The sequence below is a fragment of the Bacillus sp. FSL K6-2971 genome, assembly GCF_038006405.1.
Classification (GTDB): domain Bacteria; phylum Bacillota; class Bacilli; order Bacillales; family Bacillaceae; genus Bacillus; species Bacillus pumilus.
The window spans coordinates 2522691-2580232 of record NZ_JBBOVD010000001.1 but is presented as its reverse complement, the minus strand read 5'-3'; the positions used below and the strand labels follow the sequence as shown (position 1 = coordinate 2580232).

At 42.6% G+C, this 57542-nt stretch carries 66 protein-coding genes and 1 pseudogene (2 of these 67 cut by a window edge); 60 read left to right on the top strand and 7 right to left on the bottom strand.

Going from position 1 to position 57542, the window contains the following annotated elements; translation table 11 throughout:
* Both gcvPA and gcvPB read left to right on the top strand, forming a co-directional pair.
* On the top strand, positions 1–440 hold the 3' end of the coding sequence (gene gcvPA / locus MHI33_RS13705) for an aminomethyl-transferring glycine dehydrogenase subunit GcvPA (protein WP_044140982.1). Its footprint begins 907 nt before the window's first position; the window shows 440 of its 1347 coding nt (coding positions 908–1347); its start codon lies beyond the left edge, outside the window; the stop codon is at positions 438–440.
* Positions 433–1890 carry an aminomethyl-transferring glycine dehydrogenase subunit GcvPB gene (gene gcvPB / locus MHI33_RS13700; RefSeq protein ID WP_065098393.1) on the top strand — a complete coding sequence of 486 codons (1458 nt, stop codon included), beginning with the start codon at positions 433–435 and terminating at the stop codon, positions 1888–1890. Before gcvPA ends, gcvPB begins: the two co-directional genes overlap by 8 nt.
* A gap of 43 nt (positions 1891–1933) precedes the next feature.
* On the opposite strand, the gene MHI33_RS13695 is transcribed toward gcvPB, so the two are convergent.
* A complete protein-coding gene (locus MHI33_RS13695; RefSeq protein ID WP_034620482.1) occupies positions 1934–2314 on the bottom strand; it encodes a rhodanese-like domain-containing protein in 381 nt (126 codons plus the stop codon).
* A 220-nt stretch (positions 2315–2534) separates the two neighbouring features.
* Between MHI33_RS13695 and MHI33_RS13690 the strand changes: the two genes are divergently transcribed.
* The 3 genes from MHI33_RS13690 (at position 2535) to MHI33_RS13680 (ending at position 4870) form a co-directional block, all read left to right on the top strand.
* Entirely contained in the window at positions 2535–3371 is an 837-nt protein-coding gene (locus MHI33_RS13690) for a lipoate--protein ligase family protein (RefSeq protein WP_340911985.1), read from the top strand.
* An 85-nt stretch (positions 3372–3456) separates the two neighbouring features.
* The gene (mntR, locus tag MHI33_RS13685) at positions 3457–3891 is read left to right on the top strand and encodes a transcriptional regulator MntR (RefSeq protein ID WP_003215946.1); all 435 of its coding nucleotides are present in this window, start codon (positions 3457–3459) and stop codon (positions 3889–3891) included.
* 103 nt (positions 3892–3994) lie between these two features.
* Positions 3995–4870: a patatin-like phospholipase family protein gene (locus MHI33_RS13680; protein WP_003215585.1), complete on the top strand. Its 876-nt coding sequence runs from the start codon at positions 3995–3997 to the stop codon at positions 4868–4870.
* On the opposite strand, the gene MHI33_RS13675 is transcribed toward MHI33_RS13680, so the two are convergent.
* Positions 4867–5262, bottom strand: coding sequence for an SA1362 family protein (locus MHI33_RS13675; protein ID WP_003215754.1), 396 nt, complete (start codon positions 5260–5262; stop codon positions 4867–4869). The two genes, MHI33_RS13680 and MHI33_RS13675, sit on opposite strands and share 4 nt — an antisense overlap.
* A gap of 38 nt (positions 5263–5300) precedes the next feature.
* A complete protein-coding gene (locus MHI33_RS13670; RefSeq protein WP_065098392.1) occupies positions 5301–6257 on the bottom strand; it encodes a DUF1385 domain-containing protein in 957 nt (318 codons plus the stop codon).
* 222 nt (positions 6258–6479) lie between these two features.
* Between MHI33_RS13670 and MHI33_RS13665 the strand changes: the two genes are divergently transcribed.
* From MHI33_RS13665 to MHI33_RS13520, 30 genes are all read left to right on the top strand, one after another.
* Positions 6480–7007: a YqhR family membrane protein gene (locus MHI33_RS13665; protein ID WP_065098391.1), complete on the top strand. Its 528-nt coding sequence runs from the start codon at positions 6480–6482 to the stop codon at positions 7005–7007.
* A gap of 108 nt (positions 7008–7115) precedes the next feature.
* Positions 7116–7559, top strand: coding sequence for a type II 3-dehydroquinate dehydratase (gene aroQ, locus MHI33_RS13660; RefSeq protein ID WP_003215787.1), 444 nt, complete (start codon positions 7116–7118; stop codon positions 7557–7559).
* The gene (locus MHI33_RS13655) at positions 7553–8617 is read left to right on the top strand and encodes a M24 family metallopeptidase (RefSeq protein ID WP_196769264.1); all 1065 of its coding nucleotides are present in this window, start codon (positions 7553–7555) and stop codon (positions 8615–8617) included. The genes aroQ and MHI33_RS13655 overlap by 7 nt, the downstream gene beginning before the upstream one ends.
* Before the next feature lie 25 nt (positions 8618–8642).
* Positions 8643–9200: an elongation factor P gene (gene efp / locus MHI33_RS13650; protein ID WP_003215497.1), complete on the top strand. Its 558-nt coding sequence runs from the start codon at positions 8643–8645 to the stop codon at positions 9198–9200.
* A 177-nt stretch (positions 9201–9377) separates the two neighbouring features.
* Positions 9378–9659: a YqhV family protein gene (locus MHI33_RS13645; RefSeq protein WP_050943774.1), complete on the top strand. Its 282-nt coding sequence runs from the start codon at positions 9378–9380 to the stop codon at positions 9657–9659.
* A gap of 66 nt (positions 9660–9725) precedes the next feature.
* On the top strand, positions 9726–10649 hold the full coding sequence (spoIIIAA, locus tag MHI33_RS13640; RefSeq protein ID WP_065098389.1) for a stage III sporulation protein AA: 924 nt from the start codon (positions 9726–9728) through the stop codon (positions 10647–10649).
* The gene (gene spoIIIAB / locus MHI33_RS13635) at positions 10643–11158 is read left to right on the top strand and encodes a stage III sporulation protein SpoIIIAB (RefSeq protein WP_065098388.1); all 516 of its coding nucleotides are present in this window, start codon (positions 10643–10645) and stop codon (positions 11156–11158) included. The genes spoIIIAA and spoIIIAB overlap by 7 nt, the downstream gene beginning before the upstream one ends.
* Before the next feature lie 19 nt (positions 11159–11177).
* Positions 11178–11384: a stage III sporulation protein AC gene (gene spoIIIAC, locus MHI33_RS13630; RefSeq protein WP_003153142.1), complete on the top strand. Its 207-nt coding sequence runs from the start codon at positions 11178–11180 to the stop codon at positions 11382–11384.
* A complete protein-coding gene (gene spoIIIAD, locus MHI33_RS13625; RefSeq protein WP_095117840.1) occupies positions 11381–11794 on the top strand; it encodes a stage III sporulation protein AD in 414 nt (137 codons plus the stop codon). The genes spoIIIAC and spoIIIAD overlap by 4 nt, the downstream gene beginning before the upstream one ends.
* Before the next feature lie 19 nt (positions 11795–11813).
* Entirely contained in the window at positions 11814–13007 is a 1194-nt protein-coding gene (gene spoIIIAE / locus MHI33_RS13620) for a stage III sporulation protein AE (RefSeq protein WP_340911979.1), read from the top strand.
* A 13-nt stretch (positions 13008–13020) separates the two neighbouring features.
* Positions 13021–13653, top strand: coding sequence for a stage III sporulation protein AF (spoIIIAF, locus tag MHI33_RS13615; RefSeq protein ID WP_185108554.1), 633 nt, complete (start codon positions 13021–13023; stop codon positions 13651–13653).
* Entirely contained in the window at positions 13646–14317 is a 672-nt protein-coding gene (gene spoIIIAG, locus MHI33_RS13610) for a stage III sporulation protein AG (RefSeq protein ID WP_012010535.1), read from the top strand. Before spoIIIAF ends, spoIIIAG begins: the two co-directional genes overlap by 8 nt.
* On the top strand, positions 14317–14961 hold the full coding sequence (locus MHI33_RS13605; RefSeq protein WP_340913839.1) for a SpoIIIAH-like family protein: 645 nt from the start codon (positions 14317–14319) through the stop codon (positions 14959–14961). Before spoIIIAG ends, MHI33_RS13605 begins: the two co-directional genes overlap by 1 nt.
* A gap of 195 nt (positions 14962–15156) precedes the next feature.
* Positions 15157–15633, top strand: coding sequence for an acetyl-CoA carboxylase biotin carboxyl carrier protein (accB, locus tag MHI33_RS13600; protein ID WP_003215926.1), 477 nt, complete (start codon positions 15157–15159; stop codon positions 15631–15633).
* 11 nt (positions 15634–15644) lie between these two features.
* On the top strand, positions 15645–16994 hold the full coding sequence (gene accC / locus MHI33_RS13595) for an acetyl-CoA carboxylase biotin carboxylase subunit (protein ID WP_003215702.1): 1350 nt from the start codon (positions 15645–15647) through the stop codon (positions 16992–16994).
* Between the two features lie 25 nt (positions 16995–17019).
* Positions 17020–17427 carry an Asp23/Gls24 family envelope stress response protein gene (locus MHI33_RS13590; RefSeq protein ID WP_065098385.1) on the top strand — a complete coding sequence of 136 codons (408 nt, stop codon included), beginning with the start codon at positions 17020–17022 and terminating at the stop codon, positions 17425–17427.
* Positions 17428–17638: 211 nt separating this feature from the next.
* Positions 17639–18034, top strand: coding sequence for a transcription antitermination factor NusB (gene nusB, locus MHI33_RS13585; protein ID WP_003216031.1), 396 nt, complete (start codon positions 17639–17641; stop codon positions 18032–18034).
* An 11-nt stretch (positions 18035–18045) separates the two neighbouring features.
* The gene (folD, locus tag MHI33_RS13580; RefSeq protein ID WP_044140995.1) at positions 18046–18897 is read left to right on the top strand and encodes a bifunctional methylenetetrahydrofolate dehydrogenase/methenyltetrahydrofolate cyclohydrolase FolD; all 852 of its coding nucleotides are present in this window, start codon (positions 18046–18048) and stop codon (positions 18895–18897) included.
* 70 nt (positions 18898–18967) lie between these two features.
* A complete protein-coding gene (gene xseA / locus MHI33_RS13575) occupies positions 18968–20314 on the top strand; it encodes an exodeoxyribonuclease VII large subunit (RefSeq protein WP_340911971.1) in 1347 nt (448 codons plus the stop codon).
* Entirely contained in the window at positions 20311–20571 is a 261-nt protein-coding gene (locus MHI33_RS13570; RefSeq protein ID WP_003215880.1) for an exodeoxyribonuclease VII small subunit, read from the top strand. Before xseA ends, MHI33_RS13570 begins: the two co-directional genes overlap by 4 nt.
* Complete coding sequence (locus tag MHI33_RS13565) at positions 20555–21451, top strand: polyprenyl synthetase family protein (RefSeq protein WP_221450765.1); 897 nt, start codon at positions 20555–20557, stop codon at positions 21449–21451. The genes MHI33_RS13570 and MHI33_RS13565 overlap by 17 nt, the downstream gene beginning before the upstream one ends.
* Positions 21452–21601: 150 nt before the next feature.
* Entirely contained in the window at positions 21602–23503 is a 1902-nt protein-coding gene (dxs, locus tag MHI33_RS13560; RefSeq protein ID WP_268484544.1) for a 1-deoxy-D-xylulose-5-phosphate synthase, read from the top strand.
* Positions 23500–24354 carry a TlyA family RNA methyltransferase gene (locus tag MHI33_RS13555; protein ID WP_065098380.1) on the top strand — a complete coding sequence of 285 codons (855 nt, stop codon included), beginning with the start codon at positions 23500–23502 and terminating at the stop codon, positions 24352–24354. Before dxs ends, MHI33_RS13555 begins: the two co-directional genes overlap by 4 nt.
* 363 nt (positions 24355–24717) lie before the next feature.
* Positions 24718–25167, top strand: a complete 450-nt coding sequence (gene ahrC / locus MHI33_RS13550; protein WP_065098379.1) for a transcriptional regulator AhrC/ArgR — start codon at positions 24718–24720, stop codon at positions 25165–25167.
* 33 nt (positions 25168–25200) lie between these two features.
* Positions 25201–26937 carry a DNA repair protein RecN gene (recN, locus tag MHI33_RS13545; protein ID WP_113767410.1) on the top strand — a complete coding sequence of 579 codons (1737 nt, stop codon included), beginning with the start codon at positions 25201–25203 and terminating at the stop codon, positions 26935–26937.
* Positions 26938–27135: 198 nt separating this feature from the next.
* On the top strand, positions 27136–28413 hold the full coding sequence (gene spoIVB / locus MHI33_RS13540) for a SpoIVB peptidase (RefSeq protein ID WP_003215755.1): 1278 nt from the start codon (positions 27136–27138) through the stop codon (positions 28411–28413).
* Between the two features lie 285 nt (positions 28414–28698).
* Positions 28699–29502 (top strand): sporulation transcription factor Spo0A, encoded by an 804-nt coding sequence (gene spo0A / locus MHI33_RS13535; protein ID WP_003215740.1) that lies wholly within the window; start codon positions 28699–28701, stop codon positions 29500–29502.
* Positions 29503–29637: 135 nt separating this feature from the next.
* Positions 29638–30612, top strand: coding sequence for a tyrosine-type recombinase/integrase (locus tag MHI33_RS13530; RefSeq protein WP_113755079.1), 975 nt, complete (start codon positions 29638–29640; stop codon positions 30610–30612).
* Positions 30613–30774: 162 nt separating this feature from the next.
* Entirely contained in the window at positions 30775–31503 is a 729-nt protein-coding gene (locus tag MHI33_RS13525; RefSeq protein WP_340911955.1) for a helix-turn-helix domain-containing protein, read from the top strand.
* Positions 31504–31505: 2 nt separating this feature from the next.
* A complete protein-coding gene (locus MHI33_RS13520) occupies positions 31506–32042 on the top strand; it encodes a site-specific integrase (RefSeq protein ID WP_113755081.1) in 537 nt (178 codons plus the stop codon).
* A gap of 597 nt (positions 32043–32639) precedes the next feature.
* Here the strand turns inward: MHI33_RS13520 and MHI33_RS13515 are convergent.
* Entirely contained in the window at positions 32640–32804 is a 165-nt protein-coding gene (locus MHI33_RS13515; protein ID WP_268507911.1) for a hypothetical protein, read from the bottom strand.
* Entirely contained in the window at positions 32791–33039 is a 249-nt protein-coding gene (locus MHI33_RS13510) for a helix-turn-helix domain-containing protein (RefSeq protein WP_034622470.1), read from the bottom strand. The genes MHI33_RS13515 and MHI33_RS13510 overlap by 14 nt, the downstream gene beginning before the upstream one ends.
* A 508-nt stretch (positions 33040–33547) precedes the next feature.
* Between MHI33_RS13510 and MHI33_RS13505 the strand changes: the two genes are divergently transcribed.
* A complete protein-coding gene (locus MHI33_RS13505) occupies positions 33548–33859 on the top strand; it encodes a hypothetical protein (protein ID WP_340911947.1) in 312 nt (103 codons plus the stop codon).
* Positions 33860–34059: 200 nt separating this feature from the next.
* On the opposite strand, the gene MHI33_RS13500 is transcribed toward MHI33_RS13505, so the two are convergent.
* Positions 34060–34287 carry a helix-turn-helix domain-containing protein gene (locus tag MHI33_RS13500; RefSeq protein ID WP_034622472.1) on the bottom strand — a complete coding sequence of 76 codons (228 nt, stop codon included), beginning with the start codon at positions 34285–34287 and terminating at the stop codon, positions 34060–34062.
* A 94-nt stretch (positions 34288–34381) separates the two neighbouring features.
* Here MHI33_RS13500 and MHI33_RS13495 point away from each other — a divergent pair, with 94 nt between their 5' ends.
* The 17 genes and pseudogenes from MHI33_RS13495 to MHI33_RS13420 all read left to right on the top strand — a co-directional run bounded on the left by MHI33_RS13495 (position 34382) and on the right by MHI33_RS13420 (position 49170).
* Entirely contained in the window at positions 34382–35554 is a 1173-nt protein-coding gene (locus tag MHI33_RS13495; protein WP_268507906.1) for an AimR family lysis-lysogeny pheromone receptor, read from the top strand.
* A 247-nt stretch (positions 35555–35801) separates the two neighbouring features.
* Positions 35802–36071: pseudogene (locus MHI33_RS22085) on the top strand (sigma factor); the annotation flags it as partial.
* Between the two features lie 15 nt (positions 36072–36086).
* Positions 36087–36407, top strand: a complete 321-nt coding sequence (locus MHI33_RS13490; protein ID WP_268507904.1) for a hypothetical protein — start codon at positions 36087–36089, stop codon at positions 36405–36407.
* Positions 36408–36432: 25 nt separating this feature from the next.
* On the top strand, positions 36433–36942 hold the full coding sequence (locus MHI33_RS13485; protein ID WP_268507902.1) for a hypothetical protein: 510 nt from the start codon (positions 36433–36435) through the stop codon (positions 36940–36942).
* Between the two features lie 108 nt (positions 36943–37050).
* Complete coding sequence (locus tag MHI33_RS13480) at positions 37051–37173, top strand: hypothetical protein (protein WP_340911941.1); 123 nt, start codon at positions 37051–37053, stop codon at positions 37171–37173.
* Positions 37166–37711 carry a hypothetical protein gene (locus MHI33_RS13475; protein ID WP_340911938.1) on the top strand — a complete coding sequence of 182 codons (546 nt, stop codon included), beginning with the start codon at positions 37166–37168 and terminating at the stop codon, positions 37709–37711. Before MHI33_RS13480 ends, MHI33_RS13475 begins: the two co-directional genes overlap by 8 nt.
* A 17-nt stretch (positions 37712–37728) precedes the next feature.
* Positions 37729–38265: a hypothetical protein gene (locus tag MHI33_RS13470; RefSeq protein WP_340911936.1), complete on the top strand. Its 537-nt coding sequence runs from the start codon at positions 37729–37731 to the stop codon at positions 38263–38265.
* Between the two features lie 1014 nt (positions 38266–39279).
* Positions 39280–39504: a helix-turn-helix transcriptional regulator gene (locus MHI33_RS13465; RefSeq protein ID WP_340911933.1), complete on the top strand. Its 225-nt coding sequence runs from the start codon at positions 39280–39282 to the stop codon at positions 39502–39504.
* Entirely contained in the window at positions 39494–40426 is a 933-nt protein-coding gene (locus MHI33_RS13460; RefSeq protein ID WP_340911932.1) for a hypothetical protein, read from the top strand. Before MHI33_RS13465 ends, MHI33_RS13460 begins: the two co-directional genes overlap by 11 nt.
* A 523-nt stretch (positions 40427–40949) precedes the next feature.
* A complete protein-coding gene (locus tag MHI33_RS13455; protein WP_340911928.1) occupies positions 40950–41615 on the top strand; it encodes a hypothetical protein in 666 nt (221 codons plus the stop codon).
* Between the two features lie 22 nt (positions 41616–41637).
* Complete coding sequence (locus tag MHI33_RS13450; RefSeq protein ID WP_340911925.1) at positions 41638–42348, top strand: hypothetical protein; 711 nt, start codon at positions 41638–41640, stop codon at positions 42346–42348.
* A gap of 232 nt (positions 42349–42580) precedes the next feature.
* Positions 42581–42913, top strand: coding sequence for a hypothetical protein (locus tag MHI33_RS13445; RefSeq protein WP_268382897.1), 333 nt, complete (start codon positions 42581–42583; stop codon positions 42911–42913).
* Between the two features lie 58 nt (positions 42914–42971).
* Entirely contained in the window at positions 42972–43199 is a 228-nt protein-coding gene (locus MHI33_RS13440; RefSeq protein ID WP_268382895.1) for a hypothetical protein, read from the top strand.
* A complete protein-coding gene (locus MHI33_RS13435; RefSeq protein ID WP_340911921.1) occupies positions 43196–46000 on the top strand; it encodes a phage tail tape measure protein in 2805 nt (934 codons plus the stop codon). The genes MHI33_RS13440 and MHI33_RS13435 overlap by 4 nt, the downstream gene beginning before the upstream one ends.
* A gap of 921 nt (positions 46001–46921) precedes the next feature.
* Positions 46922–47047, top strand: coding sequence for a hypothetical protein (locus MHI33_RS13430; protein ID WP_260406885.1), 126 nt, complete (start codon positions 46922–46924; stop codon positions 47045–47047).
* Between the two features lie 59 nt (positions 47048–47106).
* Complete coding sequence (locus tag MHI33_RS13425; RefSeq protein ID WP_044141003.1) at positions 47107–48207, top strand: Rap family tetratricopeptide repeat protein; 1101 nt, start codon at positions 47107–47109, stop codon at positions 48205–48207.
* A gap of 225 nt (positions 48208–48432) precedes the next feature.
* Positions 48433–49170, top strand: coding sequence for a glycerophosphodiester phosphodiesterase (locus MHI33_RS13420; RefSeq protein ID WP_044141004.1), 738 nt, complete (start codon positions 48433–48435; stop codon positions 49168–49170).
* A 34-nt stretch (positions 49171–49204) separates the two neighbouring features.
* On the opposite strand, the gene MHI33_RS13415 is transcribed toward MHI33_RS13420, so the two are convergent.
* Complete coding sequence (locus MHI33_RS13415; RefSeq protein WP_003215815.1) at positions 49205–49441, bottom strand: DUF2627 domain-containing protein; 237 nt, start codon at positions 49439–49441, stop codon at positions 49205–49207.
* A 149-nt stretch (positions 49442–49590) separates the two neighbouring features.
* Between MHI33_RS13415 and MHI33_RS13410 the strand changes: the two genes are divergently transcribed.
* The 7 genes in view from MHI33_RS13410 to MHI33_RS13380 are tightly spaced (at most 42 nt apart) and all read left to right on the top strand, a layout consistent with a single transcriptional unit that may run on beyond the window.
* Positions 49591–51663 (top strand): sigma-54-dependent Fis family transcriptional regulator, encoded by a 2073-nt coding sequence (locus MHI33_RS13410; RefSeq protein ID WP_340911912.1) that lies wholly within the window; start codon positions 49591–49593, stop codon positions 51661–51663.
* 42 nt (positions 51664–51705) lie between these two features.
* Positions 51706–52683 (top strand): phosphate butyryltransferase, encoded by a 978-nt coding sequence (gene yqiS, locus MHI33_RS13405; RefSeq protein ID WP_223252839.1) that lies wholly within the window; start codon positions 51706–51708, stop codon positions 52681–52683.
* 25 nt (positions 52684–52708) lie between these two features.
* Positions 52709–53803 (top strand): branched-chain amino acid dehydrogenase, encoded by a 1095-nt coding sequence (bcd, locus tag MHI33_RS13400; RefSeq protein ID WP_044141009.1) that lies wholly within the window; start codon positions 52709–52711, stop codon positions 53801–53803.
* Positions 53804–53836: 33 nt separating this feature from the next.
* Positions 53837–54958, top strand: a complete 1122-nt coding sequence (buk, locus tag MHI33_RS13395) for a butyrate kinase (protein WP_044141010.1) — start codon at positions 53837–53839, stop codon at positions 54956–54958.
* Positions 54948–56372 (top strand): dihydrolipoyl dehydrogenase, encoded by a 1425-nt coding sequence (lpdA, locus tag MHI33_RS13390; protein WP_340911906.1) that lies wholly within the window; start codon positions 54948–54950, stop codon positions 56370–56372. Before buk ends, lpdA begins: the two co-directional genes overlap by 11 nt.
* Positions 56373–56389: 17 nt before the next feature.
* Positions 56390–57382 carry a thiamine pyrophosphate-dependent dehydrogenase E1 component subunit alpha gene (locus tag MHI33_RS13385; RefSeq protein ID WP_003215622.1) on the top strand — a complete coding sequence of 331 codons (993 nt, stop codon included), beginning with the start codon at positions 56390–56392 and terminating at the stop codon, positions 57380–57382.
* 12 nt (positions 57383–57394) lie between these two features.
* A protein-coding gene (locus tag MHI33_RS13380) for an alpha-ketoacid dehydrogenase subunit beta (RefSeq protein ID WP_065098373.1) crosses the window boundary here: on the top strand, positions 57395–57542 show its 5' portion. The gene runs 836 nt beyond the window's last position; only the first 148 of its 984 coding nucleotides appear in the window; the start codon lies at positions 57395–57397; the stop codon falls past the right edge of the window.

The window sequence follows — 57542 nt, the reverse complement described above, 5'->3', positions numbered from 1 at the left end:
ATGGTGTTCGTGGGTTTGTACTAACCCTTCAAGCGCGTGAGCAGCATATTCGGAGAGATAAAGCGACGTCCAATATTTGTTCGAATCAGGCATTAAATGCATTAGCCGCTTCCGTTGCCATGACAGCACTCGGAAAAACAGGCATCAAAGACATCGCGTATCAAAACGTACAAAAAGCCCACTATGCGAAGACGCAGGCAAAAGCATATGGACTGCTTGCTGATGTAGAAGGAGCCCATTTCAATGAATTTGTAATCAAATTACAAGAACCTGTGAAAGAAGCCAATAAACGATTGCTTGAAAAAGGAATCATCGGCGGCTATGACTTAGGGAGAGACTACCCAGAGCTTCAACATCACATGCTTGTCGCCGTGACAGAGCTAAGAACGAAAGAAGAAATTGATACGTTCATGAAGGAATTGGGGGATCGCCATGAATAAACAAGATCAGCCGCTTATTTTTGAATTATCCAAAGAAGGAAGAATTGGTTATAGCCTGCCTGATTTAGATGTACCTGAACAGGAGATCCCGGCCCTATTTGATGAGGCGTACATCCGTCATGAGGATGCTGAGCTTCCTGAAGTATCTGAGCTTGATATCATGCGTCATTATACAGCATTATCAAGACGTAATCATGGGGTCGATTCCGGATTTTACCCTCTTGGCTCTTGTACGATGAAATATAATCCAAAGATTAATGAAAAGGTTGCACGCCTTGCAGGCTTCGCGCAAGTCCATCCACTACAAGAGGCAGACACTGTGCAGGGAGCATTAGAATTGCTGTATGACCTAGGGGATCATCTTGAAGAAATTACGGGGATGGACGCTGTGACATTACAGCCTGCGGCAGGAGCACACGGAGAATGGACAGGACTCATGATGATCCGTGCGTACCATGAAGCAAGAGGAGATCATAAGCGAACAAAAGTCATTGTGCCGGATTCTGCTCATGGAACGAACCCAGCATCTGCGACAGTGGCTGGGTTTGAAACCATTACCGTCGCATCTGATGAGAATGGGCTTGTTGATTTAGAGGACCTGCGCCGTGTTGTCAATGAAGAAACTGCGGCTTTAATGCTGACGAATCCGAATACACTCGGCCTATTCGAAGAAAATATTTTAGAAATGGCTGAAGTCGTTCACGGAGCTGGTGGCAAACTTTATTATGACGGAGCCAACTTGAATGCCGTTTTGAGCAGAGCAAGACCGGGGGATATGGGCTTTGACGTTGTTCACTTAAATCTTCATAAAACCTTTACAGGTCCACATGGAGGCGGAGGCCCTGGTTCAGGTCCTGTAGGCGTAAAAAAAGATTTGATCCCGTACTTGCCAAAGCCGGTGCTTGTGAAGAAAGAAGGCCGCTTTTACTTCGATGATGATCGACCAGAATCAATTGGCCGCGTGAAGCCGTTTTATGGTAACTTCGGCATTAACGTCAGAGCATATGCGTATATTCGCTCTATGGGTCCAGACGGCTTAAAGGCTGTAACTGATAATGCCGTGTTAAATGCGAACTATATGATGCGCCGCTTAAGTACTCATTTCGATTTGCCATTTGACCGTCACTGTAAGCATGAATTTGTCCTTTCAGGTAAACGTCAGAAAAAATTAGGTGTGCGCACACTGGATATTGCCAAACGATTACTTGATTTTGGCTATCATCCGCCAACGATCTACTTCCCGCTCAATGTAGAGGAATGTATCATGATTGAACCAACTGAAACAGAATCAAAAGAAACTCTTGATGCCTTCATTGAAGCGATGATTCAGATTGCTAAAGAAGCAGAAGAGAATCCAGAAGTGGTACAGGAAGCGCCGCATACGACGGTTGTCAAACGAATGGACGAAACAAAGGCCGCGCGAAATCCAGTTCTCGTTTTTGAAAGATAAAGAAAAAAGACTCAGGGGGATCATGCTCCCAGAGTCTTTTTTGTTAGTTCTTCGTTTTGATGCGGCCTCCCCATTTTTTAAAGCCGCCTTTTAAATTATAAATCTCACGACAGCCGTTTTTACGTAAAGTTTGCGCTGCTTTTCCGCTTCTCAAATTGTTTTGGCAATAGAGATAAACAGGCTTGTCAGGACGAATTTCATTTTTGCGCTGTTTTAGCTGGGAAAGGGGGATGTTTCTTGCCCCTAAAATATGTCCGCCATCAAACTCGTTTGGCTCTCTCACATCAATGAGTTGAGCTTTGCGGTAACCTTTAATAAATTCTTCTTCCGTCAGCGTTTTCATAATGCGCTGCTGATAAATGTAGCTGCCGACAGAATAAAGAACGAAAAGTCCACAAAGTGAGAGGACGATATAGTTGAACATTGACAATACAACTCGACTCCTTCTTGAGCATCAGCACAGTGGCCTGTCTGATGGTACGTTTTAGACAAATACTATTATAGTAAAGCATAAGAAACTTGTCATCATAAATGGTAAGAATTATTTTCAATTCGTTCCCTATTTGATAGACTGATGAAGAGAGAATATCGGTGGCCATGACCATCATCTAACATTGACTACGTAAAAGAGAAGGGATTTTTATATGCAAAAAGAGAAATGGTGTTTCATTGATACAGGAAATCAAGACCCTGCCTTTAACATGGCAATGGATGAAGCCTTGCTTTATTGGCATAGTGAGAAGCTTATCCCGCCTGTCATCCGCTTTTATGGATGGAATCCTGCGACATTGTCTGTTGGGTATTTTCAGCATGTTGAAAAAGAAATCAACATGGAAGCAGTCGAGCGCTATGGCCTTGGGTTTGTCCGCAGACCGACTGGAGGGCGGGGGGTTCTTCATGATCAGGAGCTGACCTACAGCGTAATTGTGTCAGAAGAACATCCAGAAATGCCGGCGACGGTGACAGAGGCGTACCGCGTCATTTCAGAAGGCATTTTAGAGGGCTTTAAAGAACTGGGACTCGATGCGTATTTTGCCATTCCTCGAACAGATAAAGAAAAAGAAAGCTTAAAAAATCCAAGATCATCTGTATGCTTTGATGCCCCTTCCTGGTACGAGCTTGTCGTAGAAGGCAGAAAGGTAGCAGGCAGTGCTCAAACGAGACAAAAAGGAGTGATCCTCCAGCACGGCTCCATCTTAATTGACCTTGATGAGGACAAATTGTTCAATTTATTTCTATATCCAAACGACCGTGTGAGAGAGCGGATGCAGAGAAGCTTTAAAAACAAAGCGGTCGCCATCAATGAAATCTCAGACCGAACTTGTACAATAGACGATGCGCGTGTGGCGTTTAAACGAGGATTTGAAAAAGGATTAAATATTGAGCTTGTGCCTTATGAGCTGACAGATGAAGAGTTAGCATTTGTCCACCATCTTGCCAAAACGAAATATGCCTCAGACGAGTGGAATTACAAGCGTTAGGACAAAAGACACTCCTTGTTTTTTAATGGGCGATGGTGTAGAATTGTTATGATTATTAAGTAAAGGTGCATTATGGAGGGGTTTTATGACTACACCTAGTATGGAAGATTACATTGAACAAATATATATGCTGATAGAAGAAAAAGGATATGCTAGAGTCTCTGATATTGCAGAAGCACTCGCTGTCCATCCCTCCTCTGTAACAAAAATGGTTCAGAAGCTAGATAAAGATGAATACCTCATTTATGAGAAGTATCGTGGTCTAATTTTAACCCCGAAAGGCAAAAAAATTGGAAAACGTCTCGTATACAGACATGAACTGCTAGAGCAATTTTTAAGAATCATTGGTGTAGATGAAGAGAAAATTTATGATGATGTAGAAGGCATTGAACATCATCTCAGCTGGAACAGCATTGACCGCATCGGCGATCTCGTTCAATTCTTTGAAGAAAACGACGAGCGATCTGTTCAGCTGAAAGCGATTCAAAAGAAAAACGAACAAACAAATCAAGAATCTTAAGAAAAAGGACACCCATGCTGAGGGTGTCCTTTTTGATTAAAGTTCTAATTGAAAGCATATGCTCTTACACTATTAATAGCGTGATATCAAAGGGGGCTCCTTGATGAAGATAGATGGTGTGTTCTCAGGTGGAGGCATTAAAGGGGCAGCACTTGCGGGTGCCTATGAAGCGCTTGAAGCAAGAGGATATCAATTTGTCCGCCTTGCTGGTACAAGTGCTGGAGCGATCATTGCTTCACTCATCGCAGCAGGCTTTACAAGTCAGGAGATTCGGGAGCTGTTAGATGAAATGGATGAACATCACTTGCTTGATAGGAGATGTCAATTCATTCCGTTTAAAATGCTTAGGTGGGTCTCCATTTACTGGCGCCTCGGTCTGTACAAAGGCGACCGGCTGGAAAAATGGCTGACAGATGTGTTGAAACGAAAGGGGGTCACCGTATTTGGGGATCTCAAAAAAGATTCGCTGAAAATTGTTGCCTCTGATTTAACAAATGGGAAAATCCTCGTTCTACCAGACGACCTTCCTTCATACGGCTTAAATCCAGAGCGCTTTTCTGTTGCAAGGGCAATCCGGATGAGTTGCAGTCTGCCGTATTTTTTCGAGCCTGTCAAACTAAAGTCATCAAAAGGCATTTGTACCATTGTGGATGGAGGCGTGCTTAGCAATTTTCCAATTTGGTTGTTTGCCGAAGAGAAAAAAAGACCATTCGTCGGTGTCACATTAACCCCAAACGAAAAAGAACGCCCTCAACACTCCATCCGCAATGCGTTTGAACTGTTTGGCGCTCTTTTTGAAACGATGCGTGGTGCTCATGACGAAAGACACATTGCCACAAAACACGAACGTCATGTTATTTTTATTCCTGTAGAACATGTCATTGCCACAGATTTTCAGCTAATGACAGAAAAGAAAAAGGCGCTCGTCGATCTAGGCAGACAGAAGGCCGAGCAATTTTTAAAAAGCTGGACATTTTAAAACAAAGCGCGATTCTTCTTTTTGTTTTTCTTGCCTTCAATCACAGTTAACTGTGTTTGGCTTTTCTTTTTGAGAAGGACGGGCTTAGACTTGTGGTCAGTCGGCACGCTTCGCAAATGAGTGACCCGATTTTTCATCTGGCTTTTCGTTTTTGGTTTAGGCTGCTGGTAGCGACGTTTCGATTGTTTGACTGCTTTACGATAAAGATTGCCTTCTGTTCCAGTTCTTCGATTCATCAGCCATCTAAATAGGAAGAACATAACCGCTCCAATGATCACAACTGATAGCAGCATTGTAAAAAGTCTGCCTGGATTCGTTGTGAGTAAATACACAAATCCCAGAACACCTAAAGCGAAAATAATGGTAAAAGCAGGATGTACTCGGCGATTCATAACTGTCCACCTCCGAAGGAATTTACCGGATTTATAAGTTAGATCACTTGATGAGCAGAATCTGACGCTTGTTTCTCAGACGCTTCCTCTAAACGAAGAAGTTCATTAAAACTTGCAATGGCTACCTCGACTTGATCGTCAGAGGGTTCTTTTGTTGTGAGCAATTGCAGCCAAAGACCAGGATAGCCAAGCACTTTCAGCACAGGCACTTCTCGGAGTTTGTTCGTAAGCTGAAGCACTTCAAATGAAATGCCGAGAACAACCGGAATGAGCGCCAAGCGATTCAGAATTCTCACCCATAAAGGATCTGTCGGTACGAGTAAATAGACGAACATTCCGACAATGACAGTGAATAAAATAAAGCTGCTACCGCATCGATAATGAAGCCGTGATTGTTTTTGGACATTTTCCACTGTGATGTCAAGATTCTGTTCATAGCAGTTTATGACTTTATGTTCTGCGCCATGATATTGAAATACCCTTTTAATTAAAGGGGTCATGGAAATAAAGTAAATATAGCCTAATAACAGGACCAGTTTAAAGAATGTTTCCACTGCGATTTGTGCGAAATTCCCTGAAAAGACGGGCCGCACAAGTTCAGCTAAAAAGACAGGTACTAGGGTAAAGACAAATTTACTAAAGAGAAGAGAGAGAACTCCGATCACAGCAATGCCGAAAATCATAGATAATTTCGAGCTTTTTTGTTCTTTTTCAAGAGTATGATCTTCTGAAGGATCTAAGTCATAGCGCTCGCTGGAGAAGTTTAAGTGCTTACTGCCATTTGCGCTTGCTTCAACAAGTGCAGCAACACCCCTGACAAAGGGGATTTTCTTGAGAAAGGCGGTTCGTTTATTGGAGGTCCGGGGAAGCTTCAAAAACTCAATGGACTGATCCTTTCGCCGAATCGCTGTCACATAGTTCTTTTTACCTCCGAACATGACACCTTCGACAACTGCCTGCCCTCCATATGCTGGAGGTTTTGTTTGATTGGACATATTTCATCAACCTGCCTGTTTCCTGTAATTTACATGCTTTTCCTTATACCTTTATTGTACAGGAAATGAGGGGAAATCACTAGCTCACAGGTCGATTATCTACTAGAATTCTATCTACCTCTTTTTAGCCAGTATACCCTGTTATAAAAATTTTACACTCACGGATGGAATCCTTTTTATTCATGACATTTTGGACATACTAAATGCTGGAGGTGTTCACAAATGAAACGTGATGAAAAGAAAAACCAAGAAGAAAAAAATCAGGCTGTACAAACGTCATCGCTGTTGGCAAGAGCAGCTGCGACAGGCTTTGTTGGCGGTGTTTTTTGGGGCTTTATCGGGTTTCTGACCCATATGTTTCATTTCTCAGAGGTGAGTCCCAATATGCTCCTTCAGCCTTTTGTGCTCGGAGAGTGGAAAAAGGGCGGACTTGGTACTTTTATCAGTATTGTACTTTTAGGGGTTTTATCGATCGGAGCAGCCTTTATTTATTATGGGCTTTTGAAACGGATCAAAGGCTATTGGATGGGGCTGATATATGGCGTAATTTTATGGCTGCTCGTTTTTTACGTATTTAATCCCATTTTCCCAGATGTAAAGCAAGTCCAGGATTTGCAGCAAAGCACCATCGTCACGACATTTTGTCTATATATTTTATACGGCATGTTTGTCGGGTACAGTATTTCGTTTGAATATAATGAATTAACGAGTCAAAAGCTTGCGAGGGCACTCGGGAAAAAGACAGAATAAAGTGTAAATCACCTATTCATATGATAAAATATTTTTGGAAACGAAAGGTTTCTAAGAAAAAAGAAACAGATCTCGAAATAGATTGAATTAGGGTGAAGGAGTGGTTGTATGCCTCATTTTCTTGTGCTGAATGGGCCCAATTTAAATAGGCTCGGCAAAAGAGAGCCGGCTGTTTACGGAAGTAAGACGCTGACAGATTTAGAAACGGATTTGTTCCAGTTTGCAGAAAGAGCCAATATCCAGTTAACGTTCTTTCAATCGAATCACGAAGGAGATTTGATTGATGCGCTCCACGAGGCAGAAGATCAGTACGATGGAGTCGTGTTTAACCCGGGGGCTTTTACACACTACAGCTATGCCCTAAGAGATGCCATTGCAAGTATTTCTTTATCCGTTGTTGAAGTACATATCTCAAACGTTCATAAGAGAGAGGAATTCCGCCATCATTCTGTACTTGCTCCAGTATGCCAAGGGCAAATCGTTGGTCTTGGTTTAGAAGGGTATAAATTGGCGATTCGTTATTTAGTGAGTGAAGGGGGAGCAGTATCATGAAACTTGAAAAGTTAAGAACACTTTTATCTGAATTAGAGATCGATGGTCTAGTCATTACGAGCAGCTTTAATTTACAATACATGACCAACTTTACTGGCTCAGCCGGTCTCGCCGTTGTTTCAAAGGACCGGGCAGCTTTTATCACGGATTTCCGTTATACAGAGCAAGCGAAGGACCAAGTAAAAGGCTTCGACATTATTGAACATAAAGGAAACATCGTAGAAACAGCAGCTCAAACGGCAAAGGAATTTGGGATCAAACGCCTTGGGTTTGAACAAAACCATATGACATTTGCCACTTACCAGCAGTATGCAGGTAAAGCAGGTGATATTGAGCTTGTTCCGGTCTCAGAATCAGTTGAAAAGTTGCGCTTGATTAAGTCTAGTGAAGAGATTAAGATATTAGAGGAAGCTGCGAAGATTGCAGATCACGCCTTTGATCATATTCTCACTTACATCAAGCCGGGCTTGACGGAAATTGCTGTCATGAACGAGCTTGAATTTTTCATGAGAAAAGAAGGCGCTGAAGGATCTTCATTCGATATGATTGTCGCCTCAGGTGTTCGTTCAAGCCTACCGCACGGAAGAGCGAGTGAAAAGGTGATTGAATCTGGTGATTTAGTCACACTCGATTTCGGTGCTTACTATAAAGGGTATTGTTCTGATATGACAAGAACGATTGCTGTTGGCACACCGAGCGATAAGCTAAAGGAAATTTATCATATCGTATTAGAAGCAGAAAACGCTGGTGTGGATAGAATCAAGCCAGGCTTAACAGGAAAAGAAGCTGATCGCATCACACGTGACATCATTGAAAAGTATGGCTATGGTCAATACTTCGGGCATTCAACTGGCCACGGGCTAGGGATGGAAGTACATGAAGCGCCAGGCCTTTCCTCACGATCAGAGGTCGTCTTAGAAAAAGGAATGGTCGTGACAGTTGAGCCGGGAATTTACTTGCCGGATGTCGGCGGCGTGAGAATTGAGGATGATATTGTCCTGACAGTTGACGGCAATAAACGATTGACCCACTCACCGAAAGAACTTATCATATTATGATGGTGAAATGTAGGAGGATGACAAAATGATTTCAGTAAACGATTTTCGTACAGGCCTGACAATTGAAGTGGACGGCGGTATTTGGCGTGTAGTGGATTTCCAACACGTAAAGCCAGGGAAAGGCGCAGCGTTTGTTCGTTCGAAACTGCGTAACCTACGTACTGGTGCTATTCAAGAAAAAACATTCCGTGCAGGCGAAAAAGTAGCGAAAGCTCAAATCGAAACAAAAACAATGCAATACTTGTATGCAAATGGCGACCAGCATGTCTTCATGGATACAAGTTCTTATGAGCAGCTTGAACTAAGTGAAACACAAATTAAAGATGAGCTGAAATATTTGCTAGAAAATATGTCGGTTCATATTGTGATGTACGGTGCTGAAACACTTGGAGTAGAACTTCCAAACACGGTAGAACTAGAAGTAGTAGAAACAGAGCCTGGTATTAAAGGCGACACAACATCAGGCGGATCAAAACCTGCAAAAACAGAAACTGGTTTAATCGTCAACGTTCCTTTCTTTGTGAACCAAGGAGATAAACTAGTCATTAATACATCAGACGGTTCATACGTGTCAAGAGCGTAATGAATGAAGAAAGACTGTAAACCTCGTGTTTACAGTCTTTTTTTATTGTAAAACATGTAAGACTCCCCAAAAGGCAGGCCTTCTCTCAATTCTCTCATTCATCTCTTTTCCTTCCTGAAAAACAAGACTACTTCCAGCTAGACAAGCATATAGTGTAAAAAAAGCTGGAGGTTCTATATGAAACAATTTCTCCCAGGTCTACATCCATCAGTCGCTGCGATGGCAGGCATGAGGTTTTTATCGGCAGCGATTGAACTGACGGCCGCCATCCTCATTTTAGTCACAAATGACGTTCGAAAAGCGGTTGTCATCAATAGTATATTGGCGATCATTGGGCCGCTCATTTTTATTATCACGATGACGATTGGAATCTATCAAATCGCAGGGCAGTTATCCTATGCCAAGCTCGTCTTTATTTTCATTGGTGTCGTATTTATTCTTGTTGGGATCTATAAGTGAAACGGCTTGGCATAATTAACGGCTCCCATCATACATTTTAGAGAAGAAAAAAAGGAGGGGAATTCGTTGCGGAGTTTGTTGGATATTCTCCCGCACTCGATTGGACAAGAACTTAGACTGCTAAAAGAAGCAGAATGGGATCAAATAGAAGAAATCCGCATTCGCACGGATCGTCCTATTGAATTAATGCAAAGAGGAAAACCGCGCTTTCTTTCTTATCACACAACAGGAGAAGATGCGTCTCAGCTATTAGGCAGGCTGAGCAATTACAGCATGTACACACTTGAAGAGGAGCTAAAGCAAGGCTACATCACCATTTCGGGCGGACACCGGGTGGGACTTGCAGGAAAGGTGATCGTTGAAAACGGCATTGTCAAAGGATTAAGAGATATCTCTTCATTTAATATCCGCATCGCAAAAGAAAAAGTCGGGATTGCGCTTCCCTTTCTTCCCTATTTATATGACGAGGACTGGTGCAATACACTGATCATTGGTCCACCGCAAACAGGGAAAACAACATTATTGCGGGATATAGCAAGACTGGCTAGTACAGGCACAAAAGCAATTCCTCCTAAAAAAACAGGCATTATAGATGAGCGTTCAGAAATCGCTGGGTGTATAAGAGGGGTGCCGCAGCACCAGTTTGGACACCGGGTGGATGTGCTCGATGCGTGTCCAAAGGCTGAGGGCTTGATGATGATGATTCGGTCTATGAGTCCAGAGGTCATGATTGTCGATGAAATCGGAAAAAACGAGGATGTGCAGGCACTATTAGAAGCGATTCATGCTGGGGTCACCATTATCGTTTCCGTTCATGGCTATTCACTTGAAGATGTGTATAAACGCCCATCATTGAAGCCGTTATGGGAGCTTCGAGTGTTTGAACGATATGTTGAATTAAATCGCAAGGACGGTCCCGGCACGATCGGGCGGATATATGACCAAGACGGACAAGAAATGAAATGGAGGCGGGGAGTGGACGTATGTTAAAGCTCATTGGCGCTATCTTGATTGTCGCGGCTACGACTTGGGGAGGGTTCGAGTTTGCCAAACGATATAGCGACCGGCCGAAACAAATTCGGCAGCTCCGGTTTGCGCTCCAGTCTCTTGAAGCTGAAATTATGTATGGTCAAACACCGCTAGCGCGTGCAGCAGAGCAAATTGCGTCGCAAGTAGGTCCTCCTGTGAATCGGTTATTTGAACAATTTGCAGAAAAGCTGAAAGTTGGAACCTTTTCTGCACGGCATGCATGGAATGAGAGTCTTGAGGGTGTTTGGAAAAAAACCGTCTTAAAAAAAGGCGAATATGAGGCACTGAGGCACTTTGGAGAAACACTTGGCCAGCATGATGTCACGTCTCAGCAAAAATATATCAAGCTTGCTTTAGGTCATTTGGAATCGGAGGAGAAGGAAGCTGAAATCGCCCAAGCCAAAAATGAAAAAATGGTCAGAAGCCTCGGATTTTTAAGCGGATTACTACTGATTCTTTTATTGATGTGAGAGGAAGGGAGTCGAGAGCATGGGCGTTGATGTAAACGTCATTTTTCAAATTGCGGGAGTAGGCATCGTTGTGGCATTCCTCCATACGATTTTAGATCAAATGGGGAAAAAGGAGTACGCTCAGTGGGTCACGCTGCTTGGGTTTATCTACATTTTGTTTATGGTGGCAACCATTGTAGATGATTTGTTTAAAAAGATTAAAGCCGTATTTCTATTTCAAGGATAGGGGAGGGCTTACAAATCGACATCATACAAATTGTTGGACTTGGTTTAATCGCTACTTTTTTAGCATTAATCGTCAAAGAACAAAAGCCAACCTTCGCCTTTATGCTTGTTGTATTTACAGGGTGTGTGATCTTTCTTTATTTAATAGATCAAATCTATGCCATTATCTCGATGATAGAAAAAATTGCGGCAAGTGCCGGCGTCAATATGAAGTATGTTGAAACCATTTTAAAAATTATTGGCATTGCCTATATTGCGGAATTCGGCGCCCAGCTGACAAAAGATGCTGGACAAGGCGCCATTGCATCAAAAATAGAGCTTGGCGGCAAAATTCTCATCTTGGTCATGGCAGTCCCCATTTTAACAGTCATCATTGAGACCATCTTAGGTATGATCCCGTCCATGACTTAATTGAAAAGAGGTGATGACAATGAAACGGGTGACAGCTGTTATGGGACTGATGCTTTTCTTCTGGCTGATCGCTCCGCACGCAGGCGCAGAAGAAAAAGAGCCTTTATCAAATGAAGCACCAGCAGCAGAAGAAGTGGCGACTGGACAGGCTGATGCACTTGAGCTTCATTCCATCAGTGACTTTTGGGAAACCATATTGGACGAGTATGGCGGCTTTCTGCCAGAAAGCCAAAAAGGAACAGTGAAGGAAATGATTGATGGCGATAAAGAGCTGTCTCCCCAGACATGCCTGAAAGCCTTTGTTCATTATCTTTTTCACGAGGTCATCGCAAACGGAAAGCTCCTTGGCACACTGATTTTACTCACCATCTTTTGTTCGCTTTTACAGCTTTTGCAGAATGCATTTGAACAAAGCACTGTCAGTAAAGTCGCATACGCACTTGTTTATATGGTGCTGATCATTATTGCACTCAACAGCTTTCATGTGGCGATTTCTTATGCAACAGAAGCCATTCAAACGATGACCAGTTTTATTCTTGCTCTTATTCCTCTGTTATTAGCACTGATTGCTTCATCAGGCGGGCTTGTCTCAGCCGGATTCTTTCATCCCGTTATTTTATTTTTGATGAATACGAGCGGCGTTTTTATTCAATATGTCGTTCTTCCGCTTATTTTTTTATCAGCGATATTGAGCATTGTCAGTACGCTGACTGAACAATACAAGGTTACCCAGCTTGCCCAGCTGTTAAGAAATGCGGCGATAGGCGGGTTAGCCGTTTTTTTAACTGTCTTTCTTGGCGTCATTTCTGTGCAAGGTGCATCTGCTGCGGTTACGGATGGTATCGCACTTCGTACAGCCAAATTTATTACCGGAAATTTCATCCCCGTCCTTGGCAGAATGTTTACAGATGCGACGGATACCGTCATCAGTGCCTCTGTATTACTTAAAAATACGGTCGGACTTGTTGGCGTCGCTATTCTCATTTCAATTGCCGCTTTCCCTGCGATTAAAGTGCTCTCGCTAGCCCTTATATATAAGCTTGCCGCAGCCGTTCTTCAACCATTAGGAGGCGGACCGATTATCAGCTGCCTTGATGTCATTTCTAAAAGTGTGCTTTATATCTTTGCTGCACTTGCTGTCGTGTCGCTCATGTTCTTTTTAAGCATTACCGTCATTATTACTGCTGGCAACCTGACCATGATGATGAAGTAAGGAGGGACACCTTTTGAGTTTTCTCACGGAATGGATCACAAGTATTATTCTCTTTATCTTATTTGCGATTGTCATTGATCTTCTACTTCCCAATTCAAGCATGCAAAAATATGCCAAAATGGTCGTCAGCCTCCTGTTGATTGTGGTGATGCTCAATCCGATTTTTGCTTTATTTCGGGCAGACCCTGACCAAATTTTCTCAGAATTGATGAAGGGAAAAGAAGAAGCACAGTCAGAAGAAATAAAAAATCAGATGAATTTAGAAAAAAAAGAAATACAAGCCTCTCAGCGTGCATATATTTTAAAGCAAATGGCTGTCCAACTAGAAAAAAGCGCAAAGGAGCCACTGGAGAAGGAGAGCTATGAAATGAAACACGTAGAAGTGCTGGCAGATGAAGAGCACCTGGATCAGAATATGGAGGCGGATCAATTTCGCATCAAAGCAGTTCTTTCCCCGCTCACAGGTGATGCTGTAGAAACGGTGGCAAAGGTGGACATTGATCTCTCCAGGCAAAAGGAGGAAAGCACTGGATCTTCTAGCAAAGAGATCAAGAGGGTGAAAGAGACGCTTGCTGATGTTTGGAATACGAGTCCTGAGCACATTGCGCTGAACATTGAGGGAGGTGACGCAGCAGATCATGAATAACAAGGACTGGAAACAAAAGCTGAAATCATTCTTGCAGCCGCCTGAAAAAGGTGAAGGGAAACCAAAATTAACGAAGCACCATTACTTGCTGCTTGTATTCATCATCGGCGTATCTTTCATGTTAGTCAGTCAGATCTTGTCACCGCCATCAAGCAAAGAACAAGCTGCTGTTCCTGCTTCTAAAAAAACAACCTCACAAGAGCAGGAGGTATTCAAGCCGGCATCGTCAAGTAAATCAAAGAATTCGATTGAAGATGTGGAGCAAGAATACGAAAATCAGCTGAAAGAAATTTTAGAGACCATTATTGGCGTTGAGGATGTATCGATTGTGGTCAATGTAGACGCAACTTCTTTAAAAGTGTTTGAAAAAAACAAATCCAATAAAAGCACAACGACCGAAGAAACAGATAAAGAAGGCGGCGTGCGAAGTGTCACCGATCAAACAAAAGAAGAAGAAATCGTCATCATCAAAAATGGCAATGAAGAAACGCCAGTCGTGGTGCAAACGAAAAAACCAGATATTCGAGGTGTTCTCGTTGTTGCTCAAGGAGTAGACAACGTTCAAATAAAGAAAACCATTATTGAAGCGGTTACACGAGTGCTTGATGTACCGAGCCATAGAGTGGCTGTTGCCCCTAAAAAAATCAAGGAGGATTCGGAATGATGTTAAAAAAACAAACGGTTTGGCTATTAACGATGCTAAGTTTAGTTGTCGTCTTAAGTGTGTACTATATCATGTCTCCACAAGGTGAAAATGCAGTGACAGTAGATGAGATGAAATCAAAAGGAACGGAAGAGAAAAAGACTGAACCAGAAAAAGGAATGGACAAAGGAACGGAAAAAGGAACGGAAAAAGGCGCTGATGAGAAGTCCACTGACAAAGAAACAAATGGTAAACAAGAGGATATCGAAACAAGCGGTGAAGAAGGAAAGGCTGTGTCAGAGCAAACAGACGACGAGCTTTTTACAACATACAGATTAGAGCTTGAAGATAAACGAAGCAAACAGCGTGAAGAGTTCAACGAAATCGTATCCAGTGATGATGCAACAGCACAAGAAAAAAGCGAAGCTTATGACCAAATGACAGCGCTTAGTGAAGCAGAAGGAACGGAGCGTCAGCTCGAAACCTTAATTAAAACAAAAGGTTATAAAGATGCGCTAGTGAGTGCAGAGGGAGATAAAGTGAGCATCACAGTTCGTTCTGACAAAAAATCAAAGTCCCAAGCGGCCGATATTATTGATATGGTCACAAAAGAAATGAGAGGTCTTGATAACGTAGCGGTCACTTTTGAGCCCTCCAATGAATAAAAAATGAACAGGCGCCCTTTGCCGTAAAGGGCGTTTTTTGATGCGGTTTGGCGCCCTCTTCAAGGTGCTCTCGCAAAGCGCTTCGCCACAATATTAGTTGAATTCATTGAAATCCTCCTGTAAGATGGTTATAGTATGTACTTTTAGTACTAGCCTATAAGAAAAAGATAAATCCATACATAGGGGTGCAAATCCATGTTAAAAATTGAAGAAATTCATGAACTGATTAAATTAATTGACGAATCAACAATTGATGAATTTACGTACGAAAACGAAGGTGCAAAAATCAAACTAAAGAAAAATAAAGAAGTCGTTCAGCAAGTAGCGGCACCAGTGGCTCCTGTCCAAGCAGCTCCAGCTCAACAAGCTCCTAAAGCACAAGCTCCAGCTCAGACCGAAGCCCCTGCACAAGAGGCAGCTGCGTCTGAAAATCTGCATAAAATCACATCCCCAATGGTTGGCACATTTTATGCTTCATCTTCACCAGAAGCAGATCCATATGTGACATCAGGTTCTAAGGTGAAGGAAAACACAGTTGTGTGCATCGTAGAAGCGATGAAACTGTTTAATGAAATCGAAGCAGAAGTAAAAGGTGAAATCGTCGAAGTATTAGCTGAGAACGGTCAGCTTGTAGAATTCGGACAACCCCTCTTTCTAGTGAAAGCAGAGTAAGGAGTACGATCATGATTAAAAAGCTATTAATTGCAAACAGAGGAGAAATCGCAGTTAGAATTATCCGCGCTTGTAAAGAGCTTGGAATTGAAACAGTTGCGGTATTTTCTGAAGCGGATCGCGATGCGCTTCATGTTCAAATGGCTGATGAAGCATATTGCATCGGACCGACTGCTTCAAAAGATAGTTATTTAAATGTCACGAATATTGTCAGTGTAGCCAAATTAACTGGGACAGATGCCATCCATCCAGGATACGGCTTCCTTGCTGAAAATGCAGACTTCGCAGAGCTTTGCGAGGAATGCAATGTCATCTTTGTTGGGCCAACTGCATCAGCGATTTCCAAAATGGGAACGAAAGATGTCGCAAGGGAAACAATGAAAGATGCTGGCGTTCCGATTGTTCCTGGTTCTCAAGGAATTGTAAAAGATCTTGATGATGCTGTTTCAACAGCAGCAAGTATTGGGTATCCTGTGATTATAAAAGCAACTGCCGGCGGCGGAGGTAAAGGAATCCGTGTGGCTCGTACCGAAGAAGAGCTCATTAACGGTGTCACCATCACGCAGCAGGAAGCAGCGCAAAACTTTGGTAATCCTGGCGTCTATTTAGAAAAGTTCATTGAAGACTTTAGACACGTGGAAATCCAAGTGCTAGCAGATCAGCATGGCAATACCATTCATTTAGGAGAGCGTGATTGCTCGATTCAAAGAAGAATGCAAAAGCTTCTTGAAGAAACGCCATCACCAGCGCTGAATGCAGACATCCGTGAGCAAATGGGTGAAGCAGCTGTAAAAGCTGCAGAAGCTGTTGAATACACTGGTGCTGGAACAGTCGAATTCATTTATGATTATAATGAAGAGAAGTTCTACTTCATGGAAATGAATACCCGTATTCAAGTAGAGCATCCTGTAACAGAAATGGTCACAGGTGTTGACTTGATCAAAGAACAAATTAAAGTCGCATCAGGTGAGAAGCTTTCTCTTACACAAGAGGATGTCGTATATGAAGGATGGGCAATCGAATGCCGTATTAATGCAGAGAACCCAGAGAAAAACTTCATGCCTTCAGCTGGTGAAATTAAAATGTATCTTCCGCCAGGCGGTCTAGGAGTACGTGTTGATTCTGCCGCTTATCCGGGCTATGTAATTCCGCCATATTACGATAGTATGATTGCAAAGGTGATCACATATGGTAAGACGAGAGAAGAAGCGATTGCGAGAATGAAACGCTCGCTTCAAGAGTTCGTCATTGAAGGAGTCTACACAACGATCCCATTCCATCTAAGATTGCTTGAGCATGAAACATTTGTGAGTGGTAATTTTAATACGAAGTTTTTAGAAACATACCAAATCATGAAATAATCACAGCTTTCGGAGGTGAATGATCGTGTCAGATAACAATTTGCTTGAAATGAACCTTGATGAAGATCAATTGGGAAAAGTGCAAATTGCACCAGAAGTGATTGAGGTCATTGCTGGGATCGCCGCTTCAGAAGTCGAAGGCATTGCCGAAATGCGCGGCAATTTCGCTGCTGATGTAGCAGAACGCTTTGGTAAGAAAAATCACCGTAAAGGTGTGAAAGTAGATGTCTCTGATGAAGGCATCACAATCGATGTATATTGTGTGGTTGAATTTGGCCTATCCATTCCAAAGGTATCCACTGCTGTACAAGAAAATATCCGTCAAACTCTTTTGAACATGACTGCTTTAACGATTAATGAAATCAATATTCATGTCGTTGGTATTCAATTTGATACTAAAGCATCTGAGGCTGAAGTAGATCAAGAAATATAAAAAAAGAGTTCAAGTGAAACCAAGGAGGCATTGCCTCTTTGGTTTTTTAAAGCCCATTTTTGGGTCATTTCCGAATAATAATGATCTCACACGTGAATTGATTCGTTTTTCGTGACAGCTCGCATGGATCTTGGTGCGACCACGGTCAAAATATGTTATGATCTCTGTATGGCTTAACGACAAGCGGATAAAGTGGTTAAAGGAGTAAATAATGAAAAGAAGAACTGCAAGAGAAAAGGCGCTACAAACATTATTTCAAATTGATGTGAGCAATATTGATCCGAAAGAGGCCATTACACATGCGCTGGATGAACAAGAATCAGATCCTTTTTTCGAGGAGCTGGTTTTCGGTGTGCTTGAACAAAAGGACAAGCTCGATGACATGATTTCACAGCATTTAGTGAATTGGAAACTCGATCGTATTGCAAACGTAGACAGAGCCATTTTAAGGCTGTCTGTGTACGAGATGGTGTATCAAGAAGATATCCCGGTTAGTGTCTCAATGAATGAAGCGATTGAACTGGCCAAATTATTCGGTGACGATAAAGCATCGAAATTTGTAAATGGAGTACTTTCAAACATTAAAAACGACCTAAAGCAGCAATAGGAGGATTCGACATGACAGCAACAATCATCGATGGGAAAGAAACAGCAAAAGAAAAGCGTGAGCAATTAGCAAAAGAAGTAGAAGAGCTAAAACAAAAAGGTGTCACACCTGGTCTTGCCGTTATTCTAATCGGTGATGATCCGGCTTCACTTTCTTACGTACGCGGGAAGAAAAAAGCAGCAGAAGCAATGGGGATGCATTTCCAGCTAGATCATTTAGATGCTTCTTTAACAGAAGAAGCATTGCTTCAGCTGATTGATCAGTACAATGCGAGCGATCAATTCCACGGGATTCTTGTTCAGCTTCCACTGCCAAAACATATTTCTGAAAAAGCCGTGATTGAACGTATTTCACCTGAAAAAGATGTTGATGGTTTCCATCCATTGAATATCGGGAAAATGCTCCTTGGGGAAGACACATTCCTTCCATGCACACCAGCAGGCATTGTTGAATTACTAAATAAAACGGGCGTCAGTCTTTCTGGAAAAGAAGTCGTTGTTGTCGGACGCAGCAATATTGTCGGTAAACCAGTAGGACAATTGCTGTTAAACGAAAACGCAACGGTTACTTATTGCCATTCAAGAACAACGAATATTTCAGAACATACGTTGAAAGCGGATATTTTAGTTGTTGCCGTCGGTCGAGCAAACTTTATTAAAGCTGACCAAATTAAAGAAGGCGCTATTGTGATCGATGTAGGAGTCAATCGTTTGGATACTGGAAAGCTTGTTGGAGATGTTGATTTTGAAGAGGCAAAAGAAAAAGCTTCTTATATCACACCAGTCCCTGGCGGAGTCGGTCCAATGACGATTACGATGCTTGCACATAATACGGTTAAATCAGCAAAACGTACATTAGCATAAGCTTTATCCATTCATCCACCTGCATGCTGCTGGTGGATGAATGTGCGTTTTTGAAGAGGAGGAATACGTCATGAGTGAAAAAGCCTTTGTGACGGTCACAGCCCTTACAAAATACATAAAAAGAAAATTTGATGTTGATCCGCATTTAGAAGATATTTGGATCAAAGGTGAGCTATCCAATGTCAAGATTCATTCAAGAGGACATGTGTACTTCACCTTAAAAGACGAAAATGCACGCATGCAAGCTGTCATGTTCCAGCGCTCTGCGGCGAAGCTGCCTTTTTCACCTAAGAGTGGAATGAAGGTGTTTGTACGAGGCGGAATTCAAGTCTATGAACCAAGCGGTAACTATCAATTATATGCAAAAGAAATGCAGCCTGATGGTGTTGGTGCTCTTCATCTTGCTTATGAAGAGCTGAAGAAAAAGCTAGCAAGCGAAGGCTTATTTGATGCGCGCTATAAAAAAACAATCCCCGAATATCCAGAGGTTGTTGGTGTCATTACGTCTCCAACAGGAGCGGCTGTTCGAGATGTCATTACGACCATCAATCGGCGCTATCAGCAGGCGAAAATCATTGTGCTTCCGGCGCTCGTTCAAGGTGAGCATGCGACCCGTTCCATCGTAGAGCGAATTAAGGAAGCGAATGAAAAACAGCTCTGTGATGTCTTGATTGTCGGAAGAGGAGGCGGTTCGATTGAAGAGCTTTGGGCTTTTAATGAAGAAGCTGTCGCAAGAGCCATCTTCGCATCAGACATTCCAATCATATCTGCAGTTGGACACGAAACAGACTTTACGATCAGTGATTTCACTGCAGATATGAGAGCACCCACACCAACAGGAGCAGCCGAACTTGCTGTTCCAAGCACGACCGATTTAATTGAACGAATCAAATCAATCGATATACGGCTAACAAGAGCGGTAAAGAATCGAACCTCACAAGCGAAGGATCGTCTTGTGGCGCTGCAATCCTCTTATGCCTTCCGTTTTCCAAAACGATTACAGGAGCAAAAAGAGCAGCAATTCGATTTGGTGTTTGACCGTTTTCAAAAACAGCTGACGAGACAAATTGAGCAAAAACGCAGTCAGCTAGACCGCCAGACATACAGGCTGAAGCCGCTTCACCCTAAAGAGCAGCTGCTTCAAGCGAAAAAACGCCACGCCAATGAAACAGAACAGCTCATTCGCAGTATGAATGTGCAAATGAAAACAATTCATTCGCAGTTCCAATCGGTTCTTGGTAAACTAAATGCATTAAATCCACTTCAAGTGATGGAAAGAGGCTACAGCTTAGCCTATAAAGAATATGAACTAATAAAAAGTGTGAACCAAGTAGAGCCGAAGGATCAGCTGACCATCACGATGAGGGATGGACGTCTGATTTGTGAGGTTATTGAGAAGGAGGGGCAATCAACATGACAGAATCCAATAAACAAAAAGAAGAACAAATGACATTTGAAGAGGCGATGAAAGGTCTTGAGGAGATTGTGGGAAAGCTCGAAGAAGGAGATGTACCACTTGAGCAGGCCATTCATTATTTTCAAGAAGGCATGACCCTTTCGAAGCTTTGTCATGAAAAATTACAGCATGTTGAAAAGCAAATGGATTTCATTTTAAAAGAGGACGGTGAGCTGGCTCCCTTCTCAGTGAAGGAGGCAGATGCTGGTGACAAGTAATTTAAATGAATTTTTAACAACACGAAAGCAGGCCATTGAAGATTATTTATTTACATATGTTCAGGAATTGACGATTCCTGAAGACCTGAAATCTTCTATGCTCTATTCTCTTAAAGCGGGCGGGAAAAGGCTTCGACCTGTTCTCGTTCTTGCTCTTCTAAATGCCTACGGTAAAAACGAAGAAGACGGTATACCTGTCGGCTGTGCGGTTGAGATGATTCATACGTATTCATTGATACATGACGACCTTCCTTGCATGGACGACGATGACCTTCGCAGAGGAAAACCGACGAATCATAAAGTGTACGGAGAAGCAACAGCGGTTCTTGCAGGTGATGCCCTTTTAACAGAAAGCTTCCGCCTGATTACATCTCAGCTGTCTAGCGGCGTCTCAGCTGACAAAAAGCTCAGAATTGTGGATGAGCTTGTAAAGTCAGCAGGTGCACTAGGAATGGTTGGCGGTCAATTTGACGACATGGAAGCAGAGCAAAAACAAGTATCGCTTGCTGAACTAGAATCCATTCACGCCCGTAAAACAGGAAAGCTTCTCACATTCAGTGTCGCAGCAGGTGCAATGCTGGCAGGAGCATCAGATGACGATATCGAAAAGCTAAGGGAATTCAGCTATCATATTGGCATTGCGTTTCAAATCCGTGATGATATTTTAGATCTCGAAGGAAGCGAAGAAAAAATCGGAAAACGGGTCGGCTCTGATACAGCAAATGAAAAGTCGACATATCCTTCTTTATTAACGCTTTCAGGAGCAAAAGAAAAGCTGCATGAGCACATCACACGTGCAAAAGAAATTGTCTCAAATCTTCAATTAGAGCAGCAATTGCTGCATGATTTATGTGATCTAATTGCCTCAAGAGATCATTAAAAACAGCCTAGATTTGAGGGTCCTCGAGCAATTGTGGTAAACTGTAAACAGTTTATTATGATGAGACAACTCTTATTCCCTATTGGTTTTCAAAGGAATAAGGCATTATAGATGTATATAGAAATTTTGTTGAAAGCGAGTTGATCCTAATTGGATCTTTTATCAATAAAAAATCCAACGTTTCTAAAAGGAATGTCAAATGCAGAATTAGAGGAGCTTAGTGCTGACATTCGCATGTTTTTAATTGAGTCCTTAGCTAACTCTGGTGGGCATATCGGTCCGAACCTGGGAGTCGTTGAACTGACTGTTGCGCTTCATAAAGTATTTGACAGCCCAAAAGACAAATTCCTCTGGGATGTTGGACATCAGTCTTACGTTCATAAGCTGTTAACGGGAAGAGGATCGGAGTTTGATACACTTCGTCAATATAAAGGGCTTTGCGGTTTTCCTAAACGAAATGAAAGCGAGCATGATGTGTGGGAGACAGGTCACAGTTCAACCTCGTTATCTGGCGCGATGGGTATGGTGGCAGCGCGTGATATCAAAGGGACAGATGAATATATCTTGCCGATTATCGGAGATGGTGCACTAACCGGAGGTATGGCGCTAGAAGCTTTGAATCATATCGGTGATGAAAAGAAAGATATGATTGTCATATTAAACGACAATGAAATGAGTATTGCACCAAACGTCGGTGCGATTCACACAATGCTTGGCAGATTACGTACAGCTGGCAAATACCAATGGGTAAAAGACGAGCTTGAATATTTATTCAAGCGCATTCCAGCTGTTGGTGGTAAGCTTGCTGCCACAGCAGAGCGTATCAAAGACAGCCTCAAATATTTACTTGTATCTGGCATGTTTTTTGAGGAAATGGGATTTACCTACTTAGGTCCTGTCGATGGACATTCGTATGAAGATCTTTTTGAAAATCTTGAATATGCAAAGAAAACAAAAGGTCCTGTTCTTCTGCATGTCATCACGAAAAAAGGAAAAGGCTATCAGCCGGCAGAATCCGATAAAGTCGGGACTTGGCACGGTACGGGTCCATACAAAATTGATACAGGGGATTTTGTAAAACCGGCAGCAGCAGCTCCGTCTTGGAGTGGTCTCGTTAGTGAAACGGTCAGAAAGCTGGCACGGGAAGATGAGCGGATTGTTGCGATCACGCCTGCGATGCCTGTTGGTTCAAAGCTTGAAGGCTTTGCGAAGGAATTTCCAGAGCGGATGTTTGATGTAGGAATTGCCGAGCAGCATGCAGCCACAATGGCAGCTGGGCTTGCGACGCAGGACATGAAGCCATTTTTAGCGATTTATTCAACGTTCCTACAAAGAGCCTATGACCAAGTGCTACATGATATTTGTCGTCAGAACCTTAACGTATTTATTGGCATTGACCGTGCTGGACTTGTCGGTGCAGATGGAGAAACCCATCAAGGTGTGTTTGATATTGCCTTTATGCGTCATATGCCGAATATGGTACTCATGATGCCAAAAGATGAAAATGAAGGACAGCACATGGTCAATACAGCTATTCAGTACGATGACGGTCCTATTGCTATGCGCTTCCCGCGCGGTAATGGGCTAGGTGTCAAAATGGATGAACAGCTGAAAACCATTCCAATTGGGTCCTGGGAGGTTCTTCGTCCAGGGAAGGATGCCGTGATTTTAACATTTGGTACGACGATTAAAATGGCACTCCAAGCAGCAGAAGAACTTCAAAAAGAAGGGAAATCGGTTCGTGTTGTCAATGCTCGTTTTATTAAGCCTCTTGATGAAGCGATGTTAAATGACATTTTTTCTGAAGGTATTCCGATTTTAACGATTGAAGAAGCTGTGCTCCAAGGCGGATTTGGCAGCAGCGTTTTAGAATATATACACGATAAGAAAGCATCTCATATTAAAGTAGAACGTATGGGCATTCCAGATGAATTTATTGAGCATGGAAGTGTTGATGCCCTGCTTGAAGAAATTGGTTTGACGAAAGCACAGGTTGCTGATACTTTACGTGACCTGCTTCCCGCAGCACCAAGAAAAGGAATTGGATCATGACATCAAAGAAAGAACGACTTGACGTTTTATTAGTCGAACAAGGACTAATGGAAACGAGAGAGAAAGCAAAGCGTGCCATTATGGCAGGGATCGTTTACTCAAATGAAAACCGTTTGGATAAACCAGGAGAGAAAATCGCTCGTGATACACCGCTCACTGTGAAAGGGAACCCTCTGAAATATGTGAGCCGCGGCGGGTTAAAGCTCGAAAAAGCGCTAAAAGAATTCGACTTAACCGTTCAAGGGAAATTGCTAATTGATATCGGTTCATCAACAGGTGGATTTACAGATTGTGCGCTTCAAAATGGAGCGGTCAAATCATATGCTGTTGATGTTGGCTACAATCAGCTTGCGTGGAAATTAAGGCAGGATGACAGGGTCATCGTCATGGAGCGCACCAATTTCCGTCATTCCGTCCCAGCAAATTTTACTGAAGGATTGCCAGAAGTGGCGTCAATTGATGTCTCTTTTATTTCACTTAAACTCATTCTGCCGGCTTTAAAGCACATTCTTGTCCCGGGCGGAGACTGTATTGCACTCGTCAAGCCTCAATTTGAAGCAGGCAGAGAGCTTGTTGGGAAAAAAGGCATCGTGCGAGATCCATCGGTCCACCTTGGTGTACTGGAAGAGATGAATCAATTTGCTGCAAAAGAAGGCTATGATGTGAAGGATGTATCATTTTCGCCTATTACTGGCGGAGACGGGAATATTGAGTTCCTTCTCCATTTAGTGCTTCATCCCGATCAAGAAGAGAATGCGGCACTACCGGTTTCAGAGCTTGAAAAGATCGTCAAGGAAGCCCATTCTGTATTGAAAGAAAAGAAAAACAGTCCTGAGCCGGCTGATACATGAGGTTGAAACAAAAGGAATAATAGCTCGCTATTATTCCTTTTAGATTGTTGGCAAAGGGCTAAAATGATCTTTATTTTAGCCCTTTGTCTTCTTTACAGCGTGATAGAAAACCTTTGAAGTCTAGGAAGGACGAGCATCGGAGCGGAGCGAATTTAACATTCGTGAGCATCGAAGCAGAGACCTGACACCGAATGCGAGGGTTTGTCTACACGCTGAAGGAATAATAGCTCGCTATTATTCCTTTTTACATGGTCAAAAGATGAGAATTGGCCGTTTCTCACGTAACGCTTGTTTTTTGAACTGTGGTTCATATAACATAGAACGTAAAGACAAACTGAGATCAAACGCCTAGGGGGGTCAAAAATGACTAAAGGTCAAAGGCATATCAAGATTAGAGAAATCATCGCGAGCCAAGAGATTGAAACACAAGATGAACTAGTCGATATTTTAAAAGCCGATGGATATAACATTACACAAGCGACCGTTTCAAGAGATATTAAAGAATTGCATTTAGTGAAAGTGCCAACGAACAATGGAACATATAAATACAGCCTTCCTGCGGATCAGCGGTTTAATCCGCTGTCTAAACTAAAGCGATCCTTAATGGATGCATTTATTAAAATGGATGCTGCCAGTCATTTAATTGTCCTCAAAACCATGCCGGGTAATGCACAGGCGATTGGGGCTTTAATGGATAATTTAGATTGGGAAGAAATCATGGGAACCATTTGCGGAGATGACACCATTTTGATCATTTGCCGCACAATAGATGATACGGAAACAGTTTCAAGCAAAATTTTAGAGCTTCTATAAAGAATCAGGTTTACAAAAAGAGGTGTCAAATGAGTGTTAGCAGAACTAACCATTAAAAACTTTGCAATCATTGAAGAGTTAACGGTTTCATTTGAAAAAGGACTCACAGTCCTAACAGGGGAAACAGGTGCAGGGAAATCTATCATGATTGACGCTGTCTCACTTCTTGTGGGAGGTAGAGGGTCGTCTGAATTTGTTCGTTATGGTGAGAAAAAGGCTGAGCTGGAGGGGCTTTTTCTTGTACCAGCAGCTGACCATCCTGTATTTGCTTTATGCGAAGAGCAGGGAATTGACGCAACGGATGAAATGATGATTCTTCGCCGTGATATTAACAATAACGGGAAAAGCATTTGCCGTATCAATGGCAAGCTCGTTACAATCTCACTTTTACGCGAAGTAGGACGCCTTTTGCTCGATATACATGGACAGCACGATAACCAGTTATTGATGGAGGATGAAAATCATCTGCATTTACTCGATCAATTTGGAGCAGAAGAAATTGCACCTGCTTTGTCACAGTATCAAGAAGCATATGAGCAATATACAAAGACAGCCCAAAAGCTAAAACAGCTCTCTGAGAATGAGCAGGAAATGGTGCACCGGTTAGATTTACTGCAATTTCAGCTAGAAGAGATTGAAGCGGCACAATTAGAGCCGGGAGAAGATGAGAAGCTTCAAGAAGAGCGCCACCAGATCAGCAACTACGAAAAAATCTTTTCCTCACTCCAAAACGCCTATAATGCCTTGCGCAATGAGCAGGGGGGACTTGATTGGGTTGGCATGTCATCAAGCGAGCTCGAGCAGGTTTCTGAGATCAATGACGATCTGAAAAAGCTATCCGAACAAGTGTCGAACTCTTACTATTTATTAGAGGATTCGACGTTCCAAATGCGAAGCATGCTGGATCAATTAGAGTTCGACCCAGCACGACTTGATTTTATTGAGTCTAGGCTGAATGAAATGAAGCAGTTAAAACGAAAGTACGGGACAACGGTTGAGGAAATTTTGGAGTATGCGGCGAAGATTGAAGAAGAAATCGATCAAATTCAAAATCGAGATAGTCACCTGCAGACGCTTAAAAACAAACTGGATGCAATGAGCCGTGACGCTCTGCTTGAAGCACTTAACGTTTCGGAGCTTCGTAAAAAATGGGCCAAAAAGCTAGCGAAGCAAATTCAAACAGAACTAAAGGATTTGTATATGGAGAAGTCAACGTTTGATACATCCTTTTCCATTCGGTATGCGCCTTTTAGCAGCACGGATAATCCGCTACTAGATGGAAAGCCCGTCCAGCTTGGAAAAAACGGAATCGACCAAGCTCAATTTGTGATTTCTACTAATCCTGGCGAACCGATGAAATCTTTATCAAAAGTTGCCTCGGGTGGAGAAATTTCACGTGTTATGCTCGCCGTGAAAAGTATCTTCTCAGCCAAACAAGAAGTCACTTCCATTATTTTCGATGAGGTCGATACGGGCGTAAGCGGCAGAGTTGCACAGGCGATTGCCGAAAAAATTTACAAAGTGGCGGCTGGCTCACAAGTGCTCTGCATTACGCACCTCCCGCAAGTAGCAGCAATGGCTGACACGCACCTCTTCATTTCTAAACGCTCTAAAGCAGGCAGAACACTGACAAGCGTCAAACCATTAAATCATGAAGAAAAAGTGAGTGAAATTGGCAGGATGATTGCGGGTGTGGAAGTCACTGAGCTGACAAAACAGCACGCAAAAGAATTGCTGCATCAAGCAAATGATGTCAAAACAACAGGGTAGCTGAAAAATCAGCTGCCTTTTTTATATTGTGTCAAAATCGCTGTATATACCCACGAAATCGTCTTTTTCTTTTATCAATTTATCCAATCATTTTCTATAGCTGCCGGTTATAAATCAAAGCGAAGAAGGCAAAAGTAAAGATGTAGCCAAAACATGAGTGTTCTGGTGTGGGTAAGGAGCGAGGAGAGTGAAAAATGAATGCCCGAAAAGATGAGAAAAGCCATTGGTGTGATTCTCCTTGTTTCTTTAATAAGTACAGGGTTTATGAGCATAGTGAAGGAATACATCAGCATTCCAACAAATGTTGCTGTATTTGAAAAACAGAAGCACTCAATTGACACATCAATAGAAGCGTCAGCCAATGCTTCTTCACAAGCCTTTAGTCTTTCAGAGAAAAAGAATCAGCTTGAAGTAACAGGACAAAAGGCGGGAAAAGCCGAAATTGTTTATGATTTTAAAGGATTCCCTATTAAGAAAACAAAAGTCGACGTTCTCCCTGAATTAAAAGTCGTTCCTGGAGGACAATCCATTGGCGTCAAGCTCCACTCTGTAGGAGTTCTCGTTGTAGGTTTTCATCAAATCACAACAGCAGACGGCAAAAAATCACCAGGCGAAGCCGCAGGCATTCAATCAGGGGATATGATCATTGAAATCAATGGTCAAAAGATGGAGAAAATGAATGACCTCACCCCATTTATCCAGAAAGCAGGGAAAACAGGTGAAACGCTTCGTTTACTCATAAAAAGAGACCATAAAACCTTTCAAACAACATTAACACCCGCAAAAGATGCAAGTGAAGGCACCTATCGAATTGGTCTTTACATTCGAGATTCCGCAGCAGGAATCGGCACGATGACCTTCTTTGAACCATCTTCTAAAAAATATGGTGCCCTAGGGCATGTCATTTCTGACATGGATACAAAAAAACCAATTGTTGTCGACAATGGTGAAATTGTCAGATCAACCGTAACATCGATTGAAAAAGGCACAGGTGGCAATCCTGGAGAAAAATTGGCGAGATTCTCTTCCGAACGAAAAACGATCGGGGATATCTCCCGCAACAGCCCATTTGGTATCTTTGGTACGTTAACCGAAAAGCTTGAAAATCATGTATCAGACAAACCACTTCCAGTTGCTTTATCAAATGAAGTAAAAGAAGGTCCAGCAGAAATTTTAACCGTTGTGGATCATGATAAAGTGGAAAAGTTTGATATTAAAATCGTCAGCACGACTCCGCAGAAATTCCCAGCAACAAAAGGGATGGTATTGAAGGTAACAGATGAGCGTCTTTTAAGTAAAACGGGCGGTATCGTCCAAGGTATGAGCGGAAGCCCTATCATCCAAAACGGAAAAGTCATCGGGGCGGTCACGCACGTTTTCGTCAATGACCCGACAAGCGGCTACGGCGTACACATTGAATGGATGCTGTCAGAAGCAGGCATCGATCTTTATCAAAAAAACAAAAAAGCAAGCTGATCATCAAACTGCCGCGAATCTTCCGGCAGTTTTTTTCTCCCCTTTCTTTCTCTGCCATCATGTTATAAAATAAGGAAAAAGAGATTTTTCGACAAAATGGAAAATGGTATGTTGTCAAATTGCAATAATCGTCGATTCGTTAAGAAAAACGTAGAAAAAGCTAGATAATGCTCTATTATTCGGAAAATTAAAGTTTTTTAAAGGGGATAGCATGGTTTTGTCGAATTGAACACTCAGAAGAGAAATACAAAAGACTAAAGGAATCGACATTGGGGAGGAAAGAACGTGGAGAAAATTAAAGTGTGTGTAGCTGATGACAATCGAGAGCTTGTTGGCCTTTTGACTGAGTATATTGAGGGACAGGAAGATATGGAAGTGCTTGGCGTGGCGTATAATGGACAGGAATGTCTGACATTATTTAAAGATAAAGAGCCCGACGTTCTCCTCTTAGATATTATCATGCCTCATTTAGATGGCCTTGCTGTACTGGAACGCCTCCGTGAAAACAATGACATGACCAAACAACCAAGTGTGATTATGCTAACGGCGTTTGGACAAGAAGATGTCACGAAAAAAGCAGTTGATTTGGGCGCATCTTATTTCATCTTAAAGCCATTTGATATGGAAAACCTAGTCGGTCATATTCGTCAAGTCAGTGGAAACGGCACACAAGTCACCCATCGATCTTCATCTATCCAAAACAGTGTCCTTCGAAACAAACCTGAACCGAAACGCAGAAACTTAGATGCGAGCATTACAACGATTATTCATGAGATTGGCGTCCCGGCTCATATTAAAGGTTACTTATACTTAAGAGAAGCCATTTCAATGGTGTACAATGACATCGAGCTTCTCGGAAGCATCACAAAAGTGTTGTATCCAGACATCGCGAAGAAATTTAACACGACCGCGAGCAGAGTAGAACGAGCGATTCGTCATGCGATTGAAGTGGCTTGGAGCAGAGGAAACATCGATTCCATTTCCTCACTCTTTGGTTATACAGTCAGCATGTCTAAAGCAAAACCAACCAATTCTGAATTTATCGCAATGGTGGCTGATCGTCTGCGCCTAGAGCATAGGGCAAGCTGACGGTGTTTATAGACGGTTTACTACTCGGTAAATTCCGATAAACTACGTTAACACACCGATAAATATTCGCAAACTTATACGATAAACTTTTACGTCCGCTAATTCCGTACAAACGGGTATTAGGGGGCGTTTTTTATGTTGGATGATCTCGATTTGCAGCTCGATAACTTCATGCTTTACTGCGATTCAAAAAACCTCGCAATCAAAACGAAAGCAAGCTACGAACAGACGTTACATTTATTCCTCGCTTATCTACGCGAAGAACACAAAATTGATGAGCCGAAAAATATAAAAACGGTTCATATACGCAGTTACATAAAGTATCTTCGCGAAAGGGGCAAATATACCGTCGTGGCTCGCGAGAGTTCGAAGTCGTTAAATAATCCGCATAATAGAACCGATCACAGCAAGCCGCTATCCGATACGACCATAGCGAATTACCTTCGTAATATTAAAGTGTTTTTCTCGTTTCTTTTATCCGAAGGTGAGATACGCGATAATCCGGTTAAGAACGTGCAGAGAATTAAGCCGAATAGAAAAAAGAAAAAACTACTTTCCGAAGAAGACTTACGCCTATTTTTTAGAGCGTTTGACACGGCTACTTTTTGCGGTTATCGGAATTGGATGCAAGCACGCCTATTATTAGATACAGGAATGCGCGTCGGTGAGCTTGTAAATTTACGTTTAGAGGATATTGATTTCAGAAGGAAGACGATATTATTGTCAGATCCTAAGAACGGAAAACAACGATTTGCTTTTATGTCGCTAAAAACTATGCGGGATATAAAACGGTGGCTTCGGTACCTAGAACGCTATACGAATTCGGAATTCATCTTTCCGACAAATAGGGGAGGCAAGCAGAGTATAACGGGAGTTGAAAAGAACTTTACGATCGCATCAAATAAAGTAGGACTTTCCGTCGCGCCTCATCATCTTCGTAATAACTTCGCGAAATATTACTTATTAAACGGCGGAGATATAACGACGTTATCGACTATACTAGGTCATTCTTCTGCCGAAGTTACGCGACAAGCCTATCTTGATTTTGATGACGATGAGGTTGGCCGCATTTATCAGAAACACGCGCCGTTAAATAACATGCGCATATAAAAATACACACAAAAAAAGAACGCTCACCAACCGAATAAAATCCGGTAAGTGGAACGCCCTAGCCTGCTTCCATTATATCGGAAAAAAGCGTACGAGTCAACGCTTATTTAAGTGCGCCTTAATTTCGAAATGGTCTGCGTTCTCCTAAAGGGAGAGACGAACATGTACACGAAAGAATCCGCAAAAATGGCCCAATTCCGTTCAATTGACGATCTGAACGGCGCCATCCGCACGCACATCTACCGCAATAAATCCAACCTATCACCGTCAGCAATAGACGTCTTGAAGGTGCTATCGCGTCACGCAGTCAAAACGCCAGGCGTTGCGTGGCTGAAGATCGATTCCATAGCGTCACTTATCGGAAAGCACCGTACTACAATTATACGCGCGATCAAGCGCCTAGAAACTCTCGGCATTATTCGTAAAGAAATAAAATACCGTCCTGTTAGCGGAGGTAACGGCGCAAATATGTACGTCATCCTAGCGCCTGCGCCTTCTAGTGCTACTGCGCAAATGCAACTCCGCCAAGATGCGACCAAGCCTACGGAGACTAAGGCGGATCGCCCAAAATCCGAAGACGAAGCCGTTATTCTTAAAAGCAAAAATAATTTACTAAGTAATACGTATGCTGCGTTCAGAAATGTCATTGATTGCTTTGTAACTGATCGGCGTCTAACAAGCCGTCTATATGGCGTGTACTTGGCGCAGACGTCCGCCCTTAAATCCGCATATGATAAGTCTTTACTAGATGAAATCGGCTTGAATGCGCTTCGTATCGCTTTTATTGGCGTTAAACGGAAGCATATACGAAACATTGTCGGATATTATAGCGGGATATTAACGAATCTGTTCGATAATCTTTACCGCATGGAAATCGAAAGGGGCGCATGAGAATGGCGAATACAGTTGACGCAATCAAAAATAAACGAGATATAGAACGAATGAAGAAGGCACTTCACGGACGCGATCTAGTTATGTTCGTACTAGGCGTATCGTTGGGCCTCCGTATATCTGACTTGCTAACGATAAGAGTCGGCGATCTTCGAGGGCAGTCGCATTTAACTATCAAGGAAGGTAAGACGGGAAAGACTCGCGATATCAAGTTGTCATCTACGGTTGTTAAGCTGGCGCAGAAGTTAGACGGAGACGACGATTCGTATGTATTTCAGTCGCGCAAAGGTATTAATAAACCGATCAGCCGCGTTCAAGCATACCGTGTCTTAAATGCGGCAGCCGTAAGAGCCGGAATAAATATCGATATAGGTACGCACACACTACGTAAAACATTCGGGTATCAGCTTTATTCAAAAGGTATAAACATTACGCGGATTATGAAAGTGTTCGGCCATAGTTCGGAGGCTCAAACGTTAAAGTATATTGGCATAACTGCGGATGAGATCGACGCAGCTTACGAGGCTATCGAGATATAAAACACCAAGCAGACGCCGCCAGCGTGGAAGGCCGCCTAAAACTCAGGGGGTGTTGCGCCATGTTACCGCCTACAGATTGTAGGGGCTGCGCGTAATGGCCGGCTTTACTGCGGCACAATGAGGCGCCAAGTCGCATCCTATCAATGTTTGTGTGACGGTAGGTTACGAAGGTAAGGCGCCTTAATGATGCGTGTTACGTATCGACGTGTAACATACGACGACGAACCCTTTATGCATGATCTTATACAGTCGGGCCGGCATAGGGCATCGGGGAGCATACCGGCGTGGCGCGGTTTATACGTTGCATAAAAACAATAGTGTTCATTGCGAAGATAAGAACGTGACGAACGTTGCCATACCAATGCTTTCGTACGTTCGCGAATGTAACAAAAGGTGATTCTGTTACGTTCATTATGCGTTTTTGTGTATATTTTATTCATTATAGCGATGAAACGAAGGAAAGAGCCGCCCGCCCCCAAGCGCCCCGGCCAAAACCGCCGGATCTGACGCTTTAACCTTGCGCACAATTTTTTAAACTCGGGGTGTTATGCCGTCTTTTTTTTGCGGTCAATTAACGTTTGCCACACGATGTGGCGATCACTCTCCGTCAATAAACGCCTCGAACGCCTCTAATTTAGCACGCATTTTCCTGCGTTTTGCCTCACTTGCCGCACGTTGGAACGAAATATACATATACGCATCAAAACGGCTAATTTCGTTCAATTTCGTAATAAAAAAAGACCAGCCATTACGACTGATCATCGGTATCATTCGGAACAAATTCGACTATGTCTTCGATGCGGCAATCAAGATAATCGCAAAGCTGCGCGATAACGGTCATAGCAACAAATTCGCCTGCGGAGATTTTTGCGACTGTATTAGGCGAGAGTCCTAACTCATTACGAAGGTCCGTTTTCTTTTTATCCTTCCTGATGAGCATGTGTTCTAACGGCTTGTACGAGGGTTTTAACCTAATTTCCTTTTGACGTCTAGTCATATTAACACCTTCCTTCGTCCGTATTGTATAATAAATAATACATTTTGTCCATTTTTAAAAATATTTCGTATATGTTGTTGACTAAAAATGTATAACAAGTTATACTAAGTATAGAAAGTCATACAAAAAGTATGGCAAGAAAGGAGTGAAAAAATAATTGATTGAACTGGCAACAAAAATATCCGTACTCATAGGCGCATGGCTCGGAATTATCAAGATTTCATTAGAGCTAATCGCAATGAGAAAAAAGAAAAAGAAAAAGCGACGATCTCCCTCCAAGAAGAAACGTCGCAAGTAAACGGACGGGGCGCTAAGCCCCGGTTCAATCAATTATACCACATATGAAGAAACTCTATACTTTTGATTACTTGATACTTCTCGCGCTCGGCTTTTTGATCGCATCAATGACCTTCAGAAAAATATCTACGCTTGACCAAATAATTATTGCAACCACATCAATATACGCATCACTACTTATTATGAAGGTGATTAAAGGGAGGAAATGAAAATGAAAAAAGAATCGATCAAGGCTGAACTTGTTTTCTATGATTTTTACGGGCAGGGCGCACATTTTCGGAAGGAAAAAGATTTAGTCCACTTAGGGGATGGTTTCGCGATAGGGTACGAAGAAGGTAACGGTCTTGCGCTTTATAAGATGGCGGGCGTCCCCGGCGCATGGGAAATCGGCGACCAAGACGAGGTATTGTTCCGAATCGACGACGAAAACGAAGCGATCGCAGGTCGTTCTATAGAAGAAATCACGCAAATGTCGGTTGTCGATTTTATGGTTATGGCATCGCGCCGCACGGTTTCTCACTGAATACGGAAGCCTTACCATAAATTACCCGTAAATTTTTAGATTTGTTCGACAAATAACGACGAAAATGGCGATGTGAATAGTGTATTATAAAGAACGAAATAGAACGGAGGTTCCCTTTGTGACGGAAATATCGACGGGATTGTTGTACAAACGTACAACTTTCGGGTGACGGGCGTGTTTGACCCGCCAGCGACCGACATCTAATCATACTCAATCCATTCGTAAAGGTCGTCAATGGTGCAATTAATCGCAGCGGCTATGGTTTTCGCGGTATCGAAATTCATGCCACGCGTGCCGTTGACGTACTTTGAAATGATGGACTTATCGTAACCAGTTCTATCGGCTAGTTGCGTTTGAGTATAGCCACGCTCACGGAGTCGGTCGCTAAGTAAACATCTACCACGACGATACTTAACCGTAACAAACACCTCCGCATAGCTCTTATATCGGGCTATACGGTTCAAATTATACCTTATAAAAGACCAAATATAAAAGAGAGATACCAAAAAGAGGGGGATTCATTTGTTTAGTATTCGCGATGATGTGTTTAATACAATGGAAGATCGTGATTTGAGTTTAGAGACGGCAGCTTCGATGCTTGAAGTTCATGTTAATTCGCTTTACAACTTTAAAAAGAGTGGTTCTATCGGGTTTAGAACGTTGCTGAAATTGGCGCAATTACTTTATGGAAAAGACTATCACGATAAGATGCGGGAATGGTGCTTGTCACTTCCGACAACTGAAGCTATTAAACATGCGTTCGAATACGCAGCAATTAAACGGGATACAGCCTTGCTTGAAAATTTACTGGAAAGCGCAGATGGAGATGTATCACTTCAAGATTACTCATCGGTCTACGGACTTATCCACGAATACATGACAGATGCATTTCCTTACACTGAATTAAAAAACAAAGTTTCTGCGGTGAAGATTAAAAAGGACAAGGATTTGACTGTCTTGCTAGAAATATACGGATGCTACGCCTTATACTTCGACAAAGATTTTCTGAACATACTCGAAAAGTCAAAGGGGATCCGAAAGAATATCGAGGCGCTAAAAGGTGATAGAAAGTTATTCTTCAAAGAATGCTATCTGTTTAGGGTTTCTGAAATTTTGATGCCTGTGAACCTTCACTTTTCTAATTATGAAGAAGCTCGCTACTTCGCAGAAATTATTTTTTTTGCTGATATTAGTTCAAAATCAAAAGCTGACGCATCTTATGTTATAGGCATGTCATACCTCAACGTAAATAGAGAAGAGTGCCTAAAAAATCTTGCGCTGAGCCTTGATTTGATTCAGACTATAGGTAACGCGCAATTGACAAGGGAGGCTGAAACTACTTTAAATATCGCGAAAATGATTTTTGACGCAAAAGACGGGTGTTTAAATGCCGATCCTTTGGAATTGGCAAGTGAACTACGGTTAGGTCGGGATTCTGATTTTATTCGGTATTTTGAGTTTCGAATGGCTGACGATATAGGGAAGTTGTACGAAGGGTTTAGTTTCTTCATCGAGAGAATGAACTTTTTGTTCGCAGAACTTATCGCGGACGACTTGGGTATCTTTGGAGTAGATGCTAGACAAGTAAATGCGCTGAAGTCCATAAAAATAATAAAAAAGGGAGATGTTTCATTTGAAAAAAGTCTTATTAGTTGCTTTAGTTGCGGGGATCGCTATGACTACGCTTGTATTTAACGGAGGAGGTCAAGTGGCTTCATTTAATACGGATAAAAGTTACAATACGGCGGAATTGAAGCCGGGAGGATAAATTCATATGAGAGGGTCGCTAGATTAATTCTAGCGGCTTTTTTTATTTCAATAATTTTCATTAATTACATAAAAATTCTTTTTTCTATGTTTGTGTAGTTTTCAGAATCTTTCGCACTTCCCATGCTACTATTTACTTACAGAAGAAAACATTACTAATTCGGAGGTAAGCAAGGTGATAAAAAACAAAAACTTAATAGCGGTCATACAGACTTATCAATTCACAAAAGACCCACAATTATTTAATCAAGTTTTTGAACACTTTCAATATCTAATCAAAGGGATTGCTTCGAAATATACTAGCAATTGTCGTCTTCTTTTTGATGACATGGTTAGCGTCCTCAATGAGAGATTATGGTTTTGTATCGATAACTTCGACTCATCGAGAAGCACTGATATTGAAGGGCATCTGAAGGTTCAATTATTTAGATGCGCCATAGATTTCACAAGAGGGAAACAAATGACTTACGTTAATAGAAGAATACCAGTCGATACAACTTCGGAGGAAAATGCGGCAACATTTGAATCCGACGAACGTACTTGTGAGCAAATAAAAACGGACCGCAATATGAAACGACTTATCAAGGCCCTCACAGAAAACACCGACACACTAACGACTGAAATCATTAATGATTATCTTGCAAACGAACGTCCTACATACGCGTCAATTGGAAAGAGAGTAGGCGTCCATTACAAAAAAGTCGAACGTGTCATTAAAGGATTAGCAAAAAACTACGACGCATCGAAATACGGCGATCTGAGCGACTATCTAGCTGTATGAGGGTAATGGGACTGGAGGCGAGGAAGTGGACGAAAGAAAGGCGTATCTACTAACGTTAGCGATGGAATCCGGCGCAATGCCGTATATACTTCACGAATCGGATAGAATAGCGGGAATCGTACCCGATCAGACATCGTTTGAACAACGTACCTTACTATCGATAGGTTACTGGTTAGATCGGTATAGGGAAAACGGGCGCGACAAAAGGGCGCTGATCCAGCGAATCATCAAACGCGAAAGTATCAAGTATATGAAAGAAACACGAAAAAGGGTCGTCATCGCAATAGACGATTCATGGGAGCCTCAAGACGTTTTAGCGGACGTCGAAGGCGCGATTCTCTTAAAAGAAAAGACCGCCCTGTTAGCGCAAGGCGATCTTCGTAAAGAAATGATATTAAAGAACTGGTCGCGGGGATGCACGAATATAACCGAAATCGCCATGCTGTTAGCGCAGCAATTAGGCGGCAATATCGAGGCACATCGTAAATTCATCCGCCGATTCCGGCTGTACTGCCAGCGGGTACTGGCATCCTAACCAACAAAACCGCGAGGGCTTCGTCATGTTTATGATAACCGTTTTCAATACGGTTAACAAGCGAACAAAGTGCGAACACCCTCGTATGCAAATACGGGAGGGCAACAAATGAACGAAATTATATCAGACTTCGCAATGTACGGAAGTTTTGTCGGGAGCATAGCCACAGTAATAATCGGGGGTATGTATTGGTCAATCGTAAAGGAAGAGCGAGGCAGTTCGAATGATTGACGTACTTGTTATCGAATATCGCGAAACCAAAAACGAACTTGTATTTAATGAGATATATCGGGAACTTATCGACAAACAAAGAAAAAAATTTTCCACAATCGCGCGATCTATCAATTCAAATGAAGCAGACGTGATTGCTCTATACGAAGACATATTGATGAAGTGCGTTGAAAAGTGGGACGGCGTCCGCCCGTTTGAACACTTGTATAAATTCAGTATGAAAAGAGCGCGCGCGAATGTCTACAGGAATCAATCGGTTCGCCGCAATAAAGAATCTATTGTTGATCCGCAGGACGTAGGAGCGAATAGGACCGCAGGCGCAACGACCGAAGAAGCCTACATTGAAACTGATACGATGCGAGTTTTTAAAGGCATGATTGACGACGAAATCAGCTTAAAGGTAGTTGAAACGTTTTTACAGCTCGACAAGCCGTCATACACGGAAATAAGCAGGCTAACAGGCGTAAATAGATGGAGTGTAACACGCATTCTCAAAAGACTAGATACAACAAAAAATCGCGAGCTTCTACTCGCATAAAATTCGGAGGGATAACCGTGAAAACAATTTACAACGTAACTAAGAAAACTATCGCAGAGGCAAACCGCATTTTTGGACTATCGAAAGAGAACGCAGCTAACGAACTAATCGGACGCGCACACCAAGCCGTCAAAGTATATACGTTTGATTCGACGAACGGATCTGAAGCAGTTTACGACCACTACCCGACTAATACGCGTCTTATCGTCGCAACAAATGGCGCAATCATCGGCGTTTACGAGATCGGAAAGCTACCTGGGAGCAACCGCAGCGCGTGCGAATTAGTTAGATCGACCATTCTTCGCGGCCTCAAAGAGGAATACGATCGTCTATACAGTCAGTGGATGGCCGTCGAAGTAACTTTCGCACAAACGAGTCTTGAAATCGCTATGACTAAACGAGCGCAGATCGGCGAAAAGGACTCCGCGGTGTTGGTTGAATATGCGAAAAAGCTGTTCGACCTTTGTTTCGAGAATAGCAAGCGTCATAAAGAAAGAAACGAATTACACCGCGAACTGGTCGAATTGGAACGCGCCTTCATCCCGTATCTATAAAGCTGTGAAATAGCACGAAATTAGACGTTTTGGGAGCGGTAGAGGCTTAGTATATTCGGAAGTCCTAAACGGCTTGATTTCGTGCGATTTTGTTTATGGCGAAAGCCGTGTATCGTCTACCCGCACACGGCTCGGCGTCACACTAACTAGAACCATCTTTTAACTAGAGCCATTAATAACTAGATAAATAATAGCGCTCAATTAAAACCATTCGCGCAAATAATTACTTTAAAAGATACATCCATCGCGATAAAGGATATTTGCAAAGAGTGAGAGTAAGCGAACGAATTGCTATGGTTTATATTAGTGCAATTTGTTGCGTCGGTAATTAAAATATAGACTTCTGACTAAGATATACCAGCACTTTATAAAATGCCATAAAAACGCGTGGTTCTAAGTGTGCATCGACTTTTGGCAGCGACCCGAAAAACCAAGTATTCGACGGAAAAGCGACCCGAAAAACCAAGTAATTCTAATCAACGGATTCATGATCGATGGTTGCGTAGATATACCCTACGTTTACACCGCATATGCTGTCTTACGTTATAGAAGGACGTAATAGGGTGACTTTCATACGAGTAGTTGGCTATACGTTATAGAAGGACGGGCATATAAACGATGACTAATCGTTATGATTGCGTAGGTATACCCATAAAACATGCGGATATGTATCCTATATAATGAGGACGTAAATGAACGCCTAAGCAACGTTAATTTACTTGTGAAACATACGCTTAGTTATCTATGTCTTATGAGGACGTAAATGAACGAAAATAAATCCGTCTATGGGTATAATACCTACGGATATGTTGTCTTACGTTATAGAGAGACGTAAATGAACGATATGTAAACGTAATAGGGTGACGAAAATAAGTTCATTCTAAAAGGCGTTGATTGGTGTCAAATATGCCCGTATGCTGTACTACGTTATAGGAAAGCCAACCCGGGAATGGGTTCTTTTTTATTTGCTGTAAATGTTCCTAGATAGAACAAAAATGAGAGGATGGTGACTGAATGACGCCGGAATTGGTACGAATTCTAAGATTAACTAATGAACTGACTCAGGCTGAACTAGCGGAAAAAATAGGCTGTTCGGGACGATTGATCGCCTTTATTGAGCGACATGAAAGAAGGCTCACTGAACGACTGGCTAATCGACTTATAGTTGCGTTCAATTTAGACGAAAAGAAAATTCAAGAACTACGAAAGTTAAGGGAGGCGATCGTATTTGACGAATAGAGTTGCAGAGCAGCGCAAATGGATGAGCCTACCGGCAGGCGTCAAAAAGGATATTTTCGGCATTAAAGAAGAAGCCACGATAAAAGACGGCCAAATCTTCAATAAACACGGCAAGGACGTCTCTCACCTCGTAGAAGTAGTTACGAAAACGTCGGATAAACAGGTGCGTAACCTAAAAATCAAAGACGATCTGACTGCACATGAGTCTGAAAACGGTGGTTTTGTTACCGCTTTTTACAATGACGCAGTCACTATGGAAGAAAGTTTTCCGAGGCTCAACCAATCCGACCTAGCGCGCTTAATGCTAATCGGTACATACACCGGCTGGGGCGACGGTCAGCTAAAATATGATAACGGTAAGCCAATTAATAAAAGCGGATTAAACAGTCTAGTAGGAATGAGCGCCGGTAAATTCAGAACCTTCTATAAAAAGTTAGAGGAAGAGCGCATTATTCGTGAAGAAAATGACGTTATTTATATGAATCCTTGCGTTTTCTATCGCGGGGCGCATTCTGACGTCAGACAACTTACGAAAGAAATGCAGCATACAAGAATGTTCCGTACTACAGTAAGGAATCTCTGCAAGGCGTACAACGGGCGCTCAGTAAAACAACTCGCGATAATATATTCCATTTTGCCGTTTGTAAACTTCAAATTCAATATCGTTTCATTCAATCCAAGCGAATCAAATGAGGACTTAGTAAAACCTATTCCATTAGATAAGTTAGCTGCGCTTCTTGGATACAAGGATCCAGGCCAATTTAAAAATACTTTGAACAAAATTAAATATGAAGGTAAGCCAGTTTTTGGGTTCTTTGAAATTAGTGGAGACAGAAGGAAACGAAAAACCGTTGTTAATCCGCGTGTTATATATGCGGGGAAAGGGGATTCACTGGCCGCGATTAAAGCCTTATTTAATTAAATATCACAATAAACCTGATTTATGAGAGGTGAGTTATGAAACATACACTATTTATTGCGAAATTTATGGACGATCGACGTTCCGCGTACTCTTATATGATAACGAACTATGAAGGAATAAAAGCGTCAGGCAGCTTTGTTACATTAGGCAAACGAAACAATCAGAATACCGATTATCGAGCCCTCCAAAGAGCGTTGAAGAGTGTCTCGCAGTTGTTGGGGGTTGTTGACCTGAAAATTATATTCGATCAATCTCTTATACAAATCGCCTATGAAATGGTAGAAGTTGACGAGCCGAAATGTCCGGAAATCACGGAAACAACGGCCCGCACTTTAAGACGATTTAAGTCGTGTGAGTACGCTACGACAGATTTTTCCGACATAAACGCGATACCGGAGGAAGTATACGTTATGGATACCGCTGTTGATCTACTCTCTAAATACAGTTCAATAACGGGAAATATGCGTCTTTTAACAAAGGAATTATTCGGTAATAAGATATTAATATACTAGGAGGACGGACCATGATATTCGAGATGTCGAGAAGCCTCGCCGAGAAGGTTTCTAAATTAGATTCACTAAGCACACAGAAAAAAAAGAGTGAAGAAGAGTTGGCTATGCACGATGAAAAGTTAGGCGAAGAGCTTGAAAAGGCAGAGAGAGAGCTAGAAAAAGCGATTATGAATTTATCAATCGAATCATCACAAGCAAATAGGTCGAAGGAGAGAAAAGCCCGGGAAAAAGTATCCTCATTGCGATTAGAACTATCAGGAAGTAGCGAGCGTCGACAGACTGTTAGTAGAATTCTTCAGAGAGACATACTAAAGATCAAAGAAGAAGTCATGTCTGATCTGTCTGCTGAATTGAAATCTCATAAAAATACATTTGAACAAGGAACTCTTGATCGAATACGCCTGGCAAAGAAAGAGTATTTAGACGCATTAAAAGCCCATCATGAACTGATTGATGTACAGTGCCGTCAGACGTATTTTGATGTCGCGAGGTCTATCGGTGAGACTGCGTCGGCGACGTCAACTGGCTTATTTGATAAATACTATCCCAATATATACGTTAGGGAAACAACCTTTCGACATACCCCAAACGGAAATTCACCGTACGGTATCGGAACCAAAGAAATCCAAGACGCTTTGAGTAAAGGCATTGTACCTAAATCAAACGAAAATAATTAAAAATAGTAGAGGTGTGGAGTTTATGACAAAGATGAACGAACTAGAAACCAATTACACAGAGCTTAATAACATTAGAGATCAAATTCCGAGGGTATTTTTGGAAATTAAGAAAAGATTAGCAGAAAGTGAGGACGCCGTCCTTAGAGACACATCATTATCGCGAGAGGCTCAATCTGAGAAGTTGTCGGAAATTAGAGCGTACCATTTCGATGAGTTAATGAAGGATCTACAGGGTAGGAATGAGCTGTACAATATCACTGCGGATAGAGCTATTTCAGATGCAAACGATATTATTCTGAATGAACCGGACAGACCGAACGATGCGGAAGTAGCTGAATTCGAACGAAGTTTACTCGCGTTAAAAAATAATATGCTACTAGCGAGAAATACTACTACCGCTCTTGAAGACTTAGATAAATTTGTGGATAAAATCACGTCTCCATACTTTGCGAGAAGGGCATCTTCGGAATTTGCGTCATTAGCAGCCTCACTTATGGACAGAGACAATTCTAGTCGCGTAAAACTCAATCACATAAACTCTAAAATAAATGCTTTCGCGGATACAGATGAACAAAAGCGGGCGCGGCAAGTCAAGGAAACAGCTATTCAACTAAAAGAACGCGGTATCTCTTCGGCGTATAGCATGTATTTCGACTCGGTTTCTAAGACCTTCGGACCAAGATTAGCCAACTACATCCACAATCCGGAAGCCTACCAGCCTCAACAAGATTAAATTACGACACAAGCGCCTTCGGGTGTATTTTTTTTGCGTGTTTTTAGGAAGGGGGCGATCATCGTAATAGTTTTCGTTAAAAGTGACGAGGTGTTACTCGTAGATTCCGAGACCGGCGAAATCATGTATCGAGAAACAGAAGGATCGAAAGACATGCGGATTTCCCGCGCTGTTATGACATGTCGTTATGCAGATGAGGGCGGAGAATTGATATATGCGAAGGGGTGATCGGATGTACTGCATTTCAAAAGTAAACGAATTTTACGGCGATTATGGCGCCGCAGAGTCTTATTATGTTCGCGAAACAGCAAACGGCATGCTAACCGATCTTTTTAAGGACGGTGCTGCGCATATTAACCTAGACACTGACCGCGGCGCCTTCGCAGTTACAAATAACAACGGCGAAATTTACGTTAGTTCTACTAATTGTGAACGCGATTTACTTGCGCTGCTTAAAAACGCGGTGTCTAGCGCTCACCTTTTAGGTGCTGACGAAGTGTACGTCTTGCCGGAAATGAAAAACGCTGAAGATATGATCGGAAAATTAAATAATCATACTGAATAGACTTCGCGGGCGCCTTATGGGCGTCCTTTTTATTTATATGAAGAAAGGGTGTAAGTAAATGAGTGAATCAAAACTAACCGTCACTGACCAAGAAGCCGAAGCAACCGGCAGAGCGGTCGGTGTTTTTTTATGGGCTGTTAATGAAGCGATTAAAGGAAATTTCGAGCTCAGCGAGGAGCAGGCTATCGCAATAAATAATGCTCTAGACGAGTTAAATAAGTTCGATCAAAAGGGTCTCGAAATATTATTCGAAGGGGCAACGAAAGCTAGAGGCGATGAATCATGAGTGCGGTTTCAGTAGGTGAAATCGTAGCGCGTTTAGAACTCGATTCTTCTCAGTTTTCTTCGAGTGTCTCGCAGGCGCAGGCGCAGATGCAGCAGATGGGCAATACGGCTAATTCGTTAAGCTCGCAAATGGGCCTCGTACAAAAAGCGGCCTTAGCGGTCGGCGGCGCAGTCGTGGTCGGCATCGGGGCATCTGCGAAAGCTGCGGCAAACTTCGAACAACAAATGAGCGCTGTCAAAGCGGTATCGGGTGCGACGGCCAGCGAGATGAAGACGTTGACTGACCTCGCAATCAAGTTAGGAGAATCGACGTCATTTAGTGCGACCGAAACGGCGCAGGCGACCGAGGAACTAGTAAAGGCCGGCGTAACGACGAAGGACATCATAAACGGAGGCTTAGCGGGCGCGCTCGACTTAGCGGCGGCAGGCAACTTAAACCTTGCGGATGCGGCCGAGATTGCCAGTACGGCACTAAATGCGTTCAAGGCCGACAGCTTATCGGTGTCAAAAGCGGCCGACATTCTCGCAGGCGCAGCAAACGCATCGGCGACGGACGTAGGCGAAATGAAGTTCGGGCTGGCTCAGGTATCTGCGGTCGCGTCCGGAATCGGAATGTCGTTTAAAGACACGGCGACGGCGCTTGCGGTATTTGCACAGAACGGAATCAAGGGCTCAGACGCCGGTACGTCGCTTAAAACGATGCTATCGCGATTAGAACCACAGACGAAGCAGCAACGCGAAGAAATGATGGAACTCGGTATCATAACGTCAGACGGAACGAATAAGTTCTTCGACCAAGCCGGCTCACTGAAAGACTTGGCGACTATATCCGGCATTCTACAGAACGCATTTAAAGGGCTAACGGATCAGCAGCGGCAGTCATCGCTACAAACACTATTTGGCTCGGATGCGGTGCGAGCTGGTACCGTCTTTTATAAAGAAGGCGCAAAAGGCGTTGAGGATATGGCGGCGGCCATGTCGAAAGTAACTGCGGCTGAAGTATCTAAAGTAAAGCTCGACAACTTCCTCGGATCAGTCGAAGAACTTAGCGGAGCAGTCGAAACGCTCGGCATTAAGCTCGGAAACGAGTTTTTACCGCACCTACGTAAAATAGTCGATATTGGAGCCGATTTAGTGCGGGCATTCAGTTCGATAAATCCTAGCGTCGTAGCGACTGGCTTCGCAATGGCCGGTACGTCTGCGGCTATCGCTTTAACGGCTTCATCCGCGATCAAACTCGGCTTCGCGTTGCGTGGATTATTCGCGGCGATGGGGCCGGCGGGCTGGATCATAACGGGTCTTTCGATACTTGGTGGCTTAATGGTCGGCGTTTCTGCGGGCTACAAAGCGATGAATACCGTCAGTCTCGAAGCAGCAAACGCGAAACAAAAGGAAGTCGACGGGATCAATAAGACGATCAAAGAGTACGACGGCTTGCAGGCGAAAATGAAGCTTACCAACGACGAGCTACTACGCTACTTAGACAACAAGGACGCGCTGGCTAACGAGAAGGATTCGGCGGCGATTAAAAAGCTAAACGCAGAGCAAGACGGCTTACGTAAAAGTTCGGGGCTTACGAATGAGGAGTTCGACCGGTTCTTACAACTGAACGATCAGATCATCAAGAAGTCTCCGGAAACAGAGGCGGCTTTCTCGGCGCAAGGTAATGCGATCGCTAAGAATACCGAGGCGATGAAGGCGTATAGTAAGGAGAAATACGAAGAGCTAAGCATAGAACTAGAGAAACAAGCAACAATCGCGGAACGAAACGAGGATCAAAACTTAGCGAAGGTGAAGCAGTTACAAACCGATATAAATAAACTAAAACGCGAAAGAAACGACTTAGAAGATGGCCTATCTAAACAAAAAAGCCTCATTCTTCAAAAAGAAATGGCACTTAAGAGCGCAGAGAAAGAGGGAAACGCCGGAAAAATCTCGATGGCGCAGCATGAGTTGGATCTTGAAAAGTTCAATCTGAAGAAGAAGCAAGACCAATACGCTGAAATTTTGAAGCAGGTTCAGGCGAAGAACAAAAGTCTCGGAGAAACGCAAAAGGAACTCGGAAAATTAGATCAGGTAAAGCAAAAGCAGGTCGCATTAGCGCTTCAGCAAGTCGGTCTCAACGCCAAGAAAGGTCAGGGCGTCGCCGTTCTTGATAAAGAGATTATGAAATTGAAAGACGCACGCGCTAACCTCATAAATAACACAACTGAAGCAGATAAAAAGACGGCTGAATATCGAGAATCACTCGCAGCCATCGAAAAAGAACTATCGCAGTTAGATCAGACGAAGAATAAAGTTATCGATATCACTAGCCAAGCGGAGAAAATGAATAACGCATTAGGCAAAGACTTGAGTAAATACATCACGATATTTACTAACGATGTCACACGTAAAACGGAACGAGCTGTCAGCCGTGGGCGAGGAAACGAAGGAACCTACCACGTCGGGGGCATCGTCGGAAAACCGGCCGGCAAGCTTCACTCAGGTGGAATGGCATCGAAGTTCGGAAATCCTATGAGTCGCGAAGTCGATATTCGTGCGCTACGAAATGAAATGGTCTTGACTGAAGCGCAACAATCGAATTTATTCCGCCTCATCGATGCGGGTCACACAGCGCGAATAACTTCGGCAACAGGCGGGTACAGCCCGCAAATGCACTCGGACCTATTAGCGATCAAAAATGCGATCGAAGCGAGCAAAGGCGCGGCTGTCATCATGGATTCGGAAGTGATCGGAAGACTGGTCGAACCGCACGTTAGTAGACGGCAGATGGACGAAATAGATCGAAGTAGTTACTAAAAAACGATGGCCATTGCGACTAATATTGCGTGGCCGTTTACATATTTACGTTGATGCCGATATAAAGAACGTCGTATAATAAATTCATACATAGAAGGGGGATAATTCCATGATTAAGGTGTTTCCGAAAGTCCTATTCGTTCTTGCGTGGGTATTGCTGGCGGTAGGTATATTAACGAATATAGAAAGTACGATGCATTATAACGCGACTCAGTACGTAGCGGAGGGCGAAATAGCCAAGCCGATCCGATTAATGGAGATCGTTAGAGACATAACTTCGCCTATATTTAATTCATCGGTACTTATCGCGATTTCGTACATACTTCAGTTAATGATAGATCGTAAGACAAACGAATAGATTGATGCGCCTCGTCCTTAATTGGGCGGGGTCCTTTTTTTATGCCGTAAAATAGTTACGATGGAAAAGACCGCTTGTCATATTCGCGGCGATCGTTTAATATAAGAGATAACACAATGGTAAATATCCGATAAACTTAACGGGTGTTTTCCGATAAAGCGGACGTAAAATAGTTTAATAACGTATAAATAATGCGAAAAGCTTCGCCTCTATATCGGACGACTACGGGACCAATTCTGAATTTATCGCAATGGTGGCTGATCGTCTGCGCCTAGAGCATAGGGCAAGCTAGTTCATTTTCATAAAAAAACGTTTCTTCAAAGAGGCGTTTTTTTATTTTGAAAAATATTGTAAAAAATTGGTTGTATTGATACAATCATCTTATTGTCTCATTTGGACAACTCAGCTTGATTTATTTTCAGAATAAAATGAAAAATAAAGCATGAAAGAAATGGGTATGACATAAATTAGTGGTAATCAGCTACGCCAATCAATTGTTTGGTCTTCAAAATAGAAGAAGGAAACGCTCATTCGTAAGAAAAAGGATGAGAGGAAAAGGTCTGATGGATTTGGTAAATAAAGCAAATGAGATCGAAAGTTCTATTTCTATTGACCTGATTGGTTGGCGTTTTAAAGTCACTGGCTTCTTAGAGATTGTGCCATTTGAACTGAATATTCCCATTGTCTAATTTAATAATTTTCACATTCTTTTACTATGCTATAATAATGAAAAGAAGAGGGTGAGGTTATGGGAAAGCTGAAAATCCACTCTGCTGAGGTAGCGAACGAAATTAGCAAGTGGACGAGGGTCATTTCTCAAAATGACCTAGAAAAATCTGCTATCTATAAAGAGAAAATTCAGAATTTGCTAAAAAATACAGATGAAGACCGCGAAGTTCTCCTTTATTATCAGCTTGTTAATGGCCGACATGAAATGTTACTTGGAAATATTGAAAAAGCCAATCACATTATGAAGAGTGTCGGAACGCTTGATGAGAAAGTAGATGACATTATTAATTTTTATTTTTACTTTTACAAAGGCCAATATGCCGCATATGTGAAAAAGTATGATGAAGCCATCAGCTTTTACAAAATTGCAGAACAACGCCTAAAACGTGTGAATGAGGACCTTGAAGTAGGAACTTTTCATCATAAGGTTGCTTCAATCTATTACGAACTGAAACAAAACTTCATATCCATTAATCATATCAAAAAAGCCATCGATACGTTCAAAGCGCATGAAGAGTATACAGCGCAGGCGATTGACAGCTTGATTTTACATGCAAGTAATTGTATCGATTTGATCCAATTTGACGAAGCGGAGGAAAAATACCAAGAAGCACTTGAGAAAAGTAAACGCATTAACAATGAAGTGCTGATTGGGAAATGCTATCACAATTTAGCCGTTCTTTATTATGCGAAGCATGATTACGAAAAAAGCGCACAATATGCCAAAAAAGGGATGGGCATTCAAATGCACCGTGACAATAGCCATTATTACATCCAATCTTTATATGTTCTAGCAAATGCCTTGGTTCATCTAGGAAATCAAGAGGCGAAGGAATATATTAAAGAGGGCATTCAGTATAGTTGCGATATCCAAAATAATGAATATATAGTAAAATTTGAAATTTTAGATTTAATGTGCGAAAATAGTGGAGCAGCAGACGTATTCTCTGAAAAATTAGACTACATAGAAAAAAATAGATTATATGTGGAGCTTGAGGATTTGTCTGAACAAATATCGAAATACTTCAAGGAACGAAATGACTATCAAAATGCCATTCGTTTTCTTGAAAAGAAATTCGATGCACAAATACTTCAAAAGAAAGTGGAGGTTATCTTATGAAAAAATTGTTGTTAGGTTTAACCGTCGTTACAGCAGTCGCAGTTGTTTCTTCCCTTTTTGCTCTTGACGCCGAGACGACAGAGCAAGCCATCAGAGCGATTACGTGATCGAATTTATACAGAACCTCTTCGTACTAATCAGAAGAGGTTTTTTTATGTGCTCAAACTGGAAAAATGAAAAGAGACACGTCATAATGAAAGGAAGCATCATACTTAGAGGTGACATATGACGAAAATTTTTGCACACAGAGGTTTTAAAGGAATCTACCCTGAAAATACCATGATAGCCTTTGAGCATGCACTCCATTCTGGAGCTGACGGAATTGAGCTGGATGTTCAGCTGACGAAAGATGGCAGGCTTGCTGTCATTCACGATGAGAAGCTGAACAGAACAACGAATATGAAAGGCTTAGTGAAAGACTATACATATGAAGAGTTAAAAGCAGGAGATGCGAGTCATTCTTTTTATGAAGAAACCGGTGCTGTATCTATTCCTCTTTTGGAGGAAGTATTGGAGCTCGTGACGCAGCAATCATCACTCATCATCAATATTGAACTGAAAAACTCCATTTATCGATATCCTGGTATTGAAGAGAAAGTAAAGGAGCAAATTGAACACTTTCAAATAGAAGATCGTGTACTTGTCTCATCGTTTCATCACGGCAGTTTAGCTCTTTTTCACAAGCTGATGCCCCATGTTGAGCTTGCTGTTCTCACAATGGATGTCATTCATCAGCCAGAGATGTACATAAAAACAGTACCTGCAAGAGGTTATCATCCGAATATAAAGGGCGCAGGGGTAACAAAAGAAGTTGTATCGGCTCTCCATGCCGCCCAGCAAGTCATCAGGCCATTTACAGTAAACAGTGAAAAACAAATGAAAAACATGTTTTCCTTAGGTGTCGATGGAATTTTCACTGATTTCCCTGATAGAGCCGTCAAAATAAGAGAAGAAATGAAATAAAGACCTGCGATCAATAGCGGGTCTTTTTTCATGTTTATCTCTGTTTAAAGCGGGTGGTTACTTTATTTCGTTTGCGGTCTCGATATAAAATAAAGCCAGCGACTACGTAAAGACCTCCCCCTAAAAAAACCAACCCTGCAATTCCTTGCAGCCATAAAAATGGAAATGGTGCAATGATGATACCGAAAACAGTGTCACGCAGCAGCTTAATCCCAAGTGCAGCAAGCGCGCCAGGTATTAAAATAATCACTAATGCAAGTATTCTCCCCATCAAATGTCCCCTTAAACGTCATTTACTTCCATTGTCTAATTCAAAAAATATTTTGTCAAGAAAGGAAAACGTGGTAATATAAGAGTTGTGCAATTTTTTGCAACGGAAAAATATGGTGTGCAAATTTTTTCATATAAAGGGGTAACGGGATGCAGAGAGTCTTGATTGTCGGTGCAGGACAGGGTGGATCAGCATTGCTTGAAACACTGCTGAAAACAAATATGATTCAAATCGTTGCAATCGCCGACCTTAATCTTGGGGCACCGGGGATGGTAGAAGCGAAAAAGAATGGAATTGATACGACAACGGATTGGAAAGAATACATAAAAGATGACATTGATATCATCATTGAAACAACGGGCAGTTCAGCTGTGCTTAAAGAACTGATAGAAGAAAAAACAGAGCAGTCTGTCATTGTTCCAAGTTCGATGGCATACGTCATATCAGAATTAATGTCAGAAAAGCAGCAGCTCATTCAAATATTAAAAGAACAAACCTATAAACATGACCGCATTTTTAATGCAACGAACGATGGCATGATTTTTATTAATATGGATGAAGAAGTCGTTCTGTTTAATCGATCGGCTGCCAAAATGGTTGGACGTTCGCAAAAAGATGCGATTGGCCGGCACATACGTGAAGTGATCCCGAATACAAAACTCCCCGATATTTTAAGGTCGAGGGAGCCAGAATTTCATCAAAAACAATTTCTGAATCAGCAAATACAAATTGTCACAACGCGTTTGCCGATTATTGATGACGCAGGAAGAATGCTAGGCGCTCTATCCATTTTTAAAGATATTACAGATGCAGTGGAGCTTGCAGAAGAAGTCACAAACCTCAAAGAAGTGCGCACGATGCTTGAGGCTATCATTCAATCATCAGATGAAGCGATATCCGTCGTAGATGAGCAGGGGAAAGGAATTTTAATTAACAGAGCTTATACGAAAATGACGGGATTAACAGACAAAGAGGTTGTGGGCAAGCCTGCGGGTGCGGATATTTCTGAAGGGGAAAGCATGCATTTGAAGGTGCTTGAAACAAGAAGGCCGGTTCGAGGCGTCAGAATGAAAGTCGGACCTAATAAGAAGGATGTGATCGTCAACGTAGCGCCAGTGATCGTTGATGGTATTTTAAAAGGCAGTGTCGGCGTCATTCATGACGTATCAGAAATTCAATCACTCACGAATGAATTAAATAAAGCAAGACAGCTCATCCGGACACTTGAGGCAAAGTACACTTTTGAAGACATTATTGGAGAAAGTGAGCAAATGCTTGTGGCGCTTGAGCAGGCAAAGCTAGGGGCTAAAACACCAGCCACTATTTTACTCAGGGGGGAATCAGGTACTGGGAAAGAGCTATTTGCGCACGCTATACACAATGAAAGTGACCGGAAATATAATCGCTTCGTAAGAGTCAACTGTGCGGCCTTATCAGAATCCCTCTTAGAGTCAGAGCTTTTTGGCTACGAGGAAGGCGCATTTTCTGGTGCAAGGCGCGGCGGGAAGAAAGGGCTGTTTGAAGAGGCGAATCACGGCAGTATCTTTTTAGATGAAATTGGTGAAATGACGCCAAGTACACAAGCGAAATTATTACGCGTGATGCAGGAGAAAGAAATTGTTAGAGTAGGCGGAACAAAAGCGATACCTGTTGACGTGCGTGTGATTACCGCAACAAATGTCAATATTGAAAAAGCGATGGCGGAAGGAAAGTTCAGAGAGGACTTATATTATCGGATGAACAGATATCCGATTTCGATTCCGCCACTAAGGCAGCGACTTGAAGATATTGATTCCTTGAGCAAACGCCTTATTCAGAAAATTAATTTAGACTATGGTCGAAATGTGAGCGGCTTAACGGAAGGTGCGCTCGATAGACTTCGATCCTACAGCTGGCCTGGGAACGTAAGAGAACTGGAAAATGTCCTTGGACGAGCCATGATCTTTTTGAATCCGCAAGAAGAATGGATCGATGAAGATCATATTTCCTTCATGGAATCAGAAGAGCAGGAAGAAAAAGAGCAGCAGGAACTGGCTGTCAGTCAATTTGAGGGAGAAACACTTTCGGATGCTGTTGAAGCGTTTGAAGCGCAGCTGATTAAACAAACCCTTGAAAAGCATCAATTCAACCGCACGAAAACAGCGAAAACGTTAGGGATTAGCATTCGAAATCTTTACTATAAAATGGATAAATATCAACTTGCAAAAGATAGCATGCAATAAAATGCACGTTACCTGCAAAAAGTTGCATATATTTCATGTGAAATGCCTTATTTCGCTGCGTTTCAAGCTGGCATAGAACTTGCATATGAAAACCATGAACCCGAGCATAAGGAAAGGTGGGCATATATGAAGCTTGACGATCTGATTATGAAAGCCGCCCAGCTGCAGAATAAAACTGCTGCTGTGGCTCATGCAGAAGACGAAGAAGTGCTTCATGCCATCAAGATGGCAATTGAACGAAAGGTCGCTCGCTTCCTGCTGGTTGGAAACAAACGCAACCTGAAGGAGCTGGTGAAACACCATGAGATCAATGAAGACTGGATAGATATTATTCATTCGGATTCTCCTGAAGAATCAGCCAAAATTGCTGTGCAGGCAGTGAGTGAGAAGCATGCAGATATATTGATGAAGGGGCATGTCACGACAGCCGTTCTTTTAAAAGCGGTGCTAAATAAAGAGTACGGGTTGCGGACGGCAAGTGTACTATCACATGTCGCGGCATTCGAAGTGCCGGGATTTGATCGTTTTATTTATGTCACGGATTCTGCGATGAACATCGCGCCCGATTTAAACATGTTCAAAGAGATTACGATCAATGCTGTTCAAGTAGCGCAAGCTGTCGGCAACGACATGCCAAAGGTGGCCGTGTTATCTGCGGTAGAGGTCGTGAACCCGGCAATGGATTCCACTTTGACAGCGGCAAGCTTGGCGCAAATGAATAGGCGAGGTCAAATTTCTGGATGCCTCATTGACGGGCCACTTGCTTTAGACAATGCCATTTCTCAAACAGCAGCTTCTCATAAAAATATTACGAGTGATGTCGCCGGTCATGCAGATATTTTGCTTGTACCAACAATTGAAGCAGGGAACATTCTTTATAAATCTCTCATCTACTTTGCACATGCAAAGGTGGGAGCTGTGGTGGCAGGAGCGAAGGCACCGATTGCTTTAACAAGCCGGTCGGATACAGCTGAAAGTAAGCTTTATTCAATTGCACTTGCCATCTGTACATCAAATTAAGCGAAAGTCATAGGAGGAATAAACAATGGAACTTTTTAAATATATGGAACGATACGATTATGAGCAGCTTGTATTTTGTCAGGATGAACAATCTGGCTTAAAAGCGATTATTGCCATTCATGATACAACACTTGGCCCAGCACTAGGCGGGACAAGAATGTGGACGTATGAAAACGAAGAAGCAGCAATCGAAGATGCACTTCGTCTAGCAAGAGGGATGACTTATAAAAACGCAGCAGCAGGCCTGAATCTTGGCGGCGGGAAAACAGTCATCATCGGTGACCCGAGAAAAGATAAAAATGAAGAAATGTTCCGTGCGTTTGGCCGCTACATACAAGGATTAAATGGCCGCTATATCACAGCGGAGGATGTCGGTACAACGGTAGAAGATATGGATCTGATTCATGAAGAAACAGACTTTGTGACAGGTATTTCTCCTGCATTTGGTTCATCCGGAAACCCGTCTCCTGTTACGGCTTACGGTGTATATAAAGGGATGAAAGCCGCTGCCAAAGCTGCATTTGGTACCGATTCACTAGAAGGGAAAACGATTGCTGTCCAAGGTGTTGGGAATGTGGCCTACAATTTGTGTAAACATCTGAACGAAGAAGGCGCACAGCTGATTGTCACAGATATCAACAAAGACTCTGTAAAACGAGCTGTAGAAGACTTTGGCGCAAAAGCTGTAGACCCTGACGATATTTATGATCAAGCATGTGATATTTATGCCCCTTGTGCACTTGGTGCAACGATTAATGATGTAACGATTCCTAAGCTGAAAGCAAAGGTTATCGCAGGTGCAGCGAATAACCAGCTGAGAGAAACGCATCACGGCGATCTGATTCATGAAATGGGCATTGTGTATGCACCTGATTATGTAATCAATGCAGGCGGCGTGATTAACGTTGCTGATGAGCTTTATGGCTATAATGCAGATCGTGCGATGAAAAAGGTAGAAGGTATTTACCAAAACATTGAACGCGTGATTGAAATTTCAAACCGTGATGCCATTCCAACTTATAAAGCGGCAGACCGATTGGCGGAGGAGCGAATTGAAAGAATGCGCAAATCAAGAAGTCAATTCCTGCAAAATGGCCAACATATTTTAAGTCGTCGCTAATTTGAAGAATGAGTTGAAACGGAGGTTTTGTTTTTGCTGACAAAAGAATGGCGTATTCTCACAATTAATCCTGGCTCTACTTCAACAAAAATCGGTGTGTTTCACAATGAACGATCTATTTTTGAAACGACACTCAGACATACAGATGAGGAATTAAAGCAATTCCCTCATATCATTGATCAGTTTTCATTTCGTCAAGAAACAATCCTGAAGACGCTGCATGAACAAGGAATGAACATCTCAAAGTTTGATGCAGTTTGTGCGCGCGGCGGTCTTCTTCGTCCGATTGAAGGTGGCACATATGAAGTCAATGAGCAAATGGTGCAAGACCTGAAAGAAGGATATGCTGGCCAGCATGCATCAAATCTCGGCGGTATCATTGCACGAGAAATTGCACTTGGTTTGAACATCCCAGCTTTTATTGTCGATCCAGTTGTAGTGGATGAGCTAAAACCAATTGCTCGTATTTCAGGGCTGCCAACGATTGAAAGAAAAAGCATCTTCCATGCATTAAACCAAAAAGCAGTCGCAAGAAAAACAGCTGCATCTTTTGGGAAGCGCTACGAAGATTTGAACATGATTATTACACATATGGGCGGCGGCATCACCATTGGTGTCCATGAAAAAGGTAAAGTCATTGATGTCAATAACGGACTGCATGGCGAAGGACCTTTCAGCCCAGAGCGAGCGGGGACCTTGCCAACAGGTGACCTCGTCAATCTTTGCTTTTCTGGTGAGTACAGCCAAGAGGAAATGCTGAAACGCATTATTGGTGAGGGTGGTCTTGCGGGCTACCTTGGTACGACAGATGCTGTGAAAGTTGAGCGCATGATTGAAGCAGGCGATGAACGGGCGGCGCTGATTTATGAAGCGATGTGCTATCAAATTGCCAAGGAAATCGGTGCGGCTAGTGCTGTCTTAAAAGGCGCAGTTGACGTCATTGTGTTAACAGGCGGACTAGCGTACAGCAAACAAATTACATCAAGTATTAGAGGTCACATTGACTGGATTTCAGATGTTGTCGTGTATCCAGGTGAAAATGAACTGCAATCCTTAGCAGAAGGTGCACTTCGTATTTTAAAAGAAGAAGAATCTCCGAAAGAATACCCAAATGATCAACGGATGAAGAAAGGAGTGACAAGTCATGGCAACTGAATATGACCTCGTCATTCTTGGTGGAGGCACAGGCGGCTACGTAGCGGCCATCCGTGCCTCACAGCTTGGATTGAAAACAGCAGTTGTAGAAAAAGAAAAGCTTGGCGGTACTTGTCTCCATAAAGGATGCATTCCGTCTAAAGCGCTGCTTAGAAGTGCTGAAGTCTATCAAACCGTCAAACGTGCTGCTGATTTTGGCGTTGAGGCAAACGGCATCGCCTTGCAGTTTGCCAATGTGCAGAAAAGAAAAGCAGAGATTGTAGAGAAACTAGCAGGCGGCGTCAAACATTTAATGAAACAAGGGAAAATTGATGTTTATGAAGGGATCGGCCGTATTCTTGGTCCATCTATCTTTTCGCCAATGCCAGGAACCATCTCCGTAGAAATGGCAAATGGAGATGAAAATGAGATGCTCATTCCAAAGCAGGTCATCGTTGCGACAGGTTCAAGACCGCGTGTGCTGCCTGGACTTGAAGCAGATGGGACGCATATTCTAACATCAGATGATGCACTAGAACTGCCAGAGCTTCCGCAGTCGATGCTCATTGTCGGCGGCGGGGTAATCGGAATCGAGTGGGCTTCCATGCTCAATGATTTTGGTGTGAAGGTGACAGTGATTGAATTTGCAGACCGAATATTGCCAACAGAGGATCATGACATTTCCAAAGAAATGGAAAAGTTTTTATCTAAAAAAGGCATCACCTTTGTGACAAATGCGAAAGTACTGCCAGATACCGTCAAAAAGCAGGAGAATCTCGTGACGATTCAAGCAGAAAAGGATGGAGACATTCAGACGTTTGAAGCGGAAAAACTTCTTCTATCAGTCGGCAGAGTACCAAATATTGAAGGCATTGGTCTTGAAAACACGGACATCCAAACAGAAAAACAAGGCATTGTTGTGAATGAACATTATCAAACGAAAGAATCGCATATTTATGCAATAGGAGATGTCATTGGCGGGCTTCAGCTGGCACATGTGGCTTCACAGGAAGGCATGATTGCTGTGGAGCATATGGCTGGGAAAGATCCGAAGCCGCTCGATGAAACGCTCGTATCTAAATGTGTTTATTCTCACCCAGAAACCGCTAGTGTTGGACTCACTGAACAGGCGGCAAAAGAGCAAGGCTTCGAAGTCAAAATGGGGAAATTTCCATTTATGGCGATCGGAAAAGCACTTGTGTACGGGGAGTCAGATGGATTCGTCAAAATCATTGCTGATCAAAAGACAGATGATATTTTAGGGATTCATATGATTGGTCCTCATGTCACAGATATGATATCTGAAGCTGGATTAGCCAAAGTACTTGATGCAACGCCGTGGGAAGTCGGGCAAACAATTCACCCGCACCCAACCTTATCAGAGGCGATTGGCGAGGCTGCCCTTGCTGTTGACGGGAAAGCGATCCATTTTTAATCAAGGAGGGAAATAAGATGAGTAACATGCGTCATCATGAATTAGGATTATCAGATGAACAAGCAATTGATATATACAGAACAATGCTTCTAGCAAGAAAAATTGATGAACGGATGTGGCTTTTAAACCGTTCTGGTAAAATTCCATTCGTCATTTCTTGTCAAGGGCAGGAAGCGCAGCAAGTCGGTGCTGCTTTCGCTCTCAATAGAGAAGAGGATTACGTCTTGCCTTACTACCGTGATATGGGGGTTGTCCTCGCATTTGGGATGACAGCAAAAGATTTAATGATGTCAGGTTTCGCAAAACAAGACGATCCAAGCTCAGGCGGAAGACAGATGCCAGGGCATTTTGGACAGAAATCAAATCGAATTGTGACAGGATCTTCACCTGTTACAACGCAGGTTCCTCATGCAGTTGGCATCGCACTTGCTGGACGTCTAGATCAGAAAAACTTTGTCAGCTTTGTCACGTTCGGTGAGGGCTCTTCAAACCAAGGTGATTTCCACGAAGGCGCTAACTTTGCTGCTGTGCATAAGCTGCCTGTTATTTTCATGTGTGAAAACAATAAGTACGCGATTTCCGTACCGTATGACAAACAAGTAGCATGTGAACGCATTTCAGATCGTGCGATTGGATACGGAATGCCTGGCGTAACCGTTGATGGCAATGATCCGCTTGAAGTATATGCTGCTGTCAAAGAAGCGAGAGACCGTGCAGCAAAAGGCGAAGGACCAACGTTGATTGAAACGATCTCTTACCGTTTAACTGCGCATTCAAGTGATGACGATGATTCAAGCTATCGAGAAAAAGAAGAAGTGCTCGAAGCGAGAAAGAAAGATCCGCTCATCCAATATGAAACGTATTTAACCGAAGGAAACATCATGACTTCAGAAATGAAAGAAGAGATGACAAAAGAAATCATGCAAATCGTAAACGAAGCCACTGATGAAGCGGAAAACGCTGCTTATGCTGATGCTGAAAGCGCACTTCGTTACGTGTATGCGGAGTAAGGGGGAAGAAAAATGCCTGTTATGTCATATATAGACGCCATTACACTGGCGATGAAAGAAGAAATGGAGCGAGATCCGAAAGTGTTTGTGCTCGGAGAGGATGTCGGGAAAAAGGGCGGCGTATTTAAAGCGACAGCGGGTCTTTATGAGCAATTCGGAG

Bases quoted from the DNA above. Each gene is read 5' to 3' on its own strand.
- MHI33_RS13465 (WP_340911933.1), top strand. From the start codon at position 39,280: ATGACGCCGGAATTGGTACGAATTCTAAGATTAACTAATGAACTGACT.
- lpdA (WP_340911906.1), top strand. From the start codon at position 54,948: ATGGCAACTGAATATGACCTCGTCATTCTTGGTGGAGGCACAGGCGGC.
- MHI33_RS13530 (WP_113755079.1), top strand. From the start codon at position 29,638: ATGTTGGATGATCTCGATTTGCAGCTCGATAACTTCATGCTTTACTGC.
- MHI33_RS13475 (WP_340911938.1), top strand. From the start codon at position 37,166: ATGATTGACGTACTTGTTATCGAATATCGCGAAACCAAAAACGAACTT.
- MHI33_RS13415 (WP_003215815.1), bottom strand. From the start codon at position 49,441: ATGGGGAGAATACTTGCATTAGTGATTATTTTAATACCTGGCGCGCTT.
- nusB (WP_003216031.1), top strand. From the start codon at position 17,639: ATGAAAAGAAGAACTGCAAGAGAAAAGGCGCTACAAACATTATTTCAA.
- spoIVB (WP_003215755.1), top strand. From the start codon at position 27,136: ATGCCCGAAAAGATGAGAAAAGCCATTGGTGTGATTCTCCTTGTTTCT.
- MHI33_RS13675 (WP_003215754.1), bottom strand. From the start codon at position 5,262: ATGAATCGCCGAGTACATCCTGCTTTTACCATTATTTTCGCTTTAGGT.
- bcd (WP_044141009.1), top strand. From the start codon at position 52,709: ATGGAACTTTTTAAATATATGGAACGATACGATTATGAGCAGCTTGTA.
- aroQ (WP_003215787.1), top strand. From the start codon at position 7,116: ATGCCTCATTTTCTTGTGCTGAATGGGCCCAATTTAAATAGGCTCGGC.
- MHI33_RS13505 (WP_340911947.1), top strand. From the start codon at position 33,548: ATGAAAAAAGAATCGATCAAGGCTGAACTTGTTTTCTATGATTTTTAC.
- MHI33_RS13430 (WP_260406885.1), top strand. From the start codon at position 46,922: ATGGATTTGGTAAATAAAGCAAATGAGATCGAAAGTTCTATTTCTATT.
- spoIIIAC (WP_003153142.1), top strand. From the start codon at position 11,178: ATGGGCGTTGATGTAAACGTCATTTTTCAAATTGCGGGAGTAGGCATC.
- MHI33_RS13410 (WP_340911912.1), top strand. From the start codon at position 49,591: ATGCAGAGAGTCTTGATTGTCGGTGCAGGACAGGGTGGATCAGCATTG.
- MHI33_RS13425 (WP_044141003.1), top strand. From the start codon at position 47,107: ATGGGAAAGCTGAAAATCCACTCTGCTGAGGTAGCGAACGAAATTAGC.
- MHI33_RS13690 (WP_340911985.1), top strand. From the start codon at position 2,535: ATGCAAAAAGAGAAATGGTGTTTCATTGATACAGGAAATCAAGACCCT.
- accB (WP_003215926.1), top strand. From the start codon at position 15,157: ATGTTAAAAATTGAAGAAATTCATGAACTGATTAAATTAATTGACGAA.
- MHI33_RS13520 (WP_113755081.1), top strand. From the start codon at position 31,506: ATGGCGAATACAGTTGACGCAATCAAAAATAAACGAGATATAGAACGA.
- MHI33_RS13510 (WP_034622470.1), bottom strand. From the start codon at position 33,039: ATGACTAGACGTCAAAAGGAAATTAGGTTAAAACCCTCGTACAAGCCG.
- MHI33_RS13515 (WP_268507911.1), bottom strand. From the start codon at position 32,804: ATGATCAGTCGTAATGGCTGGTCTTTTTTTATTACGAAATTGAACGAA.
- MHI33_RS13605 (WP_340913839.1), top strand. From the start codon at position 14,317: ATGTTAAAAAAACAAACGGTTTGGCTATTAACGATGCTAAGTTTAGTT.
- MHI33_RS13450 (WP_340911925.1), top strand. From the start codon at position 41,638: ATGACAAAGATGAACGAACTAGAAACCAATTACACAGAGCTTAATAAC.
- spoIIIAG (WP_012010535.1), top strand. From the start codon at position 13,646: ATGAATAACAAGGACTGGAAACAAAAGCTGAAATCATTCTTGCAGCCG.
- MHI33_RS13695 (WP_034620482.1), bottom strand. From the start codon at position 2,314: ATGTTCAACTATATCGTCCTCTCACTTTGTGGACTTTTCGTTCTTTAT.
- MHI33_RS13490 (WP_268507904.1), top strand. From the start codon at position 36,087: ATGACTTACGTTAATAGAAGAATACCAGTCGATACAACTTCGGAGGAA.
- gcvPB (WP_065098393.1), top strand. From the start codon at position 433: ATGAATAAACAAGATCAGCCGCTTATTTTTGAATTATCCAAAGAAGGA.
- efp (WP_003215497.1), top strand. From the start codon at position 8,643: ATGATTTCAGTAAACGATTTTCGTACAGGCCTGACAATTGAAGTGGAC.
- MHI33_RS13570 (WP_003215880.1), top strand. From the start codon at position 20,311: ATGACAGAATCCAATAAACAAAAAGAAGAACAAATGACATTTGAAGAG.
- MHI33_RS13670 (WP_065098392.1), bottom strand. From the start codon at position 6,257: ATGTCCAATCAAACAAAACCTCCAGCATATGGAGGGCAGGCAGTTGTC.
- MHI33_RS13385 (WP_003215622.1), top strand. From the start codon at position 56,390: ATGAGTAACATGCGTCATCATGAATTAGGATTATCAGATGAACAAGCA.
- MHI33_RS13680 (WP_003215585.1), top strand. From the start codon at position 3,995: ATGAAGATAGATGGTGTGTTCTCAGGTGGAGGCATTAAAGGGGCAGCA.
- MHI33_RS13665 (WP_065098391.1), top strand. From the start codon at position 6,480: ATGAAACGTGATGAAAAGAAAAACCAAGAAGAAAAAAATCAGGCTGTA.
- yqiS (WP_223252839.1), top strand. From the start codon at position 51,706: ATGCCTTATTTCGCTGCGTTTCAAGCTGGCATAGAACTTGCATATGAA.
- MHI33_RS13480 (WP_340911941.1), top strand. From the start codon at position 37,051: ATGAACGAAATTATATCAGACTTCGCAATGTACGGAAGTTTTGTCGGG.
- MHI33_RS13525 (WP_340911955.1), top strand. From the start codon at position 30,775: ATGTACACGAAAGAATCCGCAAAAATGGCCCAATTCCGTTCAATTGAC.
- mntR (WP_003215946.1), top strand. From the start codon at position 3,457: ATGACTACACCTAGTATGGAAGATTACATTGAACAAATATATATGCTG.
- MHI33_RS13455 (WP_340911928.1), top strand. From the start codon at position 40,950: ATGATATTCGAGATGTCGAGAAGCCTCGCCGAGAAGGTTTCTAAATTA.
- spoIIIAB (WP_065098388.1), top strand. From the start codon at position 10,643: ATGTTAAAGCTCATTGGCGCTATCTTGATTGTCGCGGCTACGACTTGG.
- MHI33_RS13645 (WP_050943774.1), top strand. From the start codon at position 9,378: ATGAAACAATTTCTCCCAGGTCTACATCCATCAGTCGCTGCGATGGCA.
- MHI33_RS13435 (WP_340911921.1), top strand. From the start codon at position 43,196: ATGAGTGCGGTTTCAGTAGGTGAAATCGTAGCGCGTTTAGAACTCGAT.
- MHI33_RS13445 (WP_268382897.1), top strand. From the start codon at position 42,581: ATGTACTGCATTTCAAAAGTAAACGAATTTTACGGCGATTATGGCGCC.
- MHI33_RS13440 (WP_268382895.1), top strand. From the start codon at position 42,972: ATGAGTGAATCAAAACTAACCGTCACTGACCAAGAAGCCGAAGCAACC.
- folD (WP_044140995.1), top strand. From the start codon at position 18,046: ATGACAGCAACAATCATCGATGGGAAAGAAACAGCAAAAGAAAAGCGT.
- spoIIIAE (WP_340911979.1), top strand. From the start codon at position 11,814: ATGAAACGGGTGACAGCTGTTATGGGACTGATGCTTTTCTTCTGGCTG.
- accC (WP_003215702.1), top strand. From the start codon at position 15,645: ATGATTAAAAAGCTATTAATTGCAAACAGAGGAGAAATCGCAGTTAGA.
- xseA (WP_340911971.1), top strand. From the start codon at position 18,968: ATGAGTGAAAAAGCCTTTGTGACGGTCACAGCCCTTACAAAATACATA.
- ahrC (WP_065098379.1), top strand. From the start codon at position 24,718: ATGACTAAAGGTCAAAGGCATATCAAGATTAGAGAAATCATCGCGAGC.
- MHI33_RS13555 (WP_065098380.1), top strand. From the start codon at position 23,500: ATGACATCAAAGAAAGAACGACTTGACGTTTTATTAGTCGAACAAGGA.
- MHI33_RS13420 (WP_044141004.1), top strand. From the start codon at position 48,433: ATGACGAAAATTTTTGCACACAGAGGTTTTAAAGGAATCTACCCTGAA.
- MHI33_RS13565 (WP_221450765.1), top strand. From the start codon at position 20,555: ATGCTGGTGACAAGTAATTTAAATGAATTTTTAACAACACGAAAGCAG.